The organism is Castellaniella sp. (genome assembly GCF_047971665.1).
Lineage (GTDB): Bacteria > Pseudomonadota > Gammaproteobacteria > Burkholderiales > Burkholderiaceae_B > Castellaniella.
Map to the genome: position 1 here is coordinate 57,672 of NZ_JBKEAA010000021.1, position 54,275 is coordinate 111,946.

Below are 54,275 nucleotides of genomic sequence, written 5' to 3' on the forward strand. Positions count from 1 at the left end.
CCGGGTCTGCTGCTGCTCGGCCGACAGGGATTTCTTGCCGGCGCGCGGCTTGGGATTGGTGAGTTCTTCGATGGTTTCCAGGATCTTCTGGGCCGAGGTGCCGGGCGGCAGCTCGGTGACGACCAATTGCCACTGCCCGCGCGCCATGTCCTCGAACACCCAGCGGGCGCGCGCCTTCAGGGATCCCCGGCCGCTGGTGTAGATCTGGGCGATATCCTCGACCGGCGTGATGATCTGGCCACCACCGGGGAAATCCGGCCCCGGCGCCAGCGCGAACAGGTCCTCGTCGGCCATGGCGGGTTTGCGCAGCAGCGCCACACAGGCGCGCGCGATTTCCCGCAGATTGTGCGAGGGAATCTCTGTGGCCATGCCCACGGCGATGCCCGACGCGCCGTTGAGCAGCATGATCGGCAGACGAGCCGGCAGGCAGACGGGTTCCTGCTGGCTGCCGTCGTAGTTGGGCGTGAAATCGACTGTCCCCTCATCCAGCTCGTCGAGCAGCAGTCGGGAAAACGGCGTCAGGCGGGCCTCGGTATAGCGCATGGCGGCCGCATTGTCGCCATCCCGGGAGCCAAAATTGCCCTGCCCGTCGATCAGGGGATAACGCAGCGCGAAATCCTGCGCCATGCGCACCATGGCATCATAGGCCGCCTGATCGCCATGCGGATGATATTTGCCCAGCACATCGCCCACCACCCGGGCGGATTTGACGGGCCGGGCCTGGGGTCCCAGGCCCATCGCGTCCATGGCGTACAGAATCCGGCGCTGCACCGGTTTCTGTCCATCGGAGACCTCCGGCAACGCGCGGCCGCGCACCACCGACACGGCATAGTCCAGGTAGGCCTGCTCGGCATAACGCGCCAGCACCAGGCCGCCATCCTCATTTTCCTGCAATTCAGTCTGATTCAGATCCATCCCGATTCCTCAAACATCCACGTCGGCCAGATTGCCTTTTTCTTCCAGCCAGCCACGCCGCTGGGCCGCCTCGCCCCGCGCCATCAGCATGTCGAACATGCGCGCCGAGGCCGTCAGCCCCTCGCCGCCATGACGCACCTGCGCCAGACGGCGGGTATCCGGGTTCAGGGTCGTGTCCCAGAGCTGTTCCGCATTCATTTCGCCCAGACCCTTGAAGCGGCTGATGCGCCAGCCGCCCTCGCGCAGGCCCTCGCCGCGCAGCTTGTCCAGCACGGCATCCAGTTCTGCCTGATCCAGGCAGTAGAGCTTGCGCGCCGGGCGCTTGCCGGCCGCCGGCACATCCACGCGGAACAGGGGCGGCCGGGCGATATAGACATGCCCGGCCTCGATGAGGCGCGGAAAATGACGCAGGAACAGGGTCAGCAGCAGCACCTGGATGTGCGCACCGTCCACATCCGCATCGGACAGGATGCAGATGCGGCCGTAGCGCAGCCCCGACAGGTCGGCCTCCTGGCCGGGACCGTGTGGATCGACGCCGATGGCCACGGCGATGTCGTGGATTTCCTGATTGCCGAACAAACGGTCACGCTCGACCTCCCAGGCGTTCAGGATCTTGCCGCGCAACGGCAGGATGGCCTGGAATTCCTTGTCCCGGCCCATCTTGGCGGAACCGCCCGCCGAGTCCCCCTCGACCAGGAAGACCTCGGTGCGGCTCACATCCGTCGATTCGCAATCGGTCAGCTTGCCCGGCAGGACGGCCACCCCCGAGCCCTTGCGCTTTTCGACCTTGCGCGCGGCCCGCGACCGGGCCTGGGCCTGGCCGATGGCCAGTTCGGCGATCTTCTTGCCGTCCTCCACGTTGGCATGCAGCCAGAGTTCCAGCGCATTGCGCAAGAATCCGCCTACCAGGCGCACCGCATCCCGGCTGTTCAGGCGCTCCTTGATCTGCCCCTGGAACTGCGGGTCCAGGATCTTGGCCGACAGGATGAAGCTGGCGCGGGCAAAGACATCCTCGGGCAGCAGACGAATGCCCTTGGGCAGCAGATTGTGCAGTTCGGCAAACGATTTGACGGCGTTGAACAGCCCCTCCCGCAACCCCGATTCGTGGGTGCCGCCGGCCGGCGTGGCGATCAGGTTGACGTAAGACTCTCGCACCACCGGGCCTTCATCGGTCCAGGCGACGACCCATTGCGCGCCCTCGCCCGGCGCATATTGCTCGTCGTCGCGGTCCGCATACTGACCGCCTTCGAACAGCGGCGCGAGGGTCTGCGCATCGCCCAGGGCCTCGCTCAGATAACCGCGCAGGCCGGATTCGTAGTGCCATTCACGCCGCTGGCCGGATTTTTCCAGGGTCAGCGTCACCCGCGTGCCCGGCAGCAGCACGGCCTTGCTGCGCAGGGCGTGCTCCAGCTCTCCCAGCGGCACCTGCGCCTGATCGAAATAGCGCGCATCGGGCCAGACCCGCACCCGGGTTCCGGAACGTCGCCGCCCGACGCTGCCCACCTGCGCCAGGGCCTCGACCACATGGCCGTCGGCAAAGACGATGCGCCACTCTCCGCCATCGCGCCAGACAGTGACCTCGAGCCGCGTGGACAGGGCATTCGTGACCGACACCCCCACCCCGTGCAGCCCGCCCGAGAAGGCATACGCACCACCGTCGGCCTTGTTGAACTTGCCCCCCGCGTGCAGGCGGGTAAAGACCAGTTCGACCACAGGGGCATGCTCTTCGGGGTGCTCACCCACAGGAATGCCGCGCCCGTCGTCCTCGATCGTCAGGCTGCCGTCCGTGTGCAGCGTGACCCCGATGTTGCGGGCAAATCCGGCCAGCGCCTCGTCAGCGGCATTGTCGACGACCTCCTGGATGATGTGCAGCGGATTGTCGGTGCGCGTGTACATGCCGGGGCGCTGACGCACAGGCTCCAGCCCCTTGAGGACACGGATCGACGATTCATCGTAGCGTACGGTGCTCAATTTTTTTATCCATCGGAAAAACGACTATTTTACGGAGATAATGGTATGCTTATCGACATTGGTCCGATGCGCCCTTTTCTGCGGGCGGTTTCTTTTCCGGTCCGCCGCCTTCTCTTATCCGCACACACGACATGAGTGACTCCATCAAGCACGTCAGCGACGCGTCCTTCCCGGGCGACGTGCTCCAATCCGCCCTGCCCGTCCTGGTCGACTACTGGGCCGAATGGTGTGGCCCCTGCAAAATGGTCGCCCCCCTGCTCGACGAAGCCGCCGCCCAATACAAGGGCCGCGTCACCATCGTCAAGCTCAACGTCGACGAAAACCCCGATACCGCGGCCCGATACGGCATCCGCGGCATCCCCACCCTGATGCTGTTCAAGGACGGCAAGGTCGCCACCACCAAGGTCGGCGCCCTGTCCCGCACCCAGCTTCAGGCTTTCCTCGACGACGCGCTCTGACACATTCCATTCACCCATTCCATTCATCCGTTTTGATTCCGCGCGCGAACCCGGTTCCGGGTTCGCCGAACCTCTCACGACTCTCCCTCTTCCTTCTTTCCCATGCACCTGAACGAACTCAAAGCGCTGCACGTTTCGCAGCTGCTCGAAATGGCCGCCGGTCTCGAGATCGAAAACGCCAATCGGCTGCGCAAACAGGAACTGATGTTTGCCATCATGAAACGGCGGGCCAAGCAGGGCGAACAGATCTTCGGCGACGGTGTCCTGGAAGTCCTGCCCGATGGTTTCGGTTTCCTGCGATCGCCGGAAACGTCCTACCTGGCCAGCACCGATGACATCTATATCTCGCCCTCCCAGATCCGGCGCTTCAACCTGCATACCGGCGACTCCATCGAAGGCGAGGTCCGCACGCCCAAGGATGGCGAGCGCTATTTCGCCCTGGTAAAAGTCGACAAAGTCAACGGCACGGTCCCGGAAGCCATCAAGCACCGGATCATGTTCGAGAACCTGACGCCGCTGCATCCCGACGAACCGATGGTGCTGGAACGCGACATCAAGAGCAAGGAAAACGTCACCGGGCGCATCATGGACATCTTCGCGCCCATCGGCAAGGGCCAGCGCGCGCTGATCGTCGCCAGTCCCAAATCCGGCAAGACCGTGATGATGCAGCACATCGCCCACGCCATCACCACCAATTACCCCGATGCCGTGATGATCGTGCTGCTGGTGGACGAGCGCCCCGAAGAAGTCACCGAAATGCAGCGCACCGTGCGCGGCGAGGTCGTGGCCTCCACTTTCGACGAACCGGCCACGCGCCACGTCCAGGTCGCCGAGATGGTCATCGAAAAGGCCAAGCGCCTAGTCGAACTGAAAAAGGATGTGGTCATCCTGCTGGACTCGATCACCCGTCTGGCGCGCGCCTACAACACCGTCGTGCCCGCTTCGGGCAAGGTGCTGACCGGCGGGGTGGACGCCAACGCCCTGCAGCGCCCCAAGCGCTTCTTCGGCGCCGCGCGCAACCTCGAAGAAGGCGGCTCCCTGACGATCATCGGCACGGCCCTGATCGAGACCGGCAGCCGCATGGACGAAGTGATCTACGAAGAATTCAAGGGCACCGGCAATTCCGAGGTGCACCTGGAGCGCCGTCTGGCCGAGAAACGCATCTATCCGGCCATCAATCTGAACAAATCCGGCACGCGTCGCGAAGAGCTCCTGATCAAACCAGAACTTCTACAAAAGATCTGGGTCCTGCGTAAGTTCATTCATGACATGGACGACGTGGAGTCAATGGAATTCATCCTGGACAAAATCCGCGCAACCAAGAACAACGCCGAATTCTTTGACATGATGAAAAAATAAGCGAGCCCATTTGATGACACTTCCTTCCATCGATCAGTTTCTTGACAGAGTCAAGTCCCGGGATCCGAACCAACCCGAGTTCATGCAGGCGGTCAAAGAAGTCACGCACAGCCTGTGGCCGTTCATCAAGCAGAACCCGCGCTACGCCAGCCAGGCGTTGCTCGAACGCCTCGTCGAACCCGAACGCGCCCTGCAGTTCCGCATCAGCTGGATGGACGATGCCGGTCAGATCCAGGTCAACCGGGGATTTCGCATCCAGCACAGTTCGGCCATCGGTCCCTACAAGGGCGGCATGCGGTTCCACCCCTCGGTGAATCTCTCGATCCTCAAGTTCCTGGCTTTCGAGCAGACTTTCAAGAACGCCCTGACCACCCTGCCCATGGGCGGTGGCAAAGGCGGCTCCGACTTCGACCCCAAGGGCAAGTCCGACGCCGAGGTCATGCGTTTCTGCCAGGCCCTGATCATGGAACTGCACCGCCACCTGGGACCGGACACGGATGTGCCGGCCGGCGACATCGGGGTGGGCGCGCGTGAGGTCGGCTTCATGGCCGGCATGATGAAAAAACTCTCCAACCAGAGCGCCTGCATCTTCACCGGCAAGGGCCTGTCCTTCGGCGGCAGCCTGATCCGCCCCGAAGCCACCGGTTACGGCACCGTGTATTTCGCCGAAGAAATGCTCAAGCACGCCGGCCAGTCTCTCGAGGGCTATTCGATCTCGGTGTCCGGCTCGGGCAACGTGGCGCAATACACCATCGAAAAATGCCTGCAACTGGGCGCCAAGGTCGTCACGGTCTCGGACTCCCATGGTTGCGTGGTGGACCCGGCGGGCTTCACACCGGAAAAACTGGCGGCCCTGATCGAGATCAAGAACGAAAAGCGCGGTCGCGTCGAGGAATACGCCAGGCAATTCGGCCTGACCTACGAGATCGGCAAGCGCCCCTGGCATGTCCCCGTGGACGTGGCCCTGCCCTGCGCGACGCAGAACGAACTCGAAATCGAGGACGCCCGCACCCTGATCGCCAATGGCGTGCGCTGCGTCGCCGAAGGCGCCAACATGCCCTCCAGCATCGAGGCGGCCGAGGCCTTCATCGAGGCCGGCGTGCTGTATGCGCCCGGCAAGGCCAGCAATGCCGGCGGCGTGGCCGTCTCCGGCCTGGAAATGAGCCAGAACGCCCAGCGCCTGAACTGGACCCGCGAAGAAGTCGATGCCAAGCTGCACGCCATCATGCGCGACATCCACGAAAACTGCGTGCGCCATGGCACGACAGGCAAGACCGTCAACTATCTGAACGGGGCCAACATCGCCGGCTTCGTCAAAGTGGCCGACGCCATGCTGGCCCAAGGGGTGTACTGAGACGGGCCGCACCGCCACCGCCTCGAAAAAAGCGCCTGCGGGCGCTTTTTTCGTCAGGGACGGAGGATTCTCGGCGTCGCCTTATCTGATGGTCGTCACGGGTTCAGGCTCGGGTTCTCGTGTCACAGCCACCGGAATCTCTTCGACCTTGGGGTCGTCCCAGTCGCCTGTGATCCGATAGCGCACCGACATGCTCCTGGCCAACGGCTCCTTCAGCAGCCATTGGGTCACGAAGGCACCCAGGCCGATCAGCGGATTGATGGCGATTCCGGCTGCCAGTGCCGCCCCGCTGACATCCAGATTGGGCACGACAACAGCCTGCAGGGCCAGGGTGCTGTTGACGATGTTCGTGTCGCCTTCGAGCAGAATGGTACCCACCGGCCCGATCACTTTGTAGTCGTGAACCTTCACCTGTCCACGATCCATGTCCAGTTTTCCGCGCAACTGATCAAAAGGGAAACCGTCCTTGGACAAGCCGGACAGGCCGCTGTCGAGCTTTGTCAGCCGGGTAATGGACTGCAGCGACAGGAATTCCAGCAGTTTGGCCGAACGCGAGCCCAGTTTCTGGAACCGTCCCTGATCCAGTTCGATCTCCAGAGTGCCGCTCAGATTCGCCTTTTCGCGCGTCCAGGGCAGATCGTCCCAGCGGAACCGGCCCTTGAGCGCGCCCTTGCCGCCGGACATGACGTCCTGCCATCCGGCCCGCTGCATCCAGGCGCCAAGGTTGACCGCCTGGACCGAGGCAGTCAACGCCAGGCCGCGATCCGCGCCACGCAGCCGCCAGAGGCCCGAGCCGCGCAGATAGGCATTCTTGTCGCCCAGGCGCAGGTCGTTGAGCATCCAGACATGGCGGACGCCGTCGCGCACGCCTTCGAGCGCCAGAGCCCCCAGGGAGCGGCCATACAATCGCAGCTCATCGGCCCGCAGGTCGATGCCCGGAATCTCGAGATCGTCATCGAAAGAAGCCTCCTCGTCGGGCTCGGCGTCAGGCAGCAAGGACTGAAAGTTCGCCGGATCATCCCCCAGGCTCAAGCGGGAGAAACGGGCCTCCATCCTGCCCACCACGCGGCCATCGCGTTCCTGCCATTTGAGAGTGCCGCTGGTCTGTTTCGACTGCAATTGCGTCGACCAGCGCTCATCGGGCGTGCGGGAGGCTCGCAGCACCGCCTGATCCAGGCGGGTTCCGAACAACCGCAACTGGTCGGCCCGGGCATTCAGCTGGCGCAGGTCCGGCAGCAGCAGCCGTGCCGCGGGACGCCGCGAGCTGGCGCCGCGTCTGCGGATGGAAAACTCATCGACGATCTGGTTCCACAGGTCCAGGTCGAACAGCGGATAGCCCACCTCGACCCGCAGGCCGTCCGCGCGAGCGTCGGCGGCAAGCCCGATCCCGATTCCGGCACCCTGAAAATAAGGTCCTTTGCGGGTTTTCCGGTCATGCCGCAGGGCGAGACGCAGCGCATCTCCATACTGCGCCTCCAGCCGATCCGCGCTGGAATCGGCATCCGTCCACTGCACATGCAGAGGCCGGGCCTGCCGGGCGGACTTGGCCAGCGGCGCGGGAAAATCCAGTCCCAGCCCCCGGGTATCCGAATCCAGCACGAAAACCGTATGGCGGCCCTGCATCCTGACCGTGGCGCGATAGTCCAACGCACCGGTGATCCGCCGCATCCCCGGCACATCCAGATAATTCGCCAGCGCCCGGGCGCCGATCCGGCCCCGCAGCGCCAGGCCGGTGTCTTTTTCCCCGCCCAGGCTGCCATCGATGCGCACCTTGCCACCGAGCAGCTGTGCGCTCAACGGCTGTGCAATCCGCACGCCCTGTTCGCTGAAATACAGTTGCCCGTCGATGTCGTCGAAGACGGGCGCATGCGGCAAAAACCGCAAACTGCCCTGGCGCAGATCCACACGCCCCTGGACCCGGGTATCCTCACTGTGCAGCAGCGGGATGGTCAGAGACAGCGGCACGGCCCAATAGCCGCCGGCCTGCGCCTCATCGAACACCCCCTCGAGCATCTCGGCCAGGGGCGAATGCCGGATCAGCGACATATAGGTTTTCCCCGAAGCGAGGGTCTGGCCGGACACTTGCAGGGTGGCATTATGCTCCAGGTCGGGAATCCGCGCCTTCAGCCCGGACAGGGCGATCTCGAGCCCCGGCTCGGGGCGCATGCGCGCGGTGGAGGCCGTCAGCCTCAGGTCCGTGCGATGCAGGTCGGCCGTGCCCGTGACGTTCTCCAGCAAGGGCCAGACATCCGCCGGCCTGGCCCCGGGCACGAACTCGATGCGCGCCTCACGAAAAGCGCCCTGAATACGAAAATCCCCCGCCTGCGGCCGCTCTCCAAAGGGGAACGCCTCCAGGTCGCCTTGCAACCGCCAGTGCGCATTGACGACTTCACCGGCATGCAACCCGCCCGCCAGCCAATCCCGGGCATCCGGATTGACCTCGAGGGGCAAGTAGCGATGAATGGCGCCCAGGCGGGCGCGGGCAATCGTGCCCTGGAAATCGGCCTTGCCGGCCAGACCGCCGGACTGCCAGGCGCCCGCGCCCTGCAAGTCGATATCGGCATTGCGCCAACTCAGCTCATCCAGCTTCAGCGCCCAGGCGCCGGTGTGCCGCAGACGGCCACGCGCGGCCAGACGCCCCGGAGACAGGGATTGAGCGAACACCGCCGGCATGGTCACTTGCCCGCCCTCGATGCGGAACTGCACCTCCAGGCCGTCCGGCATCGGATCGCCCTGCGCCAGCGCCTGCCATTGATCCAGAAAGCCCTCGGCCCAGACACCCGCCTCGGGCATATCGAGCGACAGACCGGCACGGTCCGACCAGCGAACGTCATCGGTCTCCAGCAGCAGCGTCAGACGAGGCCGGTCATCCCGGGTCTGCACCCAGGCCTGCGCCCGCCCCCGGCCTTGTTGCAAGGCGCACGGCATATCCACCCAGGTTCGCCAGACCTGCGACCGGACCGGACCGACCTGCAGCCAGGCCTGCCAGTCCGAAGGCAGGCGCCCCTGCGCCAGCGTGTCGGGATCGGCCAGCCGCGCACGCAAATCCAGCCGGGCATCCCCCCCATCCAGCACCCGCGCACTGAACGAGACGCCCAGGGCGCCATGATCCTGCGCCAGGAGCACCTGGACATCGTCCAGGCGCAACTCGGGCGCCACGCGCATCCGATCCACCCAGCGCACCGTCGTATCGTGAATGGTGATCCTGGGTTGAGCCAGCAGCCAGCGCACCGCAGGCAGATCGGCCGAGCCTTGCGCGCCGGTCAGGCCAAAGGTCTGCCCCAGCAGGCTGAGCCGGCCATCCGGCAGGCGCTCGAGCGTCAGATCCATCCCCTCGACCCGCAGGTCCAGCAGCCCTCGGCCGCCCGGCAGCAGGGCCCGCCAATCCAGCCGCGCACGCGCATCCGGTATGGTCAACAGCGTGCGCCCGTCATCGGCCCGCAAACGGACATCCCGCACCTCGAACTCCGGGTTCCAGCCATGCCAGCGAATCTCGATGGGCCCCAGCTCGACCAGCGTGCCCAAGGCGGTGGACAGTTGCGCGGCAATGCGTGGGCGCCAGCCATCGATCTGCGGCAACACGGCATAGCGCAAGACCAGCAAGGCGATTCCGATGCAGAAATACAGGACGACTGCGACCGCGAGAAGTCGGCGACCCCAGGTAGAACCATGGCGTGAAATGGTTTGGCGCATGCCACCTTTTGCAGTATGTTAGGGGTCCTCTGAACAAGCCATCAGAATCCGCTCTTCACAGGCAGCCCCCATGTCCGAGACCATTATATTCAAGCCCGCCCAGCAATGGTCCGGCGCCCTGCGGCGCTACCTCACAGCCCATCCCGATCTGGAGGAGCGCCTGGCGGCCGATGCCGACCGGCCCGTCACCCGCAAGACGCTGACCGACTGGTATGCCGACCTGCTCGGCCCCGACACGCTCCGCCCCGTTCCCCAGCCCGACCTGCGGCGCGCCCTGCGCCGGCTGCGGGCCCGGGTCTTCGCCACGCTGATGGTGCGCGACAGCGCCGGGCTGGCCCCCCTGCACGAAGTCGTGTCGGCCATGTCGCATCTGGCCGATCTGGCCGTGAGCGAGGCCTATGCCTGCGCCATGCATACCCTGATGGCGATCCACGGGATGCCCCGCCACCCGGACACCGGCGCGCCCCAGGACATGCTGATCCTGGGCATGGGCAAGCTGGGCGGCAAAGAACTGAACGTCTCGTCGGACATCGACCTGATCATGCTGTACGACGAGGAAGGCGAAACCGACGGACGCAAGCGCATCAGCCATCACGAGTTCTATGGCAAGGTCTGCCGGCTGATGATGCCGATCCTGTCCGAGCCCGATGCCGACGGCATCGTCTTTCGCACCGACCTGCGCCTGCGCCCGGATGGCGACAGCGGACCACTGGCCTGGAGCCTCGCCGCCCTGGAGAACTATCTGGTCGTCCAGGGCCGCGAATGGGAACGCTACGCCTGGCTCAAGGCCCGACTGATCCCCTGCCCGCTGTTCGATGAGGCGGCCTTCGCCGCCCAGGCGCGCAACATGGAATCCCTGCGCCAGCCCTTTGTCTACCGCAAATATTTCGATTTCGACGCGCTGGCGGCGTTGCGCGGCCTGCGCGAACGCATCCGTACGGACTGGCAGCGCCGCGCCCAGGCCCGCAAAGGGCTGGACACCCGCCACAACATCAAACTGGGCGAAGGCGGCATCCGCGAAATCGAGTTCGTCATTCAGCTCAATCAACTGATCCGGGCGGGCCGCCAGCCCTCCCTGCAACAGCGCAATCTGCTGGCGGCTCTGCACAAGCAGCGCCGCGCCGGCATCCTGAACGACGACCAGGCAGCCGGCCTGGAGGCGGCCTACATCCACCTGCGGCGGGTCGAGCACATGCTGCAATACCGCGAGGACGAACAGACCCATCTGCTGCCTCGCACCGACGAAGGCATGGCGGCGCTGGCCCGCGCCATGGGTCACGCCGACACGGCCGGATTCCTGACGGAACTGGAACAGCACCGCGCATGCGTCTCGCAATGCTTTCGCGATGCCTTTCGCATCGCCGGCATGGGCGGCGACACCCAGGAGCCGGCCCCTTCCCAGGAAGGCTCCCCCGCCGAACCGTTGCCGGACACCCTGGCCGACACCATGCAGCCACGCATCGACGCGCTGCTCGACAGCCACCGGGTCCGCAGCCTGCCGCGCTCCAGCCTGAAACGCCTGCACGCCCTGCTGCCGGGCCTGACCCGGGCGGCGGCCCGCACGGACAATCCGCCCGTTGCGCTGCAACGCCTGCTCAGCTTGGTCGAAAACATCGCCCAGCGCAGCGCCTACCTGGCCCTGCTGGCCGAATACCCGGAGACCCTCGCCCGGGTGGCGCGTATCGTCCAGGCCAGTCCCTGGGCCTCGGAATATCTGACCCGCTATCCTCTGCTGCTCGACAGCCTGATCGAATGGCGCAGCCTGATGCAGGCGCCCGATTTTCAGACCCTGGCCGAGCAATTGCGCAGCGACCTGGACGCCTGCCTGCTGCCCGACGGTCAGCCGGATGTGGAACAGCAGATGAACCTGATGCGCGACGTCCAGCATCAGATCACCTTCCAGCTCCTGGCCCAGGATCTGGAAAACGTCATCAGCGTCGAAGGACTGGCCGACCTCCTGTCGGCCCTGGCCGACCTGATGCTGGCCGAGGCCATCCGCCGGGTCTGGCCCCAGGTGCTGCCTCGTGAACGCCGGGCCGATCCCGGCGAACCGCGCTTTGCCATCATTGCCTATGGCAAGCTGGGCGGCAAGGAGATCGGCTACGCCTCGGACCTGGATCTGGTCTTCCTCTATGACGATCCGGACCAGGAGGCCAGCGAACGCTACGCCAAACTGGGCCGCCGGGTCGCCTCCTGGCTGTCCACCCTGACTTCGTCGGGCCGGCTGTACGAGATCGACCTGCGCCTGCGCCCGGACGGCGACGCCGGGCTGCTGGCCCTGCCGATCGACGCCTTCGAGCACTACCAGCTGGCGCAGGCCTGGCCCTGGGAGCACCAGGCTCTGACCCGGGCGCGCTTCGTGGCCGGCGACCCGGCCATCGGCGCCCGATTCGAGGACATCCGCCAGCGCATCCTGCTGCTGCCGCGCGACCCCGAGGCCCTGCGCCAGGAGGTCCGCTCCATGCGGGACAAGATTTCCCAGGGACACCCCAACCGCAGCGGCGACTTTGATCTGAAACACGACCGGGGCGGCATGGTGGATATCGAGTTCATCACGCAGTTCCTAGTGCTCAGCCAGTCCGGCGCGCATCCCGAGCTGCTGGGCAACCTGGGCAACATCGCCCTGCTGGGGCTGGCGGCCCGCGCCGGCCTGATCCCCGGCCCATTGGCCGCCGAGGCCGCGGATGCCTACCGCGTCTTTCGCCGTCGCCAGCACAAATTGCGCCTCCAGGGCGCCGACAAGGCGCGCATCCCGCAGACGGAGTTCAAACGCGAGCGCGAAGCCGTGGGCGAACTCTGGGAATACGTACTGGGCACCGCCTGAGCCGCGCCATGGGTTGAGCGTCCCCCACGCCCGCCCTGCCTCCAATCCCCGGCGGATTCTGCCTGACGCAGTCGATTCGTTCTCCCCCTGCCATCGCGGCGCCGCGCATGCGCGCCATCCATGAAAACAAGGTTTACAAATCGCCAATCTATCGCTATATTGTAATATATATAACGAAAAAAACGGATCGACACTCATGTTCACTTCGGTACACCATGGAATTCAATCAAAGCGAACAGGTCTACCTGATCGGTATCGACGATACCGATAATCTCTACACGCCCGGGACCGGTCGCCATGCTCGTCAATTGGGCGCCCGGCTGATGCGCGAAGGCGCCGTGCGCCTGCTCGATATCACCCGCCACCAACTTCTGTTTGACCCCCGGGTCCGCTATACCTCCCACAACAGCTCCCTCTGCATGCGCGTGGTGATCGCAACGTGTCAGCCCGAGGCCGCCGCGTCGATTTGCCGCGACTACCTGTTGACACACAGCGCGCCAGATTCGGATGCCGGCCTGTGCATCGCTGCGTGGCATGCGGTGCCACCGGCCATTCAGAGGTATGGCCGGCGCGCCAAGCAGGAACTCCTGGACATCGATCAGGCCCGCGCCACCGCACAGCAGCACACCATCCAGCTCGAAGGCCTGACGGGCGATCACGGCGGCATCATCGGCGCGCTGGCGGCCGTCGGCCTGCGGCGTACAGGTATGGACGGCCGCATCGCCTGGCTGCCCAATCTGCGCGAAACCACCGGCGTGGTGACGGCAGGCCATCTGCGCCAATCCGCCGGCATCGACCTCATCCGCGAATACCAAGGCAATGCGACGGTTGCCGAGGACGACCTCATCGATGCGGGGCGGTGGCCCAGGCCCATCCTGCAAGAGGATCAAGCTGTATTACTGATCGAAAAAGGAGGCCCCGACCATGGCGTTCAGTGGAAGCCCGTATCCAAGCAAGTACTCAGACAGTTCTGATCGCGCGCCGGCGCGCTGGCCGGCGTTTATCTTCTGCGCGGGCATCGGCATGGCGCTCGTGCTGGCGGAACAATGGCTGCGCCTGCCCTTGCACTTGCCGGGCTGGCGAGGAGGAATCACTATCGCCTTGCTGGTGGCCGCGCACCGTCTGGGACCTCCGGCATTCGCCTGCGCGGGCGCGGCCGCCGTTGCCCTGGCCTTCAGCGTCAGCCTCGGCAGCGCCTTGTTGCCAGGCGTATTCCATTATCTGCTGCCCGCGCTCGTGCTCGACCTGTGCCTGCGGCGTCCACGTCCCGGCATCCTGGGCGCTGCCCTGGTGGGCGGCCTGGCCAATATCGCGCGGCTGCTACCCGTCCTCGCCGGCAGCCGGGTTCCAGGGGTCAGCGACGGCATGCTCTGGTTCCCCTTCTCCACACACTTTCTGTCCGGCGCCTGCGGCGGCCTGATCGCAAGCCTGGCGCTGCATTTCCTGCACACACAAAAGCACGGGCCGCATTCATGAAGCCCTCCTCCGTCAGCCTGCTGGCGGGCGCCTCCGCGCTCGCTGCCTCCTCGCTCGCCCTCGCCGCAGTCACAGATGCGCCGAACAACCCGCCCTATACCCTCGGTTCAGTCGTGGTGCATGCCAATGCGGCACAAACCGCCGGCGAGAATGTCGAATCCGTCGATGCCGGACTGATCGATGAACTCGGTGCGCGGACGCTCAACGAGGCGCTGCGCACCACGCCAGGACTCACTATCAATCCTGGCGCGCAAGGCATTCCACGGATCATGATGCGCGGCCTGCCGCCACGCCAGACCCAGTTGTACCTGAATGGCGTGCCGCTGAACGCGGCCTCCGACGGACAGTTCGACCCCTCGCTGATCGCCACCGAACCCATCGCCAGGATCGACGTCCTGGAGGGCGCCAGCTCCGTACTCTACGGCCCAGGCACCAACGCCGGGGTCATCAACGTGATCACGCAACGCGGCGCGCAGGGCCTGCATGGCGGGGCCGGCGTGGAAATCGGCTCGGGCCACTCGCGCCGTGTCACCGGCGACTTGTCCGGCGGCAACGACAGTGCCGATTTCCTGATCAGTGCCAGCCATACGCGCAGCGATGGCTATCCCGTGCCTGACGAGGGCCTGCGCGCCAACAGCGATGCGCGGCGGTCGAATTTCTTTGCCAACGTCGGCCTGCGTCTGGGCGACTGGCGAATCGGCCTGACCGGAACGGCCGTCGAAGGCCATGAGGGCCTGCCACCGAACACCATTGCCTCCACCGCCTCGAATGTCTACACCAATGGCCAGCAGTTTCAACGGCTGAACGATATTTCAGGCCAATCACTCCAGATCGACGCGGCCTATACCCCGGCCAACCCGCTGAGCTTGCGCTTGAGCGGCTACCTCAATCATCTGTACACGGTGCGGGACCGGTATGACGACGAAAACTATTCAAGCATGGCGGACCCGAAAGTCCAGACCTATCACCAGGTCGATGACATGACGGTTAGTGGCGGCCGTGCGCAAATGGAGTATGACTTCGGCGCCGCCGGCCGCCTGACCGGGGCATTCAGCTTCCGCCAGGAACAGGACGAACTGACCGGCTTCATCCGGAACATCTCCATTGCGGGCGCCGCCGGCAGTAGTGGTGGTGGCGGAGGCGGCGGCGGTGGCGGCGGTGGCGGCGGTGGCGGCGGTGGCGGCGGTGGCGGCGGCGGCGGCGGCGGCGGTGGCGGCCAGGGATATGCGTTCGGCGATCTCGACCAGCGCCACACGGCGCGTACCTACTCGACCGCGCTCGAATATCAGGTCAACCCGACCCGACGGCTGCGCCTGACGGCCGGTCTGAGCCATGAAATTTTCGATACCGCTTCGGTGCGGCACAACGGCACGCAATGGATGTTGGGCGCGACCTACGATCTCACCCCCCAGGTCCAGCCCTACCTCTCCTATTCACGCAAAATCCGCTTCCCGACGCTCGATCAATTGTTCGACCCGGTACAGGGCAACCCGCACCTTGCGCCCGAACGCTCCACCAATCTGGAGGGCGGGATTGTCTGGGCCCCCTCGACGACCAGCCGCATCAGGGTCGGCGGATTCAACAACCGCATCGACCATTTCATCCAGAACGACCGGTCATCGCAACAATATTTCAATAGCGACGTCATCAGCCGTGGTTTCCAGATCAGCGGCGCCTTCAAACCTGTCCGGACCGTGACGGTCCGCGCCGGCTATACCTTGATGGACATCTATTCCCGACAGACCGATACCCGCCAGAATTACCGGCCAAAACAGGTGCTGAGCCTGAGCGCAGCCTGGCGCTTCCTGCCGACATGGCGTCTGTCGGGCGACCTGTACGGCCAATTCGGCGGCATCGTGACGAGCCGCGTGAACGCAGCCGACCAGGTCGATTTCGGCAATTACGTGCTGGCCAACATGCAGATTCAAAAATCCTTCCCGGCCTATGGCGCCCGCGTCTACCTGCGGGTGAACAACCTGTTCGACCACGCATACGAATACGCCGTCGGTTACCCGGCGCGAGGCCGTGAAATATTCGTGGGCGCCAGTTTCCGGTTCTGAGTCTCTTCATCCGCACCGGACCGCACCGCCCCCGGTTCGTTTTACTATGTCACGGACCACGCAAACCGACCTGCTCTCGGAACGGACGCGTCCCCGGCCCATGCAAACCGACCGCCGCACCTATGAACGGGCGAGGCGGCCGGTTTGCGCCGTCCGGCAAGCAATGGAACCGGACGAAACGGGCGTTTACTGCAATGTGCGCTCGAACACGAACTTTTCGCCGTCCCAGTCCACCGGCACGACATCCCGCGCACCGAAACGGCCTTCCAGGATCAGCCGCGCCACCGGGTTCTCCACAAACTGCTGGATGGCGCGTTTCAACGGCCGCGCGCCAAATACCGGATCGTAGCCGGCGCGGGCCAGCTCCTGCACCGCCGCATCTGAAACCTCCAGACGCATTTCCTGCTGGGCCATGCGCTCGGCCAGACGCTTCAGCTGGATGCGGGCGATCGGCTCGATGTGCGCAGCATCCAGACCATGGAAAACCACGATCTCGTCGATCCGGTTCAGGAACTCCGGCCGGAACGCTGTCTTCAGCTCGTCGCGGATGACTTCCTTGACAACATCATAGGGCTGGTCGGCCATGTTCTGGATGTGCGTCGAACCGATGTTCGAGGTCATGATGACCACCGTGTTGCGGAAATCGACCGTGCGGCCCTGCCCGTCGGTCAGACGGCCATCGTCCAGCACCTGCAGCAGCACGTTGAACACGTCCGGATGGGCCTTTTCGACCTCGTCGAGCAGGATCACGCTGTAGGGCTTGCGGCGCACGGCTTCGGTCAGATAACCGCCCTCCTCGTAACCCACGTAGCCCGGCGGCGCGCCGATCAGGCGGGCCACCGAATGCTTTTCCATGAACTCGCTCATGTCGATGCGCACCAGGTGATTGTCCGAATCGAACAGGAAACGGGCCAGCGCCTTGGTCAGCTCGGTCTTGCCCACGCCGGTCGGCCCCAGGAACAGGAACGAGCCATACGGACGGTTCGGATCCGACAGACCGGCGCGCGAACGGCGGATGGCCTCGGACACCAGGCGCACGGCCTCGTCCTGCCCCACCACGCGCTCATGCAGCACGGCTTCCATGCTCAGCAGCTTGGCGCGCTCGCCCTGCATCATGCGCGACACGGGAATACCAGTGGCGCGCGACACGACCTCGGCGATTTCCTCGGCCCCGACCTGGGTGCGCAGCAGATGCGGCTTGCCGGCCTCTTCGGCCTTGGGCGTCGATTCCGCCGCCTTCAGGCGGGCTTCCAGTTCGGGCAGACGGCCATATTGCAGCTCGGCGAGCTTGTCGTATTGCCCCTTGCGCTGCCATTCCGCCATTTCGGCGCGGACCTGGTCGATTTCCTCCTTTACGGCCTGAGCGCCCTGAACGGCGGCTTTCTCGGCCTTCCAGATTTCCTCGTAGTCGTTGTACTCGCGCTGCAACGACGCCAGTTCGTCCTCGATCGCCTTCAGGCGGCGCCCGGAAGCCTCGTCCTTGTCCTTCTTGACGGCCTCGCGCTCGATCTTGAGCTGGATGATGCGCCGGTCGAGCCGGTCCATGACTTCCGGTTTGGAGTCGATTTCCATGCGGATGCGCGCCGCCGCCTCGTCGATCAGGTCGATGGCCTTGTCGGGCAGGAAACGATCAGTGATATAGCGATGCGACAGTTCCGCCGCCGCGACGATGGCGGGGTCGGTGATCTGCACGCCATGGTGCAATTCGTAGCGCTCCTGCAGACCGCGCAGGATGGCGATGGTGGACTCCACGTCGGGTTCGTCGACCAGCACCTTCTGGAAGCGGCGCTCCAGCGCGGCGTCCTTTTCGATGTACTGGCGATATTCATCCAGGGTGGTCGCACCCACGCAATGCAATTCACCCCGGGACAGGGCGGGCTTGAGCATGTTGCCGGCATCCATGGCGCCCTCGGCCTTGCCGGCGCCCACCATGGTATGCAACTCGTCGATGAAGACAATGGTCTGGCCCGAATCCTGGGACAGTTCCTTGAGCACGGCTTTCAGGCGCTCCTCGAATTCACCGCGATATTTGGCGCCGGCGAGCAGGCCGGCCAAGTCCAGCGCCAGGATGCGTTTGCCCTTGAGCGTCTCGGGCACCTCACCGTTGACGATGCGCTGAGCCAGGCCCTCGACGATGGCGGTCTTGCCCACGCCGGGTTCGCCAATCAGCACGGGATTGTTCTTGGTGCGCCGCTGCAGGATCTGGATGGTGCGGCGGATCTCGTCATCACGGCCGATTACCGGGTCGAGCTTGCCCTCGCGCGCCCGCGCCGTCAGGTCCAGGGTGTATTTTCTGAGTGCCTGGCGGTTGTCCTCATCCTCGGCGCCCGTCACCGGCGCGCCACCGCGCACCGCCTCGATGGCGGTCTCCAGGGCCTTGCGTTGCAGGCCGGCTTCGCGCAGGGCGCGGCCGACCTCGCTTTTGTCATCGGCCAGGGCAAGCAGATAGAGCTCACTGGCGATGTAGGCGTCGCCGCGCTGGCCGGCTTCTTTGTCGGTGCGGGCCAGCGCGGCCTGCAGCTCACGCCCTACCTGGATATTGCCCTCGGCTCCCTGGACCGTGGACATGGCCGCGATCTGGCGCTCGAGCTCGGTCTGCAAGCGCGGCACGGCCACGCCTGCGCGGGCCAGCAGACTGGCCGCGCCGCTGTCCGCATCGGCCAGCAAGGCCGACAGCAGGTGCGCATTTTCAATGTAGGGATGGTCATGACGCACCGCGAGGCTCTGGGCATCGGCGAGCGCCTGCTGGAACTTGGTCGTCAGTTTGTCGAATCGCATGGGTGGTTCCCCTGAAATGGGCGGGGGGCGTCTTGCCCCGATGTTCGCTACATGCGGGCTAAAAGCGGATTTTCAAGCCGCTGTCAAGCCGACCCGGCGATCAGACGGTCGGGTCGGGCGGCCCGAGGCCGGCGCAGCGCCACGCGCGTCTCGCCGAGCGGAGGCCCTGGCCGTTGGACGACCATGCCCGGCTCTCCGGATATCCTGCGCCGGCCTGGACTTCATTGCGGAAAATCAAGAAACCGCCAGATAACTCCGTCTCCGGGGAGACGATGCCCTCTCATGGGCGTACCCTTGAGTCCGACCTGTAACAGCCTGAAATCAGGCCGTTTTCGCATTGCCAGAAAGGAACACCATGAACGCACCTCAGGACTGGGACCCACGCGCACCCGAAGTCCTCGCCGACCCGATCGCCGCCTACGACAACATGCGCCAACGCTGCCCGGTCGCCCACAGCGACTATCTGCATTATTCCGTCTTCCGCCACACCGACGTCACCCGGATCCTGCTGGACCACGAGACCTTCAGCAACAAGGCTTCGCGCCATGTCTCCGTGCCCAACAGCATGGATCCTCCCGAGCACAAGGCCTATCGCAAACTGATCGAGCCCTACTTCAGCCCGGACCGGATCGCGGCTTTCGAGCCGGTCTGTCACCGGCTCTGTGCCGAACTGGTCGCCGCGCTGCCGCGCGAAGCCTGTGTCGAAATCATGTCCGGTCTGGCGAACCCTTTCGCGCTGCGCATGCAGTGCGCCTTCCTGGGCTGGCCCGACTGTCTGCACGAACCACTGCGGCAATGGATCGACAAAAAGAACGCCGCCACGCTCTCGGGCGAGCCCAAGGCGCTCGCCGCCGTGGCCACCGAATTCGACGCGACCATCCGCGCCCTGCTCAAAGTCCGCCGCGACGCAGGCGAACAGGCGCCCGACGACGCCACCACGCGGCTGTTGCGCGAGACTGTGAGCGGTCGGCCCCTGACCGAGGACGAAATCGTCAGTATCCTGCGCAACTGGGCTGTCGGCGAACTCGGCACCATGGCCTCGAGCATCGGCATCATCGCGCACTACCTGGCCACCCACTCCGAACTGCAGGACCAATTGCGCCAGCAACCGGAACTGATCCGGCCAGCCAATGACGAGATCCTGCGCATCCACGCGCCGCTCATCTCCAACCGCCGCGCCACCACCTGTCCGGTGCGACTGGGCGATGCGCAGATTCAGGCCGGCGAGCGGATCACGCTGATCTGGGCCTCAGCCAACCGCGATGAAGAGGTCTTCGGCGATCCCGACGAATTCCGCCTCGACCGTGATCCATCCCTGAACCTGCTCTACGGCGCGGGAATCCATGTCTGTCCGGGGGCGCCGCTGGCGCGACTCGAAATCGAAGCCATGATCCGCGCGCTGCTGAAGCACACGCGCACGCTGGCGCCGGTGGCCGACCAGCCCCCGATCCCGGCCATCTATCCCGCCAGCGGCTATCGGCAGGTCACGTTGCAATTACACAACGCTTGAGGCGCTGAGCGCCCCGATCAGCGGGTTTCCGCGCCCGATGGGCGGCCTGTCCACGGGCCGACGCGCCCATTCTCTGTAGCAAGGTCTACAATTAAGTCATAAACAATCAGGGTCCATATTGCCCTGGCCTATCGGAGAGACCTGCCTGCCATGTGTCAGTTATTGGGCATGAATTGCGCCACGCCCACGGACATCACGTTTTCCTTCACTGGATTTGCCGCCCGCGGCGGCGGGACTGACCATCACGCAGACGGCTTCGGCATCGCCTTCTACGAAAATCGCGGCTCACGCTGCTTCCTGGACAATGCGCCCTGCTGCCGCTCCCCAGTCGCCGACCTGATCAAGCACTACCCGATCAAGTCCCGCAACGTCATCGCACACATTCGCAAGGCCACCCAGGGCTCGCTGGAACTGGAAAACTGCCATCCCTTCATGCGCGAGCTGTGGGGGCGGCACTGGCTGTTCGCCCACAATGGCGACCTGAAGGATTTCGATCCCGATCTGCGCGGCACCCATATGCCGATCGGCCAGACCGACAGCGAACGGGCCTTCTGCACCATGATGGACGGGTTGCGCGAGCGCTTCGTCGCCCACGAGCCGGAAGACACGGAATTATTCGCTGCCGTGGCCGAGATGACGGCCGAGCTCACCTGCTACGGGGTGTTCAATTTCCTGCTGTCCAATGGGCGCTGCATGCTGGCGCATTGCTCCACGCACCTGTACTATATCGTCCGCGCCTGGCCCTTCCAGGTGGCGCACCTGGTCGATACCGACATGTCTGTCGATTTTTCCCGGACCAACGCCCGCGCCGACTGCGTCTCGGTCATCACGACCAAGCCCTTGACGGACAACGAGACCTGGACCGTGTTCAACCCGGGCGAACTGGTGATGTTCGTCGATGGCCGGCCTCAAGCCAGCCAGATCATCGAGATCCCTGAAGACGTCCAGCGCCGCAACCTGGCCAATCGGGCCTGTGCCGACGCGGCGGCATGAACAGGGCGGACCTGCCCCCCATGAGAGAGATGAACGCTTTTCGTGACCCTCTGGACGATCCCCGGCCCGAGGAGCCCGTCGAGCCTGATCTCAACGAATGCTGCGGCAACGGCTGCGAGCCCTGCGTGTTCGACACCTACGCCGAAGAAAGGCGGGTCTGGCAGCAGGCCGTGAAAGCATGGGAAGCACGGCATCCGGACCAGGCCGACACAGAGCAGTCCTCCTGAATCAGGCTCCACGGATCAAGCCCGAGGACGCGAAACACCCCTCTCCCGGCGCAATGCCGCAGCGCGCAGCGGCCGGACAACCTTGCTGGGCATAGGGTTCCCGGCGGTTTTCCCGCACGGCGTTTCTATAATTCAAAGCTCGATCCACCTCTCCAGGAATGACGTACCGTGGCTTCCGACGCTATCCCCATGTTCGCTGAAAACACCTACCCCCTCGATGCGCGCGGCATCGCCAAACGCTTCCGACACGCGGCCATCTTCGGCGCGTTGTCAGCGCTGCAACCGGGGGAGACCATGCGCTTCTGTAATGATCATGATCCCCTGCCGCTGCTGCAGCAACTGAAAAATCATTTCGGTGAAAATATCCAGTTCGAATATCTGGCCCGCAATCCTGGCGAAATCGTCATCGACTTTCACATCGTGCCCTGATCGCGTCAGGCGCAAGCGCCTGTCAGAAACCGCTCACTGGGCGCCTTCCGGCAAGAAGTGAGCGCCCTCTGAAAAAAACCAAGCGGATCAAAAAAACACCCCAAGGGTTGGATCGATGTCCAACCCTTGGGGTGCAGTTCATCCCGGGGTGGCTTTTATTGTAGAGGGCCCGTGCTCACTGTGGAGGCAGTCCCAGCGGGATCTGGCTCAGGTCCGGCGACGGTGGCGCCGGCATGTCCAGAGTGCCAGGCGCGGGCGGGGTGGTTTTCAGCAGCTCCACACGGAACTGATCACCGTAGGCAAGCAGGCCGGCGTCGCGTTCATGCAGCGCATCGACCACCTGCTGCACTGCAGCCTGGGGTTGGCCGGCGGCGGCCTGGAACAGGAGCGCCAGCTGGCCCAGGATCTCGGTCAGGTCCTGCACCTCGGGCTGCGTCCCCAGAACCGCCCGCCCCGTGTGCTCACGCCCCTGCTCATCTCGATAGGCGGCCTCATAGACCTGACCCGGAAAACCGGCGACCGTCTCTTTAGGGCCGACCGGTTCGAGCCGGATCAGTGAGCCGATCATGTCCGGAGACCCTTGAGCTTTCGCGCGTCGGCTCATCATCCGGGTCAGCATGGCGCCATCCATGACCAGTGGCTGACCGGCAACCTGCATGACCATATACAAGCGGCCGCCGCGCATCAGCAGATAGCCCGGGGATGTGCCGGGCATGTCGACGCGCGCGTCCTGCCCGACAAAGGACACCGTCACGGTCTGTCCGCCGATCTTGACGGTCGCGACCCCCGCCGCCAGGGCGTCCACCTGGACGGCCCAGCCCAACACCAGTAGCACGCATGCGAACCACCGCTTCATGATTTCACCTCTCATGGATCCGAAGAATGGAGGACACGATAGCGGCTTTGCCCGGCATCGAACAGGAGGTGACGCTGCGCAAGTGTGTCAGAACATTGCCCGCCTCGCTCACAGAGTTGTCCCACCATGGCCATCCTTGACCCCCATCAAGCCTGATGAAAAAAAATGAAGATTTGCTTGATGGTACTATATATTGTGTTTACGATTTAAAAACACACAATATATAGAGGTAACGAGGATGTCCTTCTCTCAGCATCAAACCCCGTCAGGCTCTCCGACCGAGCGCCCCGTCCCCAACGTGGACGTGATCCGCTCCATCGACGAATACCTGCGACAGCAGGACTGGCGCGTCAATGCCAACGCCAATCAGGGGTACTCGCTGGGCGGTCTGATCCTGAACACCTCGGGCAAGATGATTGCCAATTACTGGCTCAGCCACGTCTATCCGGAAACCATCGGCCAGGCGCATCGTCAGGGCGACCTCCACATTCACGACCTGGACATGCTGTCGGGCTACTGCGCCGGCTGGTCGCTGCGCACCCTGCTCGAGGAAGGACTGAACGGCGTGCCCGGCAAGATCGAATCCGCGCCGCCGCGCCATATGTCCAGCGCGGTCGGCCAGATCGTCAATTTCCTGGGCACGCTGCAGAACGAATGGGCCGGCGCCCAGGCATTCAGCTCTTTCGACACCTACATGGCGCCCTTCATCCGCAAGGACGACATGTCTTATGCCGAGGTGCGCCAGTACATCCAGGAACTGATCTTCAACCTCAACGTGCCGTCGCGCTGGGGCACGCAGACCCCCTTCACCAATCTGACCTTCGACTGGGTCTGCCCAGAGGATCTGCGCAGTCAGACCCCGCGGATCGGCGGCCAGGCCATGGCCTTCACCTACGGTGAGCTGCAGGCCGAGATGGACATGATCAACCGCGCCTATATCGAGGTCATGATGGCGGGCGACGCGCGCGGTCGCGCCTTCACCTTTCCCATCCCGACCTACAACATCACTCCCGATTTCGACTGGCACAGCCCCAACGCCGAACGGCTGTTCGAGATGACCGCCAGGTACGGACTGCCCTACTTCCAGAATTTCATCAATTCGGAACTCAAGCCGAACATGATCCGCTCCATGTGCTGCCGCCTGCAACTGGATCTGCGCGAACTGCTCAAACGCGGCAACGGGCTGTTCGGCTCGGCCGAGCAGACCGGGTCCCTGGGAGTCGTGACGATCAATTGCGCGCGTCTGGGCTATCTGTACGCCGGTGACGAGGCGGGTCTGTTCGCCCGCCTGGACGCGCTGCTGGACCTGGGCCGCGACAGCCTGGAGATCAAGCGCCGCGTGATCCAGGAGCACATGGACAACGGTCTGTTCCCCTACACGCGCCGCTACCTGGGCACCCTGGGCAATCACTTCTCCACGCTGGGGGTCAACGGCATCAACGAAATGATCCGCAATTTCACCGCAGACGAACACGACCTGACCAGCCCCTGGGGTCATGCCTGCGCGGTCCGCCTGCTGGACCACGTGCGCGCCCGCATGATCGAATTCCAGGAGGCCACCGGTCATCTGTACAACCTGGAGGCCACGCCCGCCGAGGGCACGACCTACCGCTTCGCCAAAGAAGACCGCGCCCGCTGGCCGGACATCCTGCAGGCCGGGACGGACGACATGCCCTACTACACCAACTCGTCCCAGCTGCCGGTGGGCTTCACGGACGATCCCTTCGAAGCCCTGGAACGCCAGGACGAGCTCCAGCGCAAGTACACCGGCGGCACCGTGCTGCACCTGTACATGACCGAACCGCTGTCCTCGACCGACGCCTGCCGCGAACTGGTACGGCGCACCCTCGGGCGTTTTTCCCTGCCCTACATCACGATCACGCCCACCTTCTCCATCTGCCCGAAACACGGCTACCTGCCGGGCCGGCACGACTTCTGCCCGCACTGCGACGACGAACTCATCGCCCGCAAGCGGCAAGCGGCGGCACAGACAGACGCCCCTGCGCAACAAGCCGCCGCCTGACCGGACGCCCCGCGACGCCGTGCCCGCTTTCCCATCCGGCCTTGCGATCCGCCGTTCTCATCCGTTTTTACACCCACGTTCAAAAGGAGCATTTCATGCAATCGACCCCCATCACCCTGGACAACGCCGAACGCCAACCCTGCGAAATCTGGACCCGCGTCATGGGCTATCACCGGCCCATGTCGTCCTTCAACATCGGCAAGAAAGGCGAATTCCACGAGCGCCGCTTCTTCGTTGAACGACACGCCGGACAGGCGCCCGCCCGCCAGCCGGCCTGATCCTCTCACATGGCTCCTTCCGTCGGGCGGGAGCCTTTCGACATGCACACAACGCTGACATCTCCCTCATCCACCCCTCTCGTGCGCATCCGGCCTGGTCGCGCGTCCAGCGCCCGCCTGAAAACCGGTGGGCTGGTGCCGTTCACCGCCACGGACTATCCCGGGCTGCTGGCGGCCGTCGTCTTCGTGCAAGGCTGCCCCTGGCGCTGCGGCTATTGCCATAATCTGCACCTGCAGCCGCGCACGGCCGACAGCCCGCTGGACTGGAACGACGTCCTGGCGTTTCTGACCCGCCGGGTCGGCCTGATTGACGGCGTGGTCTTCAGCGGCGGCGAACCCACCATGGACCCGGGACTTGGCGACGCCATCCGGAAGGTCCGCGCGCTGGGCTACCGCATCGGCCTGCACACCGGCGGCACCCACCCGCGCCGCCTGGCGCAGGTGCTGCCCGACATCGACTGGGTGGGGCTCGACATCAAGGCCGCATTCCAGGACTATGCCCGCGTCACGCAGGTGGCCGGCAGCGGCGAGCCCGCGCGCGCCAGCTTGCAGGCCGTGCTGGACAGCGGAGTCGATTTCGAATGCCGCACCACCGCCCACCCCGACCTGATCGATGCCGAAGGTCTGCTGTCGCTGGGCCGCACGCTGGCCGGCCTGGGCGTCCGGCACTACGCGGTGCAGGTATTCCGCCCGCAGGGCTGCGAGGACGCGGTCCTGAACGCGCACGGCCAGTCGCTGCGGAACTGGCCGGGCTCGGCCGTGCGCGACACGCTGACGTCCCTGTTCGATTCATTCGAATTGCGGCATGGTTGACGACGGACATCAGCCCTGCATGGCATCCAGCAGCAGGCGCACGGTGTAATCGGCAAAACTGCGCCGCACGATCAGCTCCCAGTCCTCGCCGCGCTCGTCCAGCGGACGCAGCAGCACGCCGGCCTTGAAAAAATGGGACTGGGCGCACTGGCCAGGCGTCAGGACGCGCGGATGCAAGTCGAGCGGACATCCCGCGTTCAACACGTCACGCGCCCCCGGTCCATGCAGCCGCACCACCGCATAACCGCTGCTCTGATCCGTCACGGCAAACCAATGCCCCGCCAGCGCCCGACCGATACGCCCGGCCAGATCGACCGCAGCCTCGGCCTGCGTCTGCAGCAACCATTCGTCTGGGCCCAGCCACAGCGCCAGCACATCCCGCTCCTGCGCCACGGTATTGGGGATGACCGGCAGTTCCAGCCCCAGGTCCGCGCGCAAGGCGTTCTGGATCGCCCCATGACCGGGATCGGCGCGCAGGTTCACCAGGCCGATCAGGGGCTGCTCGCTCAGGAGGACATGCGCCGGCGTGCCCTGCCGCAACGGCGCATCAGCGTCCGTGCGCAGGCCCGCCAGCGGTGTCTGCGGCTTGATTTCAATCGACATGCTGACGGGCTCCCTCGGGATCATAGAAGACCGGACTGCAGACGCGCGCCGGCATGAATTGTCCATCGGCCGTGGCGACGGTGACCGGCTGGCCCATCCGCGTCCGGCCGTCCTTGAGCAAGGCCAGCGCGATCGAACGGCCCAGGACCGGACTCATGTAGCTCGACGTCACATGGCCGAACATGGGGACGATCGCGTCCTGCGCAGGCCCTTGCAGGATCTGACCGCCTTCGGGCAGGACGCAGGCCGGGTCGTCGGCCAGCAGGCCGACGAACTGCTTGCGGCCAGCCCCCTGGGTATGACTGCGCATGAGCGAGCGCTTGCCCAGGCAGTCCTTGTGCCTGGCAATCATGCCGTCCAGGCCCAGATCCACCGGGCTGACCGAACCGTCCGTATCCTGACCCACGATGAGGTAGCCTTTTTCGCCGCGCAGGACATGCATGGCCTCGGTCCCGTACGGCGTGATTCCACAGGGTCCACCCGCCTGCATCAGCCGTTCTGCGACAGGGCGGCCCATGTTGGCCGGCATGTAGATCTCGTAGGACAGTTCGCCCGAAAAACTGACCCGCAGCACGCGGACGGGCACCCCGTCGATTGTGCCTTCTCTGAAGCTCATGAAGGGAAAGGCCGCCTGATCGAAATCGATGTCCTGGCACACGGCGCTTAACACCTTGCGTGCCTGCGGGCCCGCCACGGTAGTGACCGCGTACTGGTCGGTCACCGACGTCAGATAGACCCGCAGGTCCGGCCATTCCGTCTGCAGCCAGCGCTCCATCCAGCTCATGACGCGCGCCGCGCCACCGGTGGTGGTGGTCAGCAGAAACTGATCCTCGGCCAGCCGGATGCCGACACCGTCGTCCATGACCATGCCGTTCTCGTCGAGCATCACGCCATAGCGGCAGCGGCCAGGCGCCAGCCCGGTCCAGGCATTGATATACAGGCGGTTGAGGAATTCCGCCGCGTCGGGACCGCGCACATCGATCTTGCCAAGTGTGCTGTAGTCCAGCAGGCCGACCGCGTGACGCACGGCCAGGCATTCGCGCCGCACGGCGGCGTCGATATCCTCGCCCGGCCGCGGGTAGTAATGGGCCCGTTTCCAGTGGCCAGCGTCCTCGAACACGGCGCCCTGCTCGACATGCCAGTCGTGCAGGCAGGTCTTGCGGATCGGATCGAAATAATCCCCCAGTTCGCGTCCGGCGATGGCGCCGAAACTGACCGGAGTGTAGTTGGGGCGGAAGGTGGTAGTGCCGGTCTCGGAGAGGCGCCGGCCGAGCGCCTCGGCCAGCACCGCCATGCCGTTGATGTTGCCCAGTTTGCCCTGATCGGTGCCGAACCCCATCGAGGTGTAGCGCTTGACATGCTCGACCGAACGGTAGCCCTCGCGCACCGCCAGGAGGATGTCGGATACCGCGACATCATTCTGGTAGTCGATGAATTGCTTGGGACCGTGGCCGGCCCGCCGGCCCTGCCGGCCCTTGGCAACCGACCACAGCGGCATCAGGGGCGCCGTCAGGACGGGACGCGCGGTCCAGACCGGCGGCGCATCGACCGGACGGGCCGACGGCAACCCGGCGACCGCATTCAGGCCGGCCCGCACACCGCCCTCGAGCGCCGCCTGCAAATCGAAATCCCCCTGGGCGGCCCCCGCGCTGCTTTGCGGCTGGACCGGTGCATCGGGCACGAAGCAGGCGCGCGCGTCGCACCAGCGCGGCCTGCCGCGCGACTGCGCATACAGATGGATCACCGGATTCCAGCCGCCGGACATCGCCAACAGGTCGCACGCCAGCGTATCCGTATCGTTGATCAGGCGCGCGCCCAGGCCACGCAGGCGTACGCAGGCCACATGCCTGTCACCACGCGCCTCGGCAACCACAGCCTGATAGATCACGGGAATCCCCAGCCGGATCGCCTCGCCCGGCAGCGTGCCATCGCTCATCACCCTTGGATCGACGACGGTGACCTGGGCGCCATGGTGTTTGAGGTCGATGGCGCACTGGTAGGCGCTGTCATTGTTGGTGAACACGACCGCGTGGCGGCCGGGCAGGACGCCGTAGCGATGAATATAGGTGGACACGGCGCCGGCCAGCATGACGCCAGGCACGTCGTTGTGCCCGAAAGCCAGCGGGCGCTCGTGAGCGCCAGTGGCCAGCACGACGTGACGCGCGCGGATTTTCCAGACCCGTTCACGCGTTCCCGTGCGTTGACCGATGGGCAAATGGTCATGCAGTCGCTCGCAGGCCGTGACCAGATTGTGATCCTGGTAACCGAAGGCTGTCGTGCGCAACAGCACCCGCGCCTCCGGATGCGCGGACAGTTCGGTCATCCGTTGCGCCACCCAGGCAAGCGCGGGTTCCGCGTCGATGGTCTCATCGGCGCTCAGCAGGCGGCCACCGGCTTCGCTGTCACCGTCCACGAGGAGGACGCGCGCCCCGGCGCGCGCGGCCACGCAAGCGGCGGCCAGACCCGCCGGCCCCGCCCCCACGACCAGCACATCGCAATGCGCGTAGCGTTTTTCGTAACGGCTGGGGTCGGGCGACTCAGGAACCGATCCCAGGCCGGCGGCCGCGCGGATCCGCGCCTCGTACCGGCCCCACCAGCGGCGCGGCCACATGAAGGTCTTGTAGTAGAAACCTGCGGGAATGAAACGCGCGATGTGCCGCATGAGGGCCATGCGGTCACGCTCGAGGCTGGGGCTGGCGTTCACACTGGTGGCGCGCAGGCCCTCGTAGAGCTCGACCTCGGTGGCCCGGGCGTTGGGCACGGTGTAGGGGCCGCTTTCGAGCTGCACCAGGGCGTTGGGCTCCTCGACGCCGGCCGTCATGATGCCGCGCGGCCGGTGATACTTGAAACTGCGCGCCACGAAATGCACGCCATGCGCCAGCAGGGCCGAGGCCAGGGTATCCCCCTCGAAGCCGGTGTACGCTCTGCCGTTAAAGGTGAAATTCAGCGCCACGCCGCGGCGCACACGCCCACCTTGGGGCAGGCGGCAGAACGGATTCATGTCGTCTCCTCATGGCGGCCAACGCATTCTTCACGCCGGAATTCGTAGGTGCGGGTATCGCGCTCGGCCACGAACCAGCGACGGCAGCCGTGGGCATGCACCCACTGTTCGCGCAACGGGCCGCAGGGATTGCGGCGCATGAACACATAGTCACCCCACTGACGGTCGTCCAGCGACTCACTGTCCACGGGCCGGACGATGCCGGCCTCTCCGCCATAACTGAATTCGCTTTCGGCGCGGTCGCCGCACCAGGGGCATTTGATCAGCAACATGGCGGCTCCTCAGTGGGCCACGGCCGCGGCGCCGTGCTCGTCGATCAGATGGCCGCTGTAGAAGCGGTCGATGGAAAACGCCCGGTTCAAGGCGTGGGGCTCGTCGTGCGCCACCGTGTGGGCGAACACCCAGCCGGAGCCCGGCGTCGCCTTGAATCCGCCCGTGCCCCAGCCGCAATTGAAATACAGCCCCTTGATGCCGGTCTTGCTGATGATCGGGCAGGCATCGGGCGAGACGTCGACGATGCCGCCCCATTGACGATTCATGCGCACACGGCCCAACGACGGGAACATCTCGACGATGGCCTGCAGCGTATGCTCGATACTCTGAAAGCTGCCGCGCTGGCCGTATCCCAGGTACTGATCGATTCCGGCGCCGATCACCAGATCGCCCTTGTCGGACTGGCTGATGTAGGCATGCACGGCATTGGACATGACCACGGTATGAATGCAGGGCTTGACCGGCTCGGACACCAGCGCCTGCAACGGATGGCTTTCGATGGGCAGCCGGATGCCGGCCATGTCGGCCAGGACGCTGGAATGCCCTGCCACCGCCACGGCGACTTTTTTGGCCCTGATGAATCCCTTGCCGGTCTCCACCCCCTCGACCGCGCCATCCCGCGTGCGGATGTTGGTGACGGGACAGTGCTCGATGATGTGCACGCCCAGCCGGTCGGCCGCGCGGGCGAATCCCCAGGCCACGGCATCGTGGCGCGCGACACCGCCGCGCCGCTGGAACGAGCCGCCCAGGACAGGATAGCGGCTGGCCAGATTGATACCGGGGACGATGTCCTGGATCTGCGCCGGGGTCAGCCATTCTCCATCGACGCCGTTGTAGCGGTTGGCGTTGATGCGCCGCCGGGTGTCGCGTACTTCCTGCAGGGTGTGCGCCAGATTCATGACCCCGCGCTGGCTGAACATGACGTTGTAGTTCAGATCCCGGGACAGGCCTTCCCAGAGCTGCATGGCCTTTTCGTAGAGCTGCGCGGACTCGTCCCAGAGATAGTTGGAACGCACGATGGTCGTGTTGCGCGCGGTGTTGCCGCCGCCCAGCCAGCCCTTGTCCAGGACGGCGACATTGCGCACGCCGTGGACCTTGGCCAGATAGTATGCGGTGGCCAGCCCATGACCGCCGGCGCCGACGATGACAACGTCATAGGCCTTCCCGGGTTCGGGGCTGCGCCAGGCGCGGCGCCAGTGTTCATGATGGCTCAGCCCGTGGCGGATCAGGCTGAAGATGGAGTAGCGATTGCTCATGATCTCCTCGCTTGGATGACGCCACGCGAGGCTGGCCATGGAATGCGGCGCGGGCCATCGATCCCGCGTTCATTCGATCCCTGCCCCGCATGCGCTCCCGACGGCACATCGGTCGTACCGTTGTCATTCTAGTCAGATGGACGGCCTGATGGGGAGAGGGATGAATGCGCGCCCGGGTCCTAGGATCCTGTCTGGTTGGTTTGCGCGCTCAGTGAGGCCGGGCGCAGTCGGTGGCGCAGGGTGGTCAGCACATCGCGCAGCACCGTGCGCGGCTGGAACACAGCCATGTCGATGGAGTCCAGCGTGTTCTTGACCATCAGGCCCAGTTCCGTATCGCCCTCGATCACCAGACGACGGCTGAAAAACAGGGTGTCCGGGTCCTCGCTGCGCTGCAACAGGCAATGGAAATCCCAGGCGTCGGCGCGGAACGTCAGGTCGGGCTCGGCCTGCTCGTGCCGGGCGGCCCGGAAGGCGCCGTCACGCCAGGTGTAGTCGAAACGCAGCCCCGCATCGGCCACATGAATGCGCAGGGAACGGCCTTCGAGCATGTGCAGGGTATCGGGGTGCAGGTGCCGGGTCAGCACCAGATTCAGCCCGGTCACGAAAAGGACGGAACCGGGATAGCGCGGCAGATGCCCAAGCACCCGGGCAAAGGGTTCCGGAATGCGATAGGCGGGAGTGTTCGGATTTTGCATGGATCGGCTCACGAAAACGGATGACAAGAACAATGATGCGTCAGGCGATGCTGCGCGCCTTGACCCCCGGCGTCCGGGCATCCGGCGCCTGAGACACGACGACGCCTTCGGACGACACCATGTCCAGACCGGCCCGGCCGTGCCAGTAACCGTTGCACGGCCCGGCCGGCATCAGCGGCACCAGCCGCTGATGCGCCTCGTCGGCGGTCTCACAGCCATCGAGGACAGCGCGGAAGGCCGCCACGACCTGATCCATGTGCTGAGACTGAGGGCTCAGCCGGATGACGTCCACGCCCAGGCCGCGCAACTCGCCCAGCGCATGAATCAGTGTATAGACCAGGGCCGACTGCGTCTGAATGCCGTTGATGGTCAGGAAGGCTTGGGATTCCTTGGTTTCGAGCAGCAGTCCGTCCGGATGATCCATGCAGACGTACTGGCAGTTGTCCTTGGGGAAATTGCGATTCCGGGCGGTGAAGCAACGGGCGGAAAAGGCCAGCGGCATGCGTCCGTAAGCGAACACCTCGGTCTGCAAACCCGCAGACCGGTCATGCTGCAATTGCGTCAAGCCGGCACGGCTCATTTCCAGGGGCATCACCCAGCGGGTCGCCCCCTGAGCGGCCATCACGTCCAGCGTCGGTTTACTGTAGACGTTCAGGAACGGGCCGGCGATAAACGCAGGTTTCTGCGCCGCGTCCGCTTCGAGCAGTCTTTTTTGCATGAGGTGCACGGCCCCCATGTCGTTGGCCTCGACACCGTAGCGCTCGTTCTCGATGATCTTGCGCAGGGTTTTCAGGTCGTTGCCTGTTTCGAGCAGGACCTGGGTCGACAGCACAGGGGTCTTGCCGGCCTGCGCCAGCATGTCGGCAACCTCGATCCAGTCGGGCAGGCGCAATTCGTGACGGCGCGAACAGACGGTTTCTCCCAGGTAGACGATATCCACCGGCCAGTCGCACACGGCGGCATAGAATTCCAGGGTGGTGACGCGGGGCCAATAGTATTGCAAGGGGCCCAGGGCGATTTTCATGATGTGATCCTCGTGCGCAATGGGCGGGACAGTCCCCCTCCCGTAGGGAGGCCGGATTCAATGCCCCGCGCAGGATTATTTCCAGGGTCGGTTGTAGGCGCCCAGCGTGTGCTGCTGGCCCTCGGCGACCTTGTTGAGCTCGGCCATCCAGGAGGGATGCACCGAGTAGCGGGACGGACTGTGGCGGGCCTGATCGATGGCCTGACGCCAGACCCGGGTGACCTGACCGGTATAGGCGGGGCTGCGCTGGCGGCCTTCGATCTTGATGGCCCGCACTCCCATGGCCATCAACCGGGGGAGCAGTTCCAGCGTGTTGAGGCTGGTGGGCTCTTCGAGTGCGTAATAGTTTTCGCCCGCCACGTCGAAGCGGCCCTTGCACAGCGTCGGATAGCCGGCATTCTCGCCTTCTTCGTAGCGATCGATCAGCACCCCGTTCAGGCGCGATTCCATGCCGCGATCCGTCTGCTGCCAGCGGACGTGCTTGGCTGGCGAACAGACACCGTGGGTGTTGGGCGATTCGCCCGTGGCATAGGATGACAGGGCGCAACGGCCCTCGACCATGACGCACAGGCTGCCAAATCCGAAGACCTCGATTTCAACCGGCGTGTTTTCACACACCTGCTGGACCTGGGCCACCGACAGTACGCGAGGCAGCACGGCGCGCTTTACACCGAAACGCTCATGGTAGAAATGAATGGCCTCGTAATTCGTGGCGGAGCCCTGCACCGACAGATGCAGCCGCAGGTCGGGATGGCGTTCGCAGGCGTAGGCCATCAGGCCCGGATCCGCCATGATGACCGCGTCCACCCCGGCCTCGGCGGCGCGGTCCACGGCATCGCGCCACAGCGACCAGGCGTCGGGCTGGGGATAGGTATTCAGGGCCAGGAGGACCTTGCGCTGGCGGTCATGGGCGTAGCGAATGCCTTCGGCAATGGCGGCCGCATCGAAGTTCAGGCCAGCGAAATTGCGGGCATTGGTTGCATCGCGAAAGCCCAGATAGACGGCATCGGCGCCTTCATCGACGGCGGCTTTGAGTGCGGGCAGGCTGCCTGCGGGGCAGACGAGTTCGAAGTCCGACGGGTCGCGGTGAGACACCACGCCGGGACGGTGGGATTCGGGGAGGGCTGACATGAGGGACATCCAGAGGGTTCGGGCGGGGCATACCGCCGGGCCCCGCTTCGGCAATAGCGGAAACTATGCCTTGTCGAACAACATCAGACCTTAATCCTGATCAAGAAGCCTGCATCCTGACCTGTGCGCAAGGTCTTTCCCGGACCGTCCGTCCACCGCCCTGCCCGCCCGTGAAAACAATACCCCCGACATGATCTTGCCCCACCTCGAACCAGGGATCGTGTAAGGTAGCACCACCCTTGTTTTGCGTGCGCCTTTACGCCTTTCCATGACTCCTTCCGATCTGACCATCGACGTCCGCTCGCTGCCCCCTCCGGAACCGCTGGAACACTGCCTGGAAGCCCTGGCCGATCTGGCCTGCGGTCAGCGGCTGCACATGCTCATCGACCGTGAACCGTACCCGCTGTATTCAATCCTGGATCGCGATGGTTTTCAGCATTGCTGCACCTTCGAGGACCCACACTACCGGGTCACCATCTGGCGCAACTAGATGCAGCGCGCACTCGATTTCGACAAGACGCCCGCGCTGGGCGTTCCCCTGCCCTTTCTCCTGAACGTCCCGCTGTTCGCCCTGCTGGCCGGCGTGCTGGCGGCCTGGGCCGGTCCGCAGGCCTTTGCCTCGCGCTGGAATGGCGCGGCCCTGGCCCTGACCCACTTGTGGACCCTGGGGATTCTGGGCAGCGCCATGATGGGCGCGTTGTTGCAGATCCTGGCGGTGGCCTGTAATGTGCCTGTGAATGCGGCCCGCGCAACAGCCGGACTGGCGCATGCGCTGCTGACAGCGGGCACCCTGCTGTTGGCGGTGGGCTTTCTGGGCTGGTGGCCGGCCGCCTGGATCGGGGCCGTCGCGCTCCTCGCGCCGGCCTTTGCCCTGTATCTGAGCGCTGTGACCCTGGCGCTCTGGCGCTATCGGCGCCAGGTCTACAAGGGCGCTCGGGAAATCCTCGTTCCGGTCAGGGGCGCATTGATCGCTCTGGCCTGTGCAGTGCTGATCGGCGCGATCCTGGCGCTGTCGCTGGGCCTGGGATGGGCGCTGCCCGATCGGGTCGATGCGCACGTACTGTGGGGGCTGGCCGGCTGGGGAGGTCTGCTGCTGATGGGCATGTCGTTCCAACTGCTGCCGATCTTCCAGCTGACGGAACTCTATCCCAAGCCGCTGACACGCTGGCTGCCGCTGCTGATTCCGGGCCTGCTGCTGGCCTGGACGGCGCTGGATGCATCCTCCGGACTGCCCCGGCTGATGCGGGAAACCGCAGAACTGCTGCTGACCGGCGCCTACACGCTGTGGGCCGGCGTCACACTGCGGCTGCTGTGGACCCGCAAGCGGCCGCAGCCGGAAGCCACGACCTTGTTCTGGTATGCCGGCATGCTCAGCCTGCTGGCCTGCGCGCCAGTCTGGATCTGGATGACGCACGGGCCATCGCCCCGCGCAGGCCTGGTGCTGGGCGTGCTGATGATCGTCGGTGTGCTGGGTTCGGTGGTCAACGGCATGCTGTACAAGATCGTGCCTTTTCTGCTCTGGAAGCATGCGCAGGACGCGGTGATCGTGCCCGACCGCAACCCGGCGCAAGCGCGTGTCTATCTGAAAGTCCTGCCCAAGATGGCCGCGTACATCGGCGAACGTCCGGCCCGGTGGCAGTGGGCCGCCCATGTCGCCGTCGTGCTGTGCTGGGCATTGGCGGCGGCGGGCTGGACGCCGGCGGCACGAGCCGCGGGGCCGCTGCTGGTCATGTCTGCGGCGGGCCTGGCCTGGAATATCGGCGGGGCGCTGCGGTTGTACCGGGAGACGCTGCGCGCCATGGCGGCCCTGCCCCATCATGGGACCACCTCGCGGCCTGCAGGCCGCTCCGGTTCGATCGGCTGAACATGGTCCGCGGGGACCATGTTCAGCCGGTCTCATCCCTTATACCCTTTCAGGCCTTCGGGGTCCAGGATGGTGTATTCGCGGCCGCGGACGCGAATCAGGCCCTGGTCGCTCAGGTCGCGCAAGGTGCGGGAAAAATGTTCCGGCGTCAGGTTCAGGCGCGAGGCAATGACGGCTTTGCTGATTTCGATACGGAAGGGCTGGCCGACTTTGCCTTCCCATTCGCGCAGCAGATAGGTGATCAGGCGCTGGGCGCCTGTATGCAGGGTATAGGCCTCGACGTCGCCCATCAGGCTGTACAGCCGCCGGCTCAATCCGGCCAGCATCTTGCGCGCCACGCACGGGTTCCGGTTCAATTGGTCGAACAGCGCATCGCGCCCCACGTGCAGCAGCAGCGTGTCACGCAATGCCTCGGCCGTCACGATGTAGTTCTTGCCCATGAACATCAGGGCCTCACCAAAACCATCGCCGGGACCGATCAGGCGCACGACGCGCTCGACGCCGGAGTTTGAAACGAACAGCAGCTTCACCTGACCATAGACCACGACGTGGAATCCCACACACGGATCGCCGCGCCGGAAAATGATTTCTCCGCGCATGGCGCTGATTTCGCTGGTTCCCCGGGCAATGGGATCCAGATCATAGAGGGGCAGTTCGTTGAACAGCGGCACCCTGGACAACAGGTCGCGCATCCTGACGTGCCGCGAACGGTCCTCGGAACCGCCTCGGGGGGGCCACGGATTGATAGAATCCCCGGTACGATGATCCGCGCCCTCTTGACCTTCCTGGGCAGTCTGTCCCTGGCTTTGGGCGTGCTGGGGATCTTCCTGCCCCTGCTGCCCACAACGCCGTTCCTGCTGCTGGCTGCTTTCTGCTTCCTGCGCGGTTCCCCCCGCATGCATGCCTGGTTGATGTCCCATCACATTCTCGGTCCTTACATCCGCGATTTTCAGACGGGGCGCGGGATCCCCTTGCGCAGCAAATGCGTCACGCTGACCCTGATGTGGGTCTCTCTGGCCCTGTCGGCCTGGATCATGCCGGTTCCCTGGACTCGTTGGTTTTTGCTGATCCCAGGCATCGGGGTGACGATCTACCTGTGGCGACTGCCCACCCGTCCGAGCGGAGATCCCGATCGGACAGCGAGCGACCCGGATCAGATCAGCCGGGAATAAGTCGCTACTCGGGGACGGCGCACATACTGGTCGAATACCATCGCCAGCGCCCGCACGAATACACGCCCCTTGGGCAGCACCCGCAGACCGCTCGCATCCAGTTCCAGCAAGCCCGCATCTGCATACGGGCGCAAGCGCTCCAGCTCTTCTGGAAAACAGGCCTCGAACGAACGACCGTGACGCGCCTGGAAGGCGGCGAAGTCCAGCGGCATGCTGCACATGACGGTCATGATAACCTCGCGTCGCATGGCATCTTCAGGACATAGATCAAACCCTTTGGACGTTGGCAGCCTCCCCTGTGACAAACTGTCACGATAGGCGTTCAGCGAATGATGGTTCTGAATGTAGGCATGACCGATCTTGCCAATTGCCGAAATACCGAACCCCACCAGATCGCATTGCGCCCGCGTCGTGTAGCCCTGAAAGTTGCGGTGCAGGCTCTGATTCAGACGCGCCTGGTTCAGCTCGTCATCGGGCTTGGCGAAATGATCCAGCCCGATATAGACGTAACCGGCCGCCAGCAAACGGCGCACCGACATCAGAAAGATCCCGAGACGCGCATCGGCGCTGGGCAGGTCTTCGGCATGGATCAGGCGCTGCGCCTTGAACCGGTCGGGGAGATGGGCATAGTTGTACAGGGCGATGCGGTCGGGAGACAGCTCGATCAGCTGGTCCAGCGTGCGGCTGAAACTTTCCGGCGTCTGCTTGGGCAGACCATAGATCAGATCGACGTTGATGGACTGAAAGCCGTTGTCCCGGCTGGCCTGCAAGGCCGTGCGCACCATGTCATAGGGCTGGATGCGATTCACCGCCGCCTGGACCAGCGGATCGAAATCCTGCACCCCGAAACTGGTGCGGTTGAACCCGAGTCCGGCCAGCATGGCGAGCGAGGCGGGCGTGACGGTGCGCGGATCGATTTCCACACCCAGTTCGGCATCGGGTGTGAATTCGACATGCCGCCGGATCTGATCCATCAGCGCGGTCAACTCGGCGGCGCTGAGGAAGGTGGGCGTGCCGCCCCCGAGATGCAATTGCACCGCCTGATTGTGACGCCCCAGGTGCGGGCCGACCAGATCCATCTCGCGATACAGAATCTCCAGGTATTCGGCCGAGCGGCTGTGATCCTGGGTGATGATCTTGTTACAGGCACAGAAATAACAGAGTGATTCGCAAAACGGCAGATGCACATAGATCGACAGCGGCGGCGCCTGCTCGGCCTGCGCCCGCTGCTGCAAATGGGCGGTGTAGGCCGAGGCCGGATAGTCTTGCTGAAAACGGTCGGCCGTCGGATATGAGGTATAACGCGGCCCGGCCTGATCAAAGCGACGGATCAGCGCCTCCGAGATCTCCAGGTCGGGAAAGGCGATGATGTCCGGATCAGAGACCGGTGTGGGTACTGCTTGAGTGGTCATGCGGCAAGCTCCTGCGACAATGCCGCGCCCGGAACCGGATTCGGCCGGAATTTTGGGCGGCACTATCTTCATTTCAACATAGTCTCTCGCAAAAAATGCCGCATCGGCTTGACTCAAGTCAAGTCGATACATTCGCGTATCATCGATGGCATGCTTTTGACCCTGATCCTCGCCATCCCGTTCATCGGCAGCCTGTGCGCCTCGCTGATGCCCGCGACTGCGCGGCGCGCGGGTGCCTGGGTCGCGGGCGGCAGCGCCCTGGCCTGCCTGACCCTGACGCTGGGCCTGACTCCCGCCATCACCGCTCAGGGCATGGTCAAACTCAGTCTGGCCTGGATTCCGACCCTGGGCGTGGACCTGACCCTGCGCATGGACGGTTACGCCTGGCTGTTTGCCGTGATCATCACGGCCATGGGCGCGCTGATCGCCCTGTACGCGCACTACTATCTTTCGGCCCGTGATCCCGCCCCGCGGTTCTTTGCCTTCCTATTGAGTTTCATGGGCGCCATGCTGGGGGTGGTGCTGGCCGGAAATCTGATCCAGCTGCTGGTGTTCTGGGAACTGACCAGCCTGTCCTCATTCATGCTGATCGGCTACTGGCACCACCGCATGGACGCGCGCCGTGGCGCGCGCATGGCGCTGCTGGTGACCGGCGCCGGCGGCTTCTGCCTGCTGGCCAGCATGCTCATCATCGGCCATATCGTCGGCAGCTACGACCTGGACGCCGTGCTCTCGGCCGCCTCGGCCATCCGGGAACACCGCTGGTATCCCATCCTGCTGGTCCTGCTCGCCGTGGGCGCTCTGAGCAAAAGCGCACAGTTTCCGTTTCATTTCTGGCTGCCCAACGCCATGGCGGCCCCCACCCCCGTCTCCGCCTACCTGCATTCGGCCACCATGGTCAAGGCCGGCGTCTTTCTGCTGGCGCGCTTCTGGCCCATCTTTTCCGGTACCGACTGGTGGACCTGGATCATCGGCGGCGCGGGCCTGTGCTCGATGCTGCTGGGGGCCTACGCCGCGACCTTCCAGCGCGACATGAAGGGCGTGCTGGCGTATTCCACCATCAGCCATCTGGGCCTGATCACGCTGCTGCTGGGGATGAGCAGCCGCCTGGCCCTGGTGGCCGCCGTCTTTCACATCATCAATCACGCCACTTTCAAGGCGTCCCTGTTCATGGCGGCCGGGATCGTCGACCACGAAAGCGGCACCCGGGATCTGACCCGACTGTCCGGTCTGCGCACGCTGATGCCGCTGACGGCGACGCTGGCCATGGTCTCCGCCGCGGCCATGGCGGGCGTCCCCCTGCTCAACGGCTTCATTTCAAAGGAAATGTTCTTTGCCGAAACCGTCTTCATCACGGGCCACTGGGCCAGCCGCTGGGGCCTGCCGGCCGCCGCCGTGGCGGCGGGCGCCTTGAGCGTCGCGTACTCGCTGCGCCTCATCCTGCAGGTCTTCTTCGGCCCGCAGGCCTCGGGGCTGCCCCGCACACCGCACGATCCACCGCGCATGATGCTGATCCCCTGCGCCCTGCTGGTGCTGTTCTGCCTGGCCGTCGGCATGCTGCCCGGCCTGGTCCTGGGGCCGGTCCTGAAGCAGGTCATGCACGCCCTGCTGGGCGATCACATCCCGGCCTACAATCTGCAACTCTGGCACGGGCTGAACCTGCCCCTGCTCATGAGCCTGGCCGCCATGATCGCCGGCATCGGACTGTATCTGGCGCTGCGCGAACGCGACCGCCGCGCGCCGGGCCGGGTTCCCCTGATCTACCGCCTGGACGGTCGCCAGTCCTTCGAGGCGCTTCTCGAGGCCATCGATGCCGGGTCGGCCTGGCTGCTGGGCAGACTGCAAACCCAACGGCTTCAGCCCCAGGTCCTGTTGCTGGTGCTCGCCACCGGCATGGTGGCCCTGCTGCCCTTGCGCTCTGGCGGCTGGTGGCCGAGTGTCACCGTCACGACACCAGCTCAGTGGTCTTTCGGGCTGATGTGGCTGGCGGGGGGCGCCTGCGCCCTGGCCGCGGTCTACCAGGCAAAATACCACCGCACCGCCTCGCTGATGCTGGCCGGTACGACCGGACTGGTCACCTGCGTCACGTTCGCCTGGCTGTCGGCGCCCGATCTGGCCCTGACCCAGCTCACGGTCGAAGTCGTCACCACGGTGCTCATCCTGCTGGGACTGCGCTGGCTGCCTCCCCGCATCGAGGAATTCCCAGGGGCCACGCCCCGGGCGACACGCTGGCGCCGGCGTCGCGATTTCCTGGTGGCACTGGCCGCCGGCGCCATGATGGCGACCCTGGCCTATGTCATGATGACCCGGCCTTCGATGCGCGACAGCATCTCGACCTATTTCATCGAGCAGGCCTGGCCGCTGGGCGGCGGCGCCAATGTGGTCAACGTGATCCTGGTCGATTTCCGCGCCTTCGACACTTTCGGCGAAATCGCCGTCCTGGGAATCGTGGCGCTGAGCGTGTATGCGCTGCTGCGGCGCTTCCGCCCGCCGACTGAAACCATTGCCGCGCCCCTGCGCCGACGTGGCAATGGTCAGCCGGCCGTCTTCGTGGAACCCGACCTGCAGGCCCCCCTGCCCGACGGCACGATGCAGGTGCCCGCCGTCCTGGTGCGGCTGCTGCTGCCGGTCTCCACCCTGATCTCGCTCTATTTCCTGTTGCGAGGACACAACCTGCCGGGGGGCGGCTTCATCGGCGGACTGATCATGGCCACCGGCATCATCCTGCAATACATGGTGGGCGGCATCCTGTGGGTCGAGGCCCGCCCCCTGATCCGTCCGCAGGCCTGGATCGCCCTGGGCCTGCTGGTGGCCGGCGCAGCCGCCATGGTGGTCTGGTGGGCCGGCAAACCCCTGCTCGCCTCGCATGCCCTGGATCTTGCCCTGCCCCTGGCCGGCACCCTGCATCTGTCCAGCGCGCTGCTGTTCGACCTGGGCGTGTACATGCTGGTGGTCGGCGCGACGATCCTGATGATCATCGCCCTGGCGCACCAGTCCCTGCGTTTCTATCGCAAGCTCACCGAAAACGCGGACGGGCTTCTCACAGAACCCGATCCCGCGCCCGTTCATCCCGGCGCCGCACAATCATGACAATGGAATGGATTCTGTCGCTGGCCATCGGCGTCCTCGCAGGTTCGGGCGTCTGGCTGCTGCTGCGGCCCCGTACCTTTCAATTCATCATGGGCCTGATGCTGCTGGGCTATGCGGTCAACCTGTTCATCTTCGCCATGGGCCGGCTCCGGGTGGACGCACCGCCGGTCATCGATCCCTCCTGGACCGATCCGACGCTCTATACCGACCCTTTGCCTCAGGCCCTGGTGCTGACCGCCATCGTCATCGGTTTCGCCACGACGGCGCTGTTTCTGGTCGTGCTGCTGGCCTCGCGCGGGATGCATGGCACCGACCACGTGGACGGCGAGGAACACCACCCATGAATTTCTGGCTGCAACACCTGCCGGTTCTGCCGGTCCTGATCCCGCTGCTCGTGGGGGCGCTGATGCTGCTCACCCGCGACCATCAGCGCTGGATCCGCGTCGCCCTGGGCGCTCTCGCGCTGGGCCTGATGGTGCTGACCGCCCTGATGCTGGTGCGCGCCACGCAGGGTATCGGCGCGCCGCGCTGGCCCGACCACATCGGAGTGTACCTGCTGGGCAACTGGCCTGCCCCTTTCGGCATCGTGCTGGTCGCCGACCGGCTGGCCGCCCTGATGCTCGGCCTGACCGCCGTGCTGGGCGCATGCGCCTGGACCTACGCTACAGCACGCTGGGACCGGGTGGGCCGCCACTTTCATCCCCTGTTTCTGCTGATCATGATGGGACTGAACGGCGCTTTTCTATCGGGCGACCTGTTCAACCTGTTCGTGTTCTTCGAAATCCTGCTGACCGCGTCCTACGGCCTGATGCTGCATGGCTCCGGCAAGCACCGGGTCGGTGCCGCCCTGCATTACATCGCCGTCAACCTGATCGCGTCCTTTCTGCTGCTGGTCGCCATCGCCCTCATCTACGGCCTGACCGGCACACTGAATCTGGCTGATCTGTCGATGCGCGCGCTGACCCTGCAAGGCGCGGACCGGCAGCTGTTCGACAGCGCGGCCGCCATCCTGGGGGTCGCCTTTCTGATCAAGGCCGCCGCCTGGCCGCTGAATTTCTGGCTGTCGGATACCTACGCCGAGGCCGGCGCCCCTGTGGCCTCGATGTTCGCCATCATGACCAAGGTCGGCATCTATGCCCTGCTGCGCATCGGTTCCCTGCTGCTGCCTGCGGGCGCACCAGCGGCCTTCGGCGGAGCCTGGATGTTTCCCGCCGGAATCGCCACCCTGGCCTTCGGCACCCTGGGCATGCTGGCAAGTACCCAGGCGCGGCGCATCGCCGCTTACGCCATCATCACTTCCTCGGGCACCTTGTTCGCCGCGCTGGGCATGCCCGGCGCCACGCTGACCGGCCCGGCCCTGTACTACCTGCTCAGTTCGGTCCTGGCGCTGGGCGCGCTGTTCCTGTTGCTGGAGCTGACCGAGCGCAGCCAGTCGTTCGGCGCCAACGTGCTGGCCATTACCCAGGAGGCCTTCGAGAACGACGATCCGGATGCCGCCGACCTGAGCGGCCAGGCTGTCGGCGCGCCGCTGCCAGCCACCATGGCGTTCCTGGGCCTGAGCTTTTTCGCCTGCGCCCTGCTGATCATCGGCCTGCCGCCGCTGTCGGGGTTCGTGGCGAAATTCTCCCTGCTGTCGGCCGCGCTGCGCACCGCCGAATACGGCGCGCCCACGGTCAATGTCTGGCTGCTCGTGGCGGCCATGCTGATATCGGGCGTCGCCGCCCTGATCGCCCTGGGGCGCTGCGGTGTGCGTCTGTTCTGGGTGCCCGAGGATCTGCACGTTCCGACCCTGCGGCTGAACGAGATCATGCCCATCCTCGCGCTGCTGGTCGCCTGCGTCCTGATGACGGTCGGCGCCGGCGCGGTGATGACCTATCTGGAGGACACCGCCTGGTATCTGAATGAGCCGAACCGCTATGTCGAGGCGGTGCTGGGCCAGAATCCGCACCATTTCCCCGCTTCGATCGCAGCCGACGGAGATCCGCCATGAAGCGTCTGCTGCAATCCCTGCCCCTGGCCGGCCTGTTGCTGATCCTCTGGCTGGTGCTCAACGACAGTCTGTCGGCGGGTCATCTCGCCCTGGGCGCGGCAATCGCGCTGACCCTCGCATTGCTGGCGCCGGTCCTGCGCCCCACGCGCGCGCGCCTGTCGCATCCCCTGGTCGCGCTGCGCCTGGCCGGCCATGTGGCCATCGACATCGTGCGCTCGAACCTCGATGTCGGACGGTTCATCCTGCGCGCCCCCCGGGCCGGCACGCCCTCAGGATTTCTGGACATCCCGCTGCGCATCCGCGATCCGCATGGCCTCGCGACCCTGGCCTGTATCGTCACATTCACCCCCGGCACGGTCTGGACCGGCCACGACCCCGAACGCAATGTGCTGACCCTGCATGTGCTGGACATGCGCGACCCGCAACACCTGACCCGCATCATCCAGGACCGCTACGAGCGTCCCCTGATGGAGATCTTCGAATGAGTGCCACGATTCTGCTGTACTGGGCCGGCGGCTTCGCCCTGCTGTGCTTCACCCTGGGACTGGTCTGCGCCGTGATCCGCCTGATCCGGGGGCCGGTGGCTGAAGACCGCGTCCTGGCGCTGGACACCATCTACGTCAACGGCATGCTGATCCTGCTGGTGCTCGGCCTGCGCGTCGAGGCCAGCCTGTATTTCGATGTGGCCTTGCTGATCGCGCTGTTCGGTTTCGTCGGCTCGGCGGCCCTGGCCAAGTTCCTGTTGCGCGGCGAGGTGATCGAACCATGAGCGCACTGCCCCTGTGGGCCGCCGTGCCGGTGTCCCTGCTGCTCGTCCTGGCCGGCCTCGTGACCCTGACAGGTTCCCTGGGCCTGCTGCGCCTGCGCGACTTTTACGAACGCATGCATGCCCCGACCATGGGTATGACGATGGGCGTTTTCTGCGTGGTCCTGGCGGCCACGGTGGTCGCCAGCCTGCAGCAGCACCGCCCCATCGTCCACGAGTGGCTGATCTGCCTTTTCCTGTTCATGACCGCGCCGGTGACCGCCATTCTGCTGATGCAAAGTGCCCGCCGGCGCCAGCGCGCCCGATCATATAAACCTGAATGATCTGGTTACCTCGACGCTAGGGGAAAACCGTACACTGAATGTATGTTCGTGCGGGCCTCCTCTCTGCGCCCGCGCGGCAAGCAAGTCCCGGAACCGGGTCGGGAATCGCCCGGGATCCACCCGCAAGGAGTGTTCATCATGCGTCGAAACAAGCACGCGACACGGCACACCGCATTGCTGGCCATCAGTCTGGGCTGCGCAGCCCTGTTCGCCCCGGGCGTGCAGGCCGAGGGTGCCCAGACCCAGTACCAGAAGGACGTGGCACGCTGCCACAATACACCGGGGATCGACGTCCAGGCCTGTCTGAAAGAGGCGGGTGCGGCCAGTCAGGCCAGCAGCCAGGGCGCCCTGGCCCAACCGTCGGCGCAGGCGCGCGAAAGCAACCGCACCGAGCGATGCGAAAAGCTGCCTGCCGGCCAGCGCCAGGACTGCCTCTCTCTGATGGATCAGCCCGCCACACGCACCACGGGCTCGGTTCAGTCCGGCGGCATGCTGCGCGAAACCACGATCCCGATTCCCGCGCCCGCCGGCGGCTCCTGATCAGAGCTCCATCTGCATGCCCATTTCCACCACACGGTTGGGCGGAATCTTGTAGAACCGGGTGCTGCGGCTGGCATTGCGCGCCATGAAGGCGAACAGATGCCGCCGCCAGCTCTGATGCCAGGGCAGCCGGCGCACCACGATCACGGTCTGGCGCGACAGGAAATACGAAGTCTGCATGGGCTCCAGATTCAAGTCCTGGATTTCCTGGCCGATCTGCTCCACGACCTGGGGCACATTGGGCTCCTGCTTGAATCCCCAGCGCGCCACGGCCTGCCAGGCACTGCGGCTGACCCGCTCGATCTTCAGCCGCTCGCCAAAAGGCACATAAGGCACATCGGCGACCTCGATCGTCAGGAACAATGCCTGCTCATGCAGCACCTTATTGTGTTTCAAATTGTGCAGCAGCGCGGGCGGCACGGTGCCGACGATCATGCTCATGAACACGGCCGTCCCCGGCACGCGGGTCGGGGGGTACGCCTCCAGGGACTCCATGAAACTGGCCAGCGGCTGGTGATCGCCTGCCAGCGTGTCATGAACCCGTTGGCGCCCCTGCTTCCAGGTCACCATCAACGTCAGCAGACACAGCCCCACCACCAGCGGCAGCCAGCCGCCTTCATGCAGCTTGAGCGTATTGGAGGAAAACAGCAGCACGTCGGTCGCCAGAAAGACAGAAATCAGGACCAGCCAGGCCACGCGACATACACCGTGCGAACCCCGGGGCAAGACGGCAAAGGCCAGCAAGGATGTCATCAACATCGTGCCGGTAACGGCAAAACCATAGGCATGCGCCAGACTCTCCGAGGAGCCGAAAGACAGCGTCAGGATCAGCACGGCCAGCAGCAGCAACCAATTGACGCGCGGCAGATAGATCTGCCCCTCTTCGCGCGCCGAGGTGTGCTGGATCACCATGCGCGGCCAATACCCCAGTTGCACGGCCTGGCGCGTCACGGAAAACGCGCCCGAGATCACCGACTGAGAGGCAATCACCGTCGCCAACGTGGCCAGCGCCACCAGCGGGATCAGGCCCCACGTCGGCGCAAGCAGGAAGAAGGGGTTGCGAATCGCCTCGGGATCTCCAAGCAGCAAGGCCCCTTGACCAAAATAGCACAGCACCAGCCCCGGCAGCACCAGGCAGAACCAGGCGCGACGAATGATCGGGCCGCCGAAATGCCCCATGTCGGCGTACAGCGCCTCGGCCCCGGTCAAGGCCAGCACCAGCGCGCCCAGCGCCAGGAAGGTTTCCCAGGGCGCATCATCGATGAAGCGCAGCGCCCAGAGCGGATTGAACGCCTCCAGGATCTGGGGCTGGCCGATGATCCGCCAGGCCCCCAACCCGCCCAGCACCAGAAACCAGCACAGCATCACGGGGCCGAAGAGCTTGCCCACGGCGCCGGTCCCGCGAGACTGGAACATGAACAGCGCCAGCAGTACGACCACCGAAATCGGCACCACCCAGGCATCCAGCCGGTGCGACACGACGCCGATGCCCTCGACCGCGGACAGGACGGAGATCGCGGGGGTGATCATGCTGTCGCCATAGAACAGGCTGGCGCCGATCAATCCCAACAGGGCCAGACGCCAGCGCGTCTTGCCGGTCCGGCCACGCAACGCCAGCTCCATCAGCGCCAGCGTCCCGCCCTCGCCCCGGTTATCGGCGCGCAGAATGCAGATCACGTACTTCAGCGTCACCACCAGAATCAGCATCCAGAACAGCAGCGAAAGCGTTCCGAGGATGTGCTCGACGTCCGGGCGGCCGAGGCCCGACAGCGCGACCTTGACCGTATACAGCGGACTGGTGCCGATATCCCCATAAACGACACCCAGCGCACCGATCAGCAGGGTCGTCTGTGAATTTTCTTTTTGCATGCTCATACCATGACTATTCAGCCCGCGTCAGGCAGGCGCCCAGCCGGGGGCCGGGAAAAACAAGGGTGACCCGGGTACCGGAAAACGCGGGCCGGCTGGCGATCTTCCACCAGGCGCCGTGCGCATGCGCGATTTCGCGCACGATCGCCAGCCCCAGGCCGGAACCGGCCTGGCGCGCATCGGCCGCCCGGTAGAAAGCTTCGAAAACACGATCCAGATCCTCGGCCCGGATGCCGGCGCCGTCATCCTCGACGGAAAACGAAGGCGGATTGGACATGACGCGCAGCACGATCTGGCGCGCGCCCAGGCCATAGCGCAAGGCATTGTCGATCAGATTGCCCAGGAGCTCTCCCAGCAGTACCGGATCGCCGTCCACCCAGACCGCTTCACCAGGCGCCACCAATTGCAGATCGATGGACCGGTCGCGCGCGCGCCCCAGCCATTCCGCGCCGGCCTGACGCATCCATTCGCACAGATCCAGGCGCACGAAGCTGTCCTGAGGCCGGGCGGCGTGCTCGGCACGCGCCAGCACCAGCAGTTGCTGCCCCATCCGGATCATGTGATCCGTCACGGACTTGATGCGGCCGGCGCGCATGCGGATGTCCTCGGAAAGATCCTGCGCCAGCATGAGCTCGGATTCGACTTTCAGGCCAGCCAGCGGGGTGCGCAACTGGTGCGCCGCATGGCCGATGAAGCGACGCTGCGCCTGAACCGAATCATCCAGGCGCAGGAGCAGATCGTTGAAATGCAGAACCAGCGGAGCGACCTCGCTGGGCAAGCCGGCCAGATCGAGCGGTTGCAGATCCTCGATGGAACGCTGGCGGATGTCGTCGGCCAGCCGGTTGATGGAAGCCAGTTCGGAGCGGATCCCGGAAATCAGCACCCAGACGAACAAAGCCACCAGCAGCGCCTGGGTCAGCATCATGATCCAGAACAGATCACGCAACAGCCAAGGCTGCGGACGGATGCCCCCCGTCATGTACCAGGTCGCCAGCAGGTCGATGGACACCAGAATGAAAAAAGCCGGCAGCAGCCGGCGCACCAGACGGCGGGCGAGCGAATCCCTGGGGACGAGGCGCTCGACCAGACCCGGTGCATCGCGGTCGGCACCCGGACCGGTGGCGGACTCAGGCGGCACGATCGATATCGAGCAGGTAGCCGAAACCGCGCACGGTCTGAATGCTGGTTCCAGTCCCGTCGAGCCGCTTGCGCAGACGGTAGACATAGACTTCGACTGCGTTTTCGCTGAAATCGGCATCCCAGGCGGACAGGGAATTGACGATCTGCTGTTTGGTCACCACCCGGCCAGGCCGCGCCATCAGCATTTCAAGGACGGACAGCTCGCGCACCGACAGCGCCAGCCGCTTGCCGTCGACCCGGATCTGACGGCCCACCGTGTCGAAGGACAAAGGGCCGCATTCCAGAATGGTCTGAGCCTGCCCCGTGCGTCGTCGGGCGAGCGCGCGAACCCGTGCGGCCAATTCGGGCAATTCGAAAGGTTTGGTGACGTAATCATCCGCGCCGGCGTCGAGCCCCGCGACCCGGTCGTCCAGACCGTCACGCGCCGTCAGGATCAGCACCGGCACCTGTGAACCGCCATCGCGCAATCGCCGCAGAACCTCCAGGCCGCCCAGTCCGGGAAGGTTCAAATCCAGCAGCAGCAGATCGTAGATCTGTCCGGCAAGGGCGCCTTCGACGCGATCGCCGGACTGCAGCCAGTCGACGGCATAGCCCTGCCCCCCCAGAAACTCCTGCAGGGCGTGGCCAAGGGTGGCGTCGTCTTCAATGACCAGTACTCTCATGACGCTGATTCTAGCCTGAAGCAGTCACGTCGCGTCACCACCTGCGCGCTATGTTACATAGCTGTCAAATACCTGACCGGCCTCACCGGGCAGGCGACACCGGGGCGGCGTCCCTGGCGGCGGTCGCGCCAGATGCGGGGGATGCGGCGGCCCCCGGGGATGCGGTGGTGGCCGGCGATGCGGTGGCGGTCGCCTGCGACGAGGGGGACGCGGCGGCGCCCGGCGCCGCTTGTCCCGGCGTGGTGACAAAGCCCAGACGTTTCATGCCTGCCTGCCGGGCCGCCCCCATGACCTGCGCCAGCAAGCCGTAACGGGTTTCGACATCGGCGCGAATGCGCACTTCAGGCTGGGGATCCGCCCCAGCCTCGCTGGCGAACAGCGCGGGCAGGTCCGCCTCGGAGATGGGCTGGTCGTTCCAGAACAAGGCCCCGGACGGATCGATGGCCAGATCGATCACCACGGGCTTCTGCTCCACCGGTTGCGCCGTGACCTGAGGCACATTGATACGGATCGAGTGACTGAGCAAAGGCGCCGTGATGATGAAGATCACCAACAGCACCAGCATCACATCGATCAACGGCACCATGTTGATCTCGGACATGGTGGAGCCCGGCCCCTTGGAATCGAAGCTGCCAAATGCCATGTCAGACTCCTCGCTGGCTGGCCAGACTGACGGGCCGGCCACTGCGCTCATGATTTGCCTCGGTCACCTGCTGACCAGTCGTCAGGAAGGTGAACAGGTCATGCGCAAAAGCATCCAGTTGCGCCAGATAGACGCGATTGATACGCACGAACGCGTTGTAGCCCAGCACCGCAGGAATGGCGACGGCCAGGCCCAGGCCGGTCATGATCAAGGCCTCGCCCACGGGCCCGGCGATACGGTTGATGGTCACGCCATCCGTCATGCTGATGCTCAACAACGCGTGATACACCCCCCAGACCGTCCCGAACAGGCCCACGAACGGCGCGGTCGACCCCACGGACGCCAGGCACGTCAGGCCGTTTTCCAGACGCGCGGTTTCCTCGTCGATGACCTTCCGGATGGTGCGCGTGACAAAAGCCGCCGTGGAACCGCTTTCCTCGAGTTTGAGCGCGCCGTATTTGGTATGGTGCCGCTGGGCATGGATCGCATGGCTGGCCAGATGGGCAAAAGGCTCTTCCGCCCCATGCGTCGAGATCTCGTTTTCCACCTGATCCAGGGAACTGGCCGCCCAGAATTCCGAGAGGAATTTGCGCGACCGGCGGCGAATGCGCCAATGCGTCAGCCATTTGGCCAGGATCAGATACCAGCTCGTCAGGGACATCAGCACCAGGAAGGCGAACAGGGACTTGCCCACGGCGTCGCTCTGGCTGATGAAATGCAGCATCCCCTGCCCGCCCGCATCCACGGCGCCGGCGGTCATTGCCACCTCGGTGGCCGCGCCCATCGTGGCCCCGGCCGCGGCTGCCGCGCCGGAAGCGGCCATCGTCGTTGCTTCTGCGGCCGCTGCCGATACGGCCGGCGCCGCGTGCGCAGCCGCCTGGACGGTATCCGGCCCCACAGCCTGGGCCAGCGTCAACGCCGCACCCCCGATCAGTTCAAGCATCATGCTTCAGTCCTATAAGACAAAATCAAAAGGAATGTCCACCAGCGCCTTGTAGGCGATTCCGTTCTCCGTATAGGGACGGAACCGCGCCGTGTGCATGGCCGCCACGGCCGCCTCGTCCAGACGTGAATGTCCGGAAGACGTGCGCACCGACACATTGGCCACCTTGCCCAATGGCGAAATCAGAACGCGCAGCACGACCCGTCCCTGCTCGCCCCGACGCTGCGAGATGCGGGGATAGACCGGGCTGGGCCGCTTGCCCAGATAATCCACCTGCCCCACGGTGCGGGGACGGTCCGGATCCTCGGGCACCGGCTCACCCCGCGCCTTCGACGCCTGGGGCGCGCCGCCCACCGCAGTCTCCTGCGCCTTCCTGCTCACCGGCGGCGCGGACGGCTGCGGTTTGGCCTGAGGCTTGGGAACGGGCTTGGTCCGGGGCTTTGGTTTCGGTTTCGGCTTTGGCTTTGGCGGCGGCGGCGGCTCGGTGATGGACTCGGGCTCCGGCGTCTCGACGACTGGCTCGGGCTCGGGTTCCGGCTCAGGCTCGACCACGGGCTCCGGTTCCGGTTCGACGACCGGCTCCGGTTCGGGCTCGATGACCGGCTCAGGCTCTGGCGGCGGTTCGACGGAGGGCTCGGGCTGCGCGGCCGCGAGAGACTCGGGCTCACTCGCGGGCCCCAACTCGACAAACTGCACATCGAGCGCCTCGGGCTGTCCCTGAGCGACATTGACCACCGGCGCCGAGAGCACCATGGCCAGCACAGCCGCATGCAAGCCCAGGGCCGTGCTGGCAGCGATGATGTTCAGCGAAGAAAAACGCGAGGGAGAACCGGTGGACATGTGCCAGCGAACAGCGAAAGCAGCAAAAAAGCGATCTTAGCAGGAATGATAACGGTTCTCAATAAAGTTCAATGATCCCGCGTCACCGTCAACGCCGTAAACGACTGCGATGTCGGCATCACCTCGATCGCATTGACGTTGACGTGCGGCGGCAAAGACGCCACCCAGGCAACGGTTTCCGCGATGTCCTCCGGGCGCAGCGGATGCGCTCCGTCATACATGGCCGCCGCCCGTGTCTGATCACCCTTGTAGCGAACGAGAGAAAACTCGGTCTCCCCCGCCAGGCCGGGCTGCACATCCGTCACCCGCACCCCCGTGCCCGCCAGGTCGGCGCGCAGATTGCGGCTGAATTGCGCCACGAAGGCCTTGGTGGCGCCATAGACATTGCCGCCGGGATAGGGATATTTGCCCGCCACAGAACCGATGTTGATCACCAGCCCGCGCTTTCTGTCGACCATGCCTGGCAAAAAAGCATGCGTCATCAGCGCCAGACCGGTGACGTTCGTGTCGATCATCGTGCGCCAGTCCTCAAAATCGGCCTCTTGGGCCTTTTCCTTGCCCAGCGCCAGACCGGCGTTATTGACCAGGATATCGACGTCGCGCCAGTTGTCGGGCAGCGACTGTTTCATGGTGGCAATTGCCGACTCGTCCCGGACATCCAGCGATACCGACAGCAACGCCTCACCATGCTGACGCCGCAGTGCCTGCAAGGGTTCGGTCCGGCGCGAAGCGGCGATCACCCGATAGCCGTCACGCAACAAGCGCGCGCAAATCGCATGGCCGAAGCCCGCGGAAGCCCCGGTCACGAGGGCGATGGGTTGCCGGTCGGCCCGGGGGGAGATGGAATCGTTCATAAATCCTCTGGATGCTCAACGTGCAGGCCGGTCTTCGGACCGGGCTCCAAGCTCATGATGGTACTTGGTCCATCCCGGCGAGGATACTCCGCCGGTGTCGTACGGACGGGGATTCAATCGGACGACGACCGTCGAGTCCGCGCCAGAATGAATCGGGCCCGGTTCCGCATCATGCGAAACCGGGCCCTGGACAACACCGTCAGGCGCTCAACACCTGAGCCCCCGATGGCGCGACAGCATGCGACGGCTGCTTATTTATTGGCGTCCAGACGCGCTTGCATGCGCGCGGCACGATCCGGCGACGAGGGATGGGAGCTGAACATGCTGCTCTTGCCACCGTCGAGCTCGGCCAGTTTCTGGAAGGCGGTAACCAGGCCCTTGCGGTTCATCTTCTTCTGGGTCAGCAGATCGAACGAGTAATCATCCGCGTCGCTTTCCTGCGATTGCGAGAACTGCGCATTGATGAATTTCTCGGTCAGATCGCCCAGTTCCGAAGAGCTCAACGCCGAAACCATGCTGTTGCCGGCGGCGCTGGCGGCCTGACGGGCAGCGCTCGTGGCATAGGCCAATTGCATGGCCTTCTTGGTGTGGCCCAGCGCCACGTGGCCCATTTCATGACCGAGCACGCCGCGCAACTCATCGTCGTTCATCATGTCCATCAGGCCGCTGTAGACCCGCACGCAGCCATTGCCCATGGCCCAGGCATTCACGTCCTGAGTGAGGTAGGCCTTGTACTTGATCCTCTGACCATTGAGGGTCATTTTGCCGAAGCCACGCATCACCTTTGCCAGGCGCTTCGAGTACTTGCTGCCAGCCGAAGCCACTTTTGACTCCTTATCGCTTTGCTTGCAGGCAGCATCCGACAGTTGAACAATGTCGGCATCGGACAGATTGGCCGCCTTGGCCATATCGGAGCCGGCCGACAACAGACCGTTGGGGTCCAGGTTGCCGCAACCCGCCAATGTCAGGCTGGCCACCAGCGCCGTGCACATCAAACTGATTTTGCTCTTCATCACATTTCCCTTTTCACTTTACGACTTTACGTTGTGGGTATATTGAGTAAAGTGTCTCCCACCAAGCTCCTGCTTCGAACGAAAAACCAAGCGTGGAATACACCGGCGGATTGTAACGACTCGAGATGATAAATAGAATGCAATTGAGTCGCCAAATGCAATCGCATGTATGCAGATCTATGTTTCGTTAATGATCATTAAAATCCGCTCCCGGGATTGCTTGACGCACAGCAATCAAATCCGCCGCGCGCAACACCGGGACGACGACTTCACAAGGGCGGTTTCATGGCGTGATCGCGTGGCGGCAGTTTCTTCGAATGGAATACCGCAGGAATAAAAAACACGGCTGAAAACAAAACTCCGCAAGACCGAATGCCATGCGGGTTTTTGCTTTTAGATATCGGAAGACATCGGACTGAACCGGATTTTTCAAAACAGAAAAGTGACAAGGTACTTTGCCCCTGCGAGTGGATTTACCCCCGCGAGTCACAAAACATCTTATGATGCCTGCTTCTGATGAACCAAACATACGGAAATCAATCGCAACCGCGGTACCGACAACCTTTGCATGAGCCTGCGCGTCGTCCTGCTCGCCATCGTCTCGCCCTCTCCCAACCGTCCCTTGCTGCGAACAAACCCTGTTCAGGCAGGAAAGGGGGAATCTCGCACTGCGCCGGTGACAAGTTCGTATGCAACGACGGCTCCATCAGCGGCAGCAAGAAGATCTGCAATATGCCAGGCAGGCCGAAACCGTCGGTAAAGATCGCACCCAAAAGATCGGCGACTCGATGCGACTGCCGGAGCGGAACATTTTGCACCGGGCCGCGAGGCGGGACGTACTGCCATTCGGATAGCGGCAGAAAGAGCTACGTGCGGAAGTAATCGACCCATCAGATATTGGACAGGGCCAGCACAGTCTTTTCCAAAACACAGATGAGTCTGAACTTGCGGAGAACTGGCGGTTCAGGCGGCCTTGTCGGCGGATCGTCGATGGATGGTTGCAAACAGCGCCGAGCGGGCCTTTTGCAGCTGCTCGGCGGCTTCATTATCACTCATGGCCCGCGCCTCGATGAGCAGGCTCTGTAGGGTGATACCGGGCTTGAGCCCCCGGGCGCGCGCCGGCAGGCTGTGCAGCTTCTCCAGCGGAGTTCGCA

The 54,275-nt window shown here is 64.7% G+C and carries 47 protein-coding genes and 1 pseudogene (1 of these 48 only partly in view); 25 read left to right on the forward strand and 23 right to left on the reverse strand.

Translation table 11 applies throughout. The features are described 5' to 3' along the window. Together parC and ACK5JE_RS09540 are read right to left on the reverse strand one after the other, a co-directional pair. Window positions 1-915, reverse strand: the 5' portion of a protein-coding gene (gene parC / locus ACK5JE_RS09535) for a DNA topoisomerase IV subunit A (protein ID WP_416801474.1). The gene continues 1,404 nt to the left of window position 1, outside the view; only the first 915 of its 2,319 coding nucleotides appear in the window; its start codon is at window positions 913-915; its stop codon lies beyond the left edge, outside the window. Window positions 916-924: 9 nt separating this feature from the next. Continuing rightward, complete coding sequence (locus tag ACK5JE_RS09540) at window positions 925-2,886, reverse strand: DNA topoisomerase IV subunit B (protein ID WP_416801475.1); 1,962 nt, start codon at window positions 2,884-2,886, stop codon at window positions 925-927. A 131-nt stretch (window positions 2,887-3,017) separates the two neighbouring features. Between ACK5JE_RS09540 and trxA the strand changes: the two genes are divergently transcribed. The 3 genes from trxA (at window position 3,018) to gdhA (ending at window position 6,057) form a co-directional block, all read left to right on the forward strand. Next, window positions 3,018-3,344, forward strand: coding sequence for a thioredoxin TrxA (gene trxA, locus ACK5JE_RS09545; protein WP_416801476.1), 327 nt, complete (start codon window positions 3,018-3,020; stop codon window positions 3,342-3,344). A gap of 102 nt (window positions 3,345-3,446) precedes the next feature. Beyond that, window positions 3,447-4,703, forward strand: a complete 1,257-nt coding sequence (rho, locus tag ACK5JE_RS09550; protein WP_416801477.1) for a transcription termination factor Rho — start codon at window positions 3,447-3,449, stop codon at window positions 4,701-4,703. 13 nt (window positions 4,704-4,716) lie between these two features. Next, window positions 4,717-6,057 carry an NADP-specific glutamate dehydrogenase gene (gdhA, locus tag ACK5JE_RS09555; protein WP_416801478.1) on the forward strand — a complete coding sequence of 447 codons (1,341 nt, stop codon included), beginning with the start codon at window positions 4,717-4,719 and terminating at the stop codon, window positions 6,055-6,057. A gap of 81 nt (window positions 6,058-6,138) precedes the next feature. Here gdhA and ACK5JE_RS09560 read toward each other — a convergent pair whose 3' ends face one another. After that, window positions 6,139-9,750, reverse strand: a complete 3,612-nt coding sequence (locus tag ACK5JE_RS09560) for a YhdP family protein (protein WP_416801479.1) — start codon at window positions 9,748-9,750, stop codon at window positions 6,139-6,141. Between the two features lie 70 nt (window positions 9,751-9,820). Here ACK5JE_RS09560 and glnE point away from each other — a divergent pair, with 70 nt between their 5' ends. From glnE to ACK5JE_RS09580, 4 genes are all read left to right on the forward strand, one after another. Continuing rightward, complete coding sequence (gene glnE / locus ACK5JE_RS09565; protein WP_416801480.1) at window positions 9,821-12,574, forward strand: bifunctional [glutamate--ammonia ligase]-adenylyl-L-tyrosine phosphorylase/[glutamate--ammonia-ligase] adenylyltransferase; 2,754 nt, start codon at window positions 9,821-9,823, stop codon at window positions 12,572-12,574. A gap of 215 nt (window positions 12,575-12,789) precedes the next feature. Further along, a complete protein-coding gene (locus ACK5JE_RS09570; protein WP_416801481.1) occupies window positions 12,790-13,548 on the forward strand; it encodes a hypothetical protein in 759 nt (252 codons plus the stop codon). A gap of 49 nt (window positions 13,549-13,597) precedes the next feature. Beyond that, entirely contained in the window at window positions 13,598-14,050 is a 453-nt protein-coding gene (locus tag ACK5JE_RS09575; RefSeq protein ID WP_416801482.1) for a hypothetical protein, read from the forward strand. Then, window positions 14,047-16,110, forward strand: coding sequence for a TonB-dependent receptor (locus ACK5JE_RS09580; RefSeq protein WP_416801483.1), 2,064 nt, complete (start codon window positions 14,047-14,049; stop codon window positions 16,108-16,110). The genes ACK5JE_RS09575 and ACK5JE_RS09580 overlap by 4 nt, the downstream gene beginning before the upstream one ends. 186 nt (window positions 16,111-16,296) lie before the next feature. Here ACK5JE_RS09580 and clpB read toward each other — a convergent pair whose 3' ends face one another. Continuing rightward, complete coding sequence (clpB, locus tag ACK5JE_RS09585) at window positions 16,297-18,888, reverse strand: ATP-dependent chaperone ClpB (RefSeq protein ID WP_416801484.1); 2,592 nt, start codon at window positions 18,886-18,888, stop codon at window positions 16,297-16,299. 355 nt (window positions 18,889-19,243) lie between these two features. Between clpB and ACK5JE_RS09590 the strand changes: the two genes are divergently transcribed. The 4 genes from ACK5JE_RS09590 to ACK5JE_RS09605 all read left to right on the forward strand — a co-directional run bounded on the left by ACK5JE_RS09590 (window position 19,244) and on the right by ACK5JE_RS09605 (window position 22,047). After that, a complete protein-coding gene (locus tag ACK5JE_RS09590) occupies window positions 19,244-20,398 on the forward strand; it encodes a cytochrome P450 (protein ID WP_416801485.1) in 1,155 nt (384 codons plus the stop codon). Between the two features lie 150 nt (window positions 20,399-20,548). Further along, window positions 20,549-21,391: a class II glutamine amidotransferase gene (locus ACK5JE_RS09595; protein WP_416801486.1), complete on the forward strand. Its 843-nt coding sequence runs from the start codon at window positions 20,549-20,551 to the stop codon at window positions 21,389-21,391. Window positions 21,392-21,420: 29 nt separating this feature from the next. After that, window positions 21,421-21,618, forward strand: coding sequence for an oxidoreductase-like domain-containing protein (locus tag ACK5JE_RS09600; protein ID WP_416801487.1), 198 nt, complete (start codon window positions 21,421-21,423; stop codon window positions 21,616-21,618). A 189-nt stretch (window positions 21,619-21,807) separates the two neighbouring features. Further along, window positions 21,808-22,047: a DUF2249 domain-containing protein gene (locus tag ACK5JE_RS09605; RefSeq protein ID WP_043681763.1), complete on the forward strand. Its 240-nt coding sequence runs from the start codon at window positions 21,808-21,810 to the stop codon at window positions 22,045-22,047. Between the two features lie 175 nt (window positions 22,048-22,222). Here the strand turns inward: ACK5JE_RS09605 and ACK5JE_RS09610 are convergent, their stop codons facing one another. Then, window positions 22,223-22,903 carry a hypothetical protein gene (locus ACK5JE_RS09610; RefSeq protein ID WP_416801488.1) on the reverse strand — a complete coding sequence of 227 codons (681 nt, stop codon included), beginning with the start codon at window positions 22,901-22,903 and terminating at the stop codon, window positions 22,223-22,225. A 238-nt stretch (window positions 22,904-23,141) separates the two neighbouring features. Between ACK5JE_RS09610 and ACK5JE_RS09615 the strand changes: the two genes are divergently transcribed. The 3 genes from ACK5JE_RS09615 to ACK5JE_RS09625 all read left to right on the forward strand — a co-directional run bounded on the left by ACK5JE_RS09615 (window position 23,142) and on the right by ACK5JE_RS09625 (window position 26,017). Continuing rightward, window positions 23,142-24,926, forward strand: coding sequence for a ribonucleoside triphosphate reductase (locus ACK5JE_RS09615; protein ID WP_416801489.1), 1,785 nt, complete (start codon window positions 23,142-23,144; stop codon window positions 24,924-24,926). A 95-nt stretch (window positions 24,927-25,021) separates the two neighbouring features. After that, window positions 25,022-25,204, forward strand: coding sequence for an anaerobic ribonucleoside-triphosphate reductase (gene nrdD, locus ACK5JE_RS09620; protein ID WP_416801490.1), 183 nt, complete (start codon window positions 25,022-25,024; stop codon window positions 25,202-25,204). A 9-nt stretch (window positions 25,205-25,213) separates the two neighbouring features. Next, window positions 25,214-26,017, forward strand: coding sequence for an anaerobic ribonucleoside-triphosphate reductase activating protein (locus ACK5JE_RS09625; RefSeq protein WP_416801491.1), 804 nt, complete (start codon window positions 25,214-25,216; stop codon window positions 26,015-26,017). Between the two features lie 9 nt (window positions 26,018-26,026). Here the strand turns inward: ACK5JE_RS09625 and ACK5JE_RS09630 are convergent, their stop codons facing one another. From ACK5JE_RS09630 to ubiU, 7 genes are all read right to left on the reverse strand, one after another. Then, window positions 26,027-26,620 (reverse strand): sarcosine oxidase subunit gamma, encoded by a 594-nt coding sequence (locus ACK5JE_RS09630; RefSeq protein ID WP_416801492.1) that lies wholly within the window; start codon window positions 26,618-26,620, stop codon window positions 26,027-26,029. Further along, on the reverse strand, window positions 26,610-29,621 hold the full coding sequence (locus ACK5JE_RS09635; RefSeq protein ID WP_416801493.1) for a sarcosine oxidase subunit alpha family protein: 3,012 nt from the start codon (window positions 29,619-29,621) through the stop codon (window positions 26,610-26,612). Before ACK5JE_RS09635 ends, ACK5JE_RS09630 begins: the two co-directional genes overlap by 11 nt. Further along, window positions 29,618-29,893, reverse strand: a complete 276-nt coding sequence (locus tag ACK5JE_RS09640) for a sarcosine oxidase subunit delta (RefSeq protein WP_416801494.1) — start codon at window positions 29,891-29,893, stop codon at window positions 29,618-29,620. The genes ACK5JE_RS09635 and ACK5JE_RS09640 overlap by 4 nt, the downstream gene beginning before the upstream one ends. Window positions 29,894-29,902: 9 nt before the next feature. Then, window positions 29,903-31,150 carry a sarcosine oxidase subunit beta family protein gene (locus tag ACK5JE_RS09645; RefSeq protein WP_416801495.1) on the reverse strand — a complete coding sequence of 416 codons (1,248 nt, stop codon included), beginning with the start codon at window positions 31,148-31,150 and terminating at the stop codon, window positions 29,903-29,905. Window positions 31,151-31,329: 179 nt separating this feature from the next. Beyond that, the gene (gene ubiT / locus ACK5JE_RS09650; protein WP_416801496.1) at window positions 31,330-31,845 is read right to left on the reverse strand and encodes a ubiquinone anaerobic biosynthesis accessory factor UbiT; all 516 of its coding nucleotides are present in this window, start codon (window positions 31,843-31,845) and stop codon (window positions 31,330-31,332) included. 40 nt (window positions 31,846-31,885) lie between these two features. Beyond that, window positions 31,886-32,869 carry a U32 family peptidase gene (locus ACK5JE_RS09655; RefSeq protein WP_416801497.1) on the reverse strand — a complete coding sequence of 328 codons (984 nt, stop codon included), beginning with the start codon at window positions 32,867-32,869 and terminating at the stop codon, window positions 31,886-31,888. 75 nt (window positions 32,870-32,944) lie between these two features. Next, window positions 32,945-34,000 carry a ubiquinone anaerobic biosynthesis protein UbiU gene (gene ubiU / locus ACK5JE_RS09660; protein ID WP_416801498.1) on the reverse strand — a complete coding sequence of 352 codons (1,056 nt, stop codon included), beginning with the start codon at window positions 33,998-34,000 and terminating at the stop codon, window positions 32,945-32,947. A gap of 268 nt (window positions 34,001-34,268) precedes the next feature. Here ubiU and ACK5JE_RS09665 point away from each other — a divergent pair, with 268 nt between their 5' ends. Both ACK5JE_RS09665 and ACK5JE_RS09670 read left to right on the forward strand, forming a co-directional pair. Next, the gene (locus ACK5JE_RS09665) at window positions 34,269-34,490 is read left to right on the forward strand and encodes a DUF2249 domain-containing protein (protein WP_416801499.1); all 222 of its coding nucleotides are present in this window, start codon (window positions 34,269-34,271) and stop codon (window positions 34,488-34,490) included. After that, window positions 34,491-35,864, forward strand: coding sequence for a hypothetical protein (locus ACK5JE_RS09670; RefSeq protein ID WP_416801500.1), 1,374 nt, complete (start codon window positions 34,491-34,493; stop codon window positions 35,862-35,864). Window positions 35,865-35,896: 32 nt separating this feature from the next. Here the strand turns inward: ACK5JE_RS09670 and ACK5JE_RS09675 are convergent, their stop codons facing one another. After that, entirely contained in the window at window positions 35,897-36,556 is a 660-nt protein-coding gene (locus tag ACK5JE_RS09675) for a Crp/Fnr family transcriptional regulator (RefSeq protein ID WP_416801501.1), read from the reverse strand. Between the two features lie 69 nt (window positions 36,557-36,625). On the opposite strand from ACK5JE_RS09675, the gene ACK5JE_RS09680 reads away from it, so the two are divergent. Continuing rightward, window positions 36,626-37,036 carry a YbaN family protein gene (locus ACK5JE_RS09680; protein ID WP_416801502.1) on the forward strand — a complete coding sequence of 137 codons (411 nt, stop codon included), beginning with the start codon at window positions 36,626-36,628 and terminating at the stop codon, window positions 37,034-37,036. On the opposite strand, the gene hemN is transcribed toward ACK5JE_RS09680, so the two are convergent. Continuing rightward, the gene (gene hemN, locus ACK5JE_RS09685; protein WP_416801503.1) at window positions 37,018-38,448 is read right to left on the reverse strand and encodes an oxygen-independent coproporphyrinogen III oxidase; all 1,431 of its coding nucleotides are present in this window, start codon (window positions 38,446-38,448) and stop codon (window positions 37,018-37,020) included. The genes ACK5JE_RS09680 and hemN overlap by 19 nt on opposite strands. Before the next feature lie 150 nt (window positions 38,449-38,598). Between hemN and ACK5JE_RS09690 the strand changes: the two genes are divergently transcribed. The 7 genes from ACK5JE_RS09690 (at window position 38,599) to ACK5JE_RS09720 (ending at window position 45,157) form a co-directional block, all read left to right on the forward strand. After that, window positions 38,599-41,538 carry a monovalent cation/H+ antiporter subunit A gene (locus ACK5JE_RS09690; protein ID WP_416801504.1) on the forward strand — a complete coding sequence of 980 codons (2,940 nt, stop codon included), beginning with the start codon at window positions 38,599-38,601 and terminating at the stop codon, window positions 41,536-41,538. Between the two features lie 2 nt (window positions 41,539-41,540). Further along, window positions 41,541-41,882 (forward strand): Na+/H+ antiporter subunit C, encoded by a 342-nt coding sequence (locus ACK5JE_RS09695; RefSeq protein ID WP_416801518.1) that lies wholly within the window; start codon window positions 41,541-41,543, stop codon window positions 41,880-41,882. Next, window positions 41,879-43,528: a monovalent cation/H+ antiporter subunit D gene (locus ACK5JE_RS09700; RefSeq protein WP_416801505.1), complete on the forward strand. Its 1,650-nt coding sequence runs from the start codon at window positions 41,879-41,881 to the stop codon at window positions 43,526-43,528. The genes ACK5JE_RS09695 and ACK5JE_RS09700 overlap by 4 nt, the downstream gene beginning before the upstream one ends. Next, window positions 43,525-44,013, forward strand: a complete 489-nt coding sequence (locus ACK5JE_RS09705) for a Na+/H+ antiporter subunit E (protein ID WP_416801506.1) — start codon at window positions 43,525-43,527, stop codon at window positions 44,011-44,013. The genes ACK5JE_RS09700 and ACK5JE_RS09705 overlap by 4 nt, the downstream gene beginning before the upstream one ends. Next, window positions 44,010-44,297, forward strand: coding sequence for a K+/H+ antiporter subunit F (locus tag ACK5JE_RS09710; RefSeq protein WP_416801507.1), 288 nt, complete (start codon window positions 44,010-44,012; stop codon window positions 44,295-44,297). Before ACK5JE_RS09705 ends, ACK5JE_RS09710 begins: the two co-directional genes overlap by 4 nt. Continuing rightward, the gene (mnhG, locus tag ACK5JE_RS09715; RefSeq protein WP_416801508.1) at window positions 44,294-44,617 is read left to right on the forward strand and encodes a monovalent cation/H(+) antiporter subunit G; all 324 of its coding nucleotides are present in this window, start codon (window positions 44,294-44,296) and stop codon (window positions 44,615-44,617) included. Before ACK5JE_RS09710 ends, mnhG begins: the two co-directional genes overlap by 4 nt. Before the next feature lie 138 nt (window positions 44,618-44,755). Continuing rightward, window positions 44,756-45,157: a hypothetical protein gene (locus ACK5JE_RS09720; RefSeq protein WP_416801509.1), complete on the forward strand. Its 402-nt coding sequence runs from the start codon at window positions 44,756-44,758 to the stop codon at window positions 45,155-45,157. On the opposite strand, the gene ACK5JE_RS09725 is transcribed toward ACK5JE_RS09720, so the two are convergent. From ACK5JE_RS09725 to ACK5JE_RS09760, 8 genes are all read right to left on the reverse strand, one after another. Further along, on the reverse strand, window positions 45,158-47,032 hold the full coding sequence (locus tag ACK5JE_RS09725; protein ID WP_416801510.1) for a potassium transporter Kup: 1,875 nt from the start codon (window positions 47,030-47,032) through the stop codon (window positions 45,158-45,160). It abuts the gene before it with no gap. 7 nt (window positions 47,033-47,039) lie between these two features. After that, window positions 47,040-48,113, reverse strand: a complete 1,074-nt coding sequence (locus tag ACK5JE_RS09730) for a sensor histidine kinase (protein ID WP_416801519.1) — start codon at window positions 48,111-48,113, stop codon at window positions 47,040-47,042. Between the two features lie 40 nt (window positions 48,114-48,153). Further along, window positions 48,154-48,828, reverse strand: a complete 675-nt coding sequence (locus ACK5JE_RS09735) for a response regulator (RefSeq protein ID WP_416801511.1) — start codon at window positions 48,826-48,828, stop codon at window positions 48,154-48,156. An 82-nt stretch (window positions 48,829-48,910) separates the two neighbouring features. Continuing rightward, entirely contained in the window at window positions 48,911-49,471 is a 561-nt protein-coding gene (locus tag ACK5JE_RS09740; protein ID WP_416801512.1) for an ExbD/TolR family protein, read from the reverse strand. Between the two features lies 1 nt (window position 49,472). After that, window positions 49,473-50,417, reverse strand: a complete 945-nt coding sequence (locus ACK5JE_RS09745) for a MotA/TolQ/ExbB proton channel family protein (RefSeq protein WP_416801513.1) — start codon at window positions 50,415-50,417, stop codon at window positions 49,473-49,475. Between the two features lie 9 nt (window positions 50,418-50,426). After that, complete coding sequence (locus ACK5JE_RS09750) at window positions 50,427-51,254, reverse strand: energy transducer TonB (protein ID WP_416801514.1); 828 nt, start codon at window positions 51,252-51,254, stop codon at window positions 50,427-50,429. 68 nt (window positions 51,255-51,322) lie between these two features. Beyond that, a complete protein-coding gene (locus ACK5JE_RS09755; RefSeq protein WP_416801515.1) occupies window positions 51,323-52,108 on the reverse strand; it encodes an SDR family NAD(P)-dependent oxidoreductase in 786 nt (261 codons plus the stop codon). A gap of 251 nt (window positions 52,109-52,359) precedes the next feature. Then, on the reverse strand, window positions 52,360-53,121 hold the full coding sequence (locus ACK5JE_RS09760) for a M48 family metalloprotease (protein WP_416801516.1): 762 nt from the start codon (window positions 53,119-53,121) through the stop codon (window positions 52,360-52,362). Between the two features lie 732 nt (window positions 53,122-53,853). Here ACK5JE_RS09760 and ACK5JE_RS09765 point away from each other — a divergent pair. After that, window positions 53,854-54,003, forward strand: a complete 150-nt coding sequence (locus tag ACK5JE_RS09765) for a hypothetical protein (RefSeq protein ID WP_416801520.1) — start codon at window positions 53,854-53,856, stop codon at window positions 54,001-54,003. An 81-nt stretch (window positions 54,004-54,084) separates the two neighbouring features. Here the strand turns inward: ACK5JE_RS09765 and ACK5JE_RS09770 are convergent. Next, a pseudogene (locus tag ACK5JE_RS09770) lies at window positions 54,085-54,275 on the reverse strand (integrase); the annotation flags it as partial.

Bases quoted from the DNA above. Each gene is read 5' to 3' on its own strand.
- ACK5JE_RS09745 (WP_416801513.1), bottom strand. From the start codon at position 50,417: ATGATGCTTGAACTGATCGGGGGTGCGGCGTTGACGCTGGCCCAGGCT.
- rho (WP_416801477.1), top strand. From the start codon at position 3,447: ATGCACCTGAACGAACTCAAAGCGCTGCACGTTTCGCAGCTGCTCGAA.
- ACK5JE_RS09675 (WP_416801501.1), bottom strand. From the start codon at position 36,556: ATGCGCGACCTGTTGTCCAGGGTGCCGCTGTTCAACGAACTGCCCCTC.
- ACK5JE_RS09560 (WP_416801479.1), bottom strand. From the start codon at position 9,750: ATGCGCCAAACCATTTCACGCCATGGTTCTACCTGGGGTCGCCGACTT.
- ACK5JE_RS09590 (WP_416801485.1), top strand. From the start codon at position 19,244: ATGAACGCACCTCAGGACTGGGACCCACGCGCACCCGAAGTCCTCGCC.
- ACK5JE_RS09740 (WP_416801512.1), bottom strand. From the start codon at position 49,471: ATGGCATTTGGCAGCTTCGATTCCAAGGGGCCGGGCTCCACCATGTCC.
- trxA (WP_416801476.1), top strand. From the start codon at position 3,018: ATGAGTGACTCCATCAAGCACGTCAGCGACGCGTCCTTCCCGGGCGAC.
- ACK5JE_RS09670 (WP_416801500.1), top strand. From the start codon at position 34,491: ATGCAGCGCGCACTCGATTTCGACAAGACGCCCGCGCTGGGCGTTCCC.
- ACK5JE_RS09680 (WP_416801502.1), top strand. From the start codon at position 36,626: ATGATCCGCGCCCTCTTGACCTTCCTGGGCAGTCTGTCCCTGGCTTTG.
- clpB (WP_416801484.1), bottom strand. From the start codon at position 18,888: ATGCGATTCGACAAACTGACGACCAAGTTCCAGCAGGCGCTCGCCGAT.
- ACK5JE_RS09760 (WP_416801516.1), bottom strand. From the start codon at position 53,121: ATGAAGAGCAAAATCAGTTTGATGTGCACGGCGCTGGTGGCCAGCCTG.
- ACK5JE_RS09575 (WP_416801482.1), top strand. From the start codon at position 13,598: ATGGCGCTCGTGCTGGCGGAACAATGGCTGCGCCTGCCCTTGCACTTG.
- ACK5JE_RS09655 (WP_416801497.1), bottom strand. From the start codon at position 32,869: ATGAAAATCGCCCTGGGCCCCTTGCAATACTATTGGCCCCGCGTCACC.
- ACK5JE_RS09630 (WP_416801492.1), bottom strand. From the start codon at position 26,620: ATGTCGATTGAAATCAAGCCGCAGACACCGCTGGCGGGCCTGCGCACG.
- ACK5JE_RS09640 (WP_416801494.1), bottom strand. From the start codon at position 29,893: ATGTTGCTGATCAAATGCCCCTGGTGCGGCGACCGCGCCGAAAGCGAA.
- glnE (WP_416801480.1), top strand. From the start codon at position 9,821: ATGTCCGAGACCATTATATTCAAGCCCGCCCAGCAATGGTCCGGCGCC.
- ACK5JE_RS09605 (WP_043681763.1), top strand. From the start codon at position 21,808: ATGTTCGCTGAAAACACCTACCCCCTCGATGCGCGCGGCATCGCCAAA.
- ACK5JE_RS09765 (WP_416801520.1), top strand. From the start codon at position 53,854: ATGCCAGGCAGGCCGAAACCGTCGGTAAAGATCGCACCCAAAAGATCG.
- ACK5JE_RS09695 (WP_416801518.1), top strand. From the start codon at position 41,541: ATGGAATGGATTCTGTCGCTGGCCATCGGCGTCCTCGCAGGTTCGGGC.
- ACK5JE_RS09610 (WP_416801488.1), bottom strand. From the start codon at position 22,903: ATGAAGCGGTGGTTCGCATGCGTGCTACTGGTGTTGGGCTGGGCCGTC.
- ACK5JE_RS09690 (WP_416801504.1), top strand. From the start codon at position 38,599: ATGCTTTTGACCCTGATCCTCGCCATCCCGTTCATCGGCAGCCTGTGC.
- ACK5JE_RS09705 (WP_416801506.1), top strand. From the start codon at position 43,525: ATGAAGCGTCTGCTGCAATCCCTGCCCCTGGCCGGCCTGTTGCTGATC.
- ubiT (WP_416801496.1), bottom strand. From the start codon at position 31,845: ATGCAAAATCCGAACACTCCCGCCTATCGCATTCCGGAACCCTTTGCC.
- hemN (WP_416801503.1), bottom strand. From the start codon at position 38,448: ATGACCACTCAAGCAGTACCCACACCGGTCTCTGATCCGGACATCATC.
- gdhA (WP_416801478.1), top strand. From the start codon at position 4,717: ATGACACTTCCTTCCATCGATCAGTTTCTTGACAGAGTCAAGTCCCGG.
- ACK5JE_RS09625 (WP_416801491.1), top strand. From the start codon at position 25,214: ATGGCTCCTTCCGTCGGGCGGGAGCCTTTCGACATGCACACAACGCTG.
- ACK5JE_RS09720 (WP_416801509.1), top strand. From the start codon at position 44,756: ATGCGTCGAAACAAGCACGCGACACGGCACACCGCATTGCTGGCCATC.
- ACK5JE_RS09595 (WP_416801486.1), top strand. From the start codon at position 20,549: ATGTGTCAGTTATTGGGCATGAATTGCGCCACGCCCACGGACATCACG.
- ACK5JE_RS09750 (WP_416801514.1), bottom strand. From the start codon at position 51,254: ATGTCCACCGGTTCTCCCTCGCGTTTTTCTTCGCTGAACATCATCGCT.
- ACK5JE_RS09710 (WP_416801507.1), top strand. From the start codon at position 44,010: ATGAGTGCCACGATTCTGCTGTACTGGGCCGGCGGCTTCGCCCTGCTG.
- mnhG (WP_416801508.1), top strand. From the start codon at position 44,294: ATGAGCGCACTGCCCCTGTGGGCCGCCGTGCCGGTGTCCCTGCTGCTC.
- ubiU (WP_416801498.1), bottom strand. From the start codon at position 34,000: ATGTCAGCCCTCCCCGAATCCCACCGTCCCGGCGTGGTGTCTCACCGC.
- ACK5JE_RS09735 (WP_416801511.1), bottom strand. From the start codon at position 48,828: ATGAGAGTACTGGTCATTGAAGACGACGCCACCCTTGGCCACGCCCTG.
- ACK5JE_RS09615 (WP_416801489.1), top strand. From the start codon at position 23,142: ATGTCCTTCTCTCAGCATCAAACCCCGTCAGGCTCTCCGACCGAGCGC.
- ACK5JE_RS09570 (WP_416801481.1), top strand. From the start codon at position 12,790: ATGGAATTCAATCAAAGCGAACAGGTCTACCTGATCGGTATCGACGAT.
- ACK5JE_RS09725 (WP_416801510.1), bottom strand. From the start codon at position 47,032: ATGAGCATGCAAAAAGAAAATTCACAGACGACCCTGCTGATCGGTGCG.
- ACK5JE_RS09755 (WP_416801515.1), bottom strand. From the start codon at position 52,108: ATGAACGATTCCATCTCCCCCCGGGCCGACCGGCAACCCATCGCCCTC.
- ACK5JE_RS09580 (WP_416801483.1), top strand. From the start codon at position 14,047: ATGAAGCCCTCCTCCGTCAGCCTGCTGGCGGGCGCCTCCGCGCTCGCT.
- ACK5JE_RS09700 (WP_416801505.1), top strand. From the start codon at position 41,879: ATGAATTTCTGGCTGCAACACCTGCCGGTTCTGCCGGTCCTGATCCCG.
- ACK5JE_RS09600 (WP_416801487.1), top strand. From the start codon at position 21,421: ATGAACGCTTTTCGTGACCCTCTGGACGATCCCCGGCCCGAGGAGCCC.
- ACK5JE_RS09635 (WP_416801493.1), bottom strand. From the start codon at position 29,621: ATGAATCCGTTCTGCCGCCTGCCCCAAGGTGGGCGTGTGCGCCGCGGC.
- ACK5JE_RS09645 (WP_416801495.1), bottom strand. From the start codon at position 31,150: ATGAGCAATCGCTACTCCATCTTCAGCCTGATCCGCCACGGGCTGAGC.
- nrdD (WP_416801490.1), top strand. From the start codon at position 25,022: ATGCAATCGACCCCCATCACCCTGGACAACGCCGAACGCCAACCCTGC.
- ACK5JE_RS09665 (WP_416801499.1), top strand. From the start codon at position 34,269: ATGACTCCTTCCGATCTGACCATCGACGTCCGCTCGCTGCCCCCTCCG.